We start from the raw sequence: 57671 nt of genomic DNA on the forward strand, positions 1-57671 counted from the left end.
TAGGGATGCTTCAGCCGAAGTGATAACAATACCAAATGCCATCAAAAGCGACAAAAAAGGGGAAGAAAAGCGACGGTAAAAGTGAAATTTAGAAAAAATATTTGACATAAATTAAAACCAATTTATATTTTGTTTATTGATTTTTTTGGTTCGTGACCACTATATTAGATTGAGTTGCTGCTGCAACATTCTTCACTGCATATTGTGTAATCTTGTTAGCATCAACGTAAGTATTGGTAACAATGAATGATGCTGGACGGTTGAGATTTGCTGCTTGATTATCTGTTATTTATACAGTGTGTTGATAGCAGTCATAAATTATAACCTAATACTGGGTAAAATTAATCAAGCTTTACAAGAGCAATTTGCATCAATTTCTATTGAATATTAAATTTCCTTTCGTTTTAGATGGCTCTTTGATTAATTCACTTTTATTTTGAAGTATTATTTTCTAGTTATCTTCACGCTATTCTTCCGTTAAACGATAGAAATATATTCTCATCCCAAGTTTAAAAAATTAGAAACCTGCAAGTTACCATTTCTTTAATTTAATAATCAAATAGTGGAAAACTCGTGGAGAATTGATATAGTTATTCAGAGTTTCCAGATCTTTTGACATACCCGTCAGTGCAACAGCCGGAATATGTCCACCTAGATGCGCTTGAATCCTGCACGACTTTTCCACTATTAAAGCTTATCTTTTGTAAATAGTTCCTCATTAATCTTATTCAGTTGAGCGGCTCAACTTTTTCCTAAACTTCGGCGTGGTCACAGGTGGTGCGACAGGAGGTTTAGTAGGTTTATTTGAAGAGCTTGTCAGTGTTTTGAATTGAAAATCGTGACTTGATGTTTTATTATTTACTACTTTTAAAGAAAAATGCGTAATCAACAATCTAGTTCAACTGCTCAATCCGTAGCTATTAACGCAGTGCTTTTATTGTACGAGTCAGCTTTCGGCAAGCTCGTGCCTTCAGATACCGTTCCTCCCACAAGGTGGTTTCTTCAAGGTGTTCCAGGATTAACCGCCAACTCAAGCACTCTCTCAAACTGTGCTTCTATGTGCCCATGTATGCAGCGCATTGAGCAATGGAAGTTACCAGGTATAACGATTCACAATCTCTTGCGGAAACTTTGGTTTGAAGATAAAGTCCGTGATGCGTTGGATTCTGGCTGTTCACAAATAGTGGTCATTGGTCCGGGGTTTGATACCTTAGCATATCGTCTTCATCAAGAATTTCCCGCAGTCCGTTGGTGGGAGATAGACCACCCTGCTACGCAGCAAATCAAACGCATAGTTTTGGAACGACATGGAGGTATAAAAGCTAACTTAAAATTGTTGCCTGTGGATTTTACGCAGCAGACACTAGCTGATGTACTTACATCCACCGCGCATTACAATCGCCATGCAGTTTCTCTGTTTGTAGTGGAAGGTCTTTTCATGTACTTAACTGAAGCTAAGGTACGCGAGTTCTTGCAGACCATTCACAAGTATAGTGGTTCGGGCAGTGGTTTAATTGGGACTGTACTTGCTGAGCAAAAAGATGGGCAAAAAGATAGTCAACTCGCGATTCCAGAAGCCAAAAGGACTAGTAAATTGGCTTGTCAACATGGAACTCTGGCTTATAGGCGAGCCTTTTCAATGGCAAGTATTTTCCGATGAGCTTCCTACCTTTTTAGAAATGAATTCTTTTAGGACGGTTGAGGTAGCCTGCGTCAAAAATTTAATCCCACAAGATATCCCTACCGAACAGGCGCAAGTATTGCTACCTGAATCTGGAGAATATTTGTTCTGTGCGGAGCGAATCAATTAGGTAACTCGAAATGAGTAGTAGAAAGTACTTTGCTGGTTGTGATCAAATTGGGTGCGACGATCAATCTTCAAGCAGACCATGCTTGGCGAAAGTCTGCAAACAGTGTCAGTCCCCCATCTATAAACAGTGTTTGTCCGGTGATGTATGCTGCTTCATCTAAAGTTAATGGCGATATTGCAGCCTTCTTGAGCGAGGCGGATAGCAATTGCCTGCCCAATACCACAACTTGCACCCGTAACCAGGGCATTCTTGCCTTTTAATCCTTTCATTAAATTTTTCCTCTCCTCTCAAATAACTTCTACTAATAAAGGCATGGAGGTAATTTTACAAACATCTTTGGCTCAAAAGTAGCAAGCCATATATCATAGTACATGTAGTAAATCAGTTTTGAGAATTAGTGATTTTTTCAGCTGAATTTGCCAATCGATCCAGTGCTTTTGTTTGTTGTTCAATTTGTTCGGTTTGCTTCTGAAGTTCTTTCAATTGCTTTGTTTGAGAAAGTGCATCACTAGTATGAGGGATAAAGTACTCACAACCTGACAATAAGATGCAGATTAACATAGTGAAAATTAGGACATATCGCATTTGATCTTTCCTCGTGAAGTATTCGCAATCGTGTAGTTCTTATCAAACTTAAACTCAACTAGTGGAAAACTGGTGGAGTTCTCCTCTGCTTTCTTAAAATTTTACTAAAGAAATAGTGCCATCTGTTCAACGGCAGGTTGGTTGGTATCACTACATTCAACTTAGTATAATACTGAAGAATTAAGGAACTGCGCTCATCGAAGTTCACCTTTAGCGCAGAGCGCGATCGCCAGAATCTTTTTCGCTGTATTTGCGATTATTTATTTCTACCAGTTACTTTTTATTCAAAAGAAGTTGAAAAAGCAGGGAGAAATTGGGGAAAAATCGGGTAGAATCAAAGCTGCTTGAGACGATAACCCAGTCCGTGAACCGTCTCAATGAAGGCATCGGGCGCACCAACTTCCCTAAGTTTTTGTCGCAAACTTTTGATGTGGGACTTGACAGTATCCTCACTAGGTGGATCTTCTAGTGACCAGATCCGTTCAATAATTCCCGGTCTACTCAACACTCGACGACCGCTAGAAACCAGTAGCTCTAGAATTGCATACTCCTTCGGGGTCAGATTCACAAACTGGTCTTCATAGGTCACTTCATAGGTACTGGGATTGATGCACAAATTTCCCCAAAAAAGTTTTGCTCCTGCTACAGAACTCCCCCGGCGCAATAATGCTCGCACGCGAGCCATCAGTTCTCCTAAGTCAAAAGGCTTGACCATATAGTCATCCGCCCCGGCATCCAGCCCGACAATTTTATCAGCGATGGTATCGCGGGCAGTCAGCATTAGGATGGGGATGGAGACGTTGTAAGCACGCAGTTGTTGACACAACCCAATCCCATCTAGTTTGGGTAAAGTAATATCTAGCAGAATTAAATCATAATCTAGCGTTTGAACATAATTCAATGCCGCTTCGCCATCTTGCACCACGTCCACTACATACTGCCGATTGGTCAGCGCCTCCGCTAGCATATCCGCAATTTGGACATCATCTTCAACGACCAAGATACGCATTAGAATTTTGGATTTTAAACTTTAGATTTTAGATTACCAGGCACAAAACATGATGAAATGGTCTTTTGAGAAAAAGTGGATTGCCGGTGGGTTTGGTCTTGCAGTGGCGGTTATGGCTATTATTAGTGGCATTTCTTACCAAAATGCAACCAGTTTAAAGAAAAGTACACAAAAAGTAAAACAAAGCCATGAAGTCCTTGAAACACTCATCGGTGTTACTGCTACCTTGAACGATGCTGACTCTGGGCGACGCGGTTACATCCTTTTAGGAGATAAGTCAGAGTTAAAGCGTTATAATCAGGCAATTCAAGCGATCGCTCCACAACTTAACAAATTACGGAGATTGTTAGATAAAAACTCAAAGGAGCATCATCAACACTTGGCAAAGCTAGAATCCCTTCTTGCTCAAAGGCTTGTTTTATCTCAGCAGTCCATTAACTTGTATCAAAAAGGCACGTATTCTCCATCGAATCAAACAACTCTCGCAGTTGAGAGCAAGCGTAACTGGGCTGAACTTCAACAAATTATTGACCAAATGCGACTTGAAGAAGAACAGGCACTATTCGTCTGGGTTAAACAATCCCAGTCTAGCATTCAATCTAGAATGCTTATAGAAATATTAGGAACTTTTTTTACTTTTGCTATCCTCTTTGAGGTATACGCTCAACTCTATCGCCAAATGATTAAGCGCCAGCAAGCAGAAACTCTTCAAAGCAAGCTTGCTCAAGAAAAAGAACTAGGCGAACTCAAGCTTCAGTTTTTCTCAATGGTTTCTCATGAATTTCGTACTCCTTTGAGCGTTATTTTAGGATCGGCTCAACTCTTAGAAGAAAGTCTTCAATCTCTCGTTGAAAAACAAAAACTCAAAAATCTATACCGCATCCAGTCTTCGGCTCGGTTAATGACTCAACTGCTTTCAGATATCCTAACATTAGCAAGAGCAGAAGCGGGGAAGCTGGAATATAAACCCGAATTCGTTGAAATGCAAACTTTTTGTCTTAATTTAATTGAAGATATCCAAACTATGAGCAACTCTCAGCATTTCATTAGCTTTGACAAACAAGGTAGTTGCACTCATGCTTGGGTAGATGAGAAGTTGCTGTACTCTATTCTTAGTAACTTACTTTCCAATGCAATCAAGTATTCGCCCCAAAGCAAAGATATTTGTTTCACTTTCAAATGTGAACCTGAAGCTATTACATTTCAAGTCAAGGACTTTGGCATTGGCATTCCAAAAGAAATTCAACAGGAATTGTATGAGCCTTTTAAGCGAGGCAACAATGTGAAGGGAATTCTTGGCACAGGATTGGGATTAGCTGTGGTGAAAAAGTGTCTGGATTTGCATCGGGGAGAAATTTCTGTAGAAAGTGATGTGGGAGTTGGAACTCATTTTACTGTCAAAATTCCACAAAATCAAATAAAAGTTTAAGGTCTAGCAATAGCCAAAATTTAACGCGCTCATCATCCCTCCCCGATTTCTACCCGATTTCTACCCAATTTTTCGACTTCTTTTAGGTAAATTGAGAGCATTGGTGATTTTGACCGCATATTAAAAGAAGAGCCGTACCAACACATTTAGGCGATTTAAAAGCACAAAGCATCAATACTAAGTACAAATGCAAAGACGAGGATAAATGTTCAAATGGTAAAAAACACTCAGAATAACTACAATTCTCTTCCAAGGTTTCGGGGAAATGCCCCTTGGTTATGGCGTTCAAATTTTCGGGATGTAGCTTCAGCGCTTTCAGCTTTATTTTTACTAGAAGATGAAATGAATTATCGCTACACAATGCTTGAACGTGCAAAGGTTTTAAATCTCGACAACTACAACAAAGTAGCTGGTGAGCCTTTACGTCGCATTGCTGTAGTCTTTAATAACAGCGCTAATTTGATGGAATCCAAAGAGCTTAAATCCATATTTGAATCTACCTGTGAGCGGATAGGAGAAATGGGTAAGGCTGTCGGAATTCATTTAATTTTAGGGCGTTTGTAAAGTTTCATTAAGTTAAAAGTTTTTAGTTAGGAGAGTTTATGAATCAACTCAATCACCTAAGCCAAAAAAGTATTGAGCTAGTGGAAACAATTTGGGCAAAAGTTTGGGCGAGGCTACTTATTGTTCTTTTAGCTACTCTTTTATCTGCATTTACAGGTCCTGGTTCTACGCTCAATCCCTGTATCTATCCTAGCATTTTGTATAGAGAGCCTTACAACCATAGGGTCTTGGTTCCTCAGCTATGGCTACCTAATGCCATAATCCAACGACAATTTGCGCAAGCACAATCTCCTAATCAGTTCGAGGAATGTAAATACACTAAGGGCTTATCCTATTCAATCGCTTCTGTTGGACAAGCGACAAATGACAAATGACAGCCACGAGCGGAAAATTTCCCGAATCATTTAGGATTACTATATGGTTTGAAGATAACTCTAAATAGTGGAAAAGTGGTGGATAAGCAGTTGATTTTTCTAATAAAATTATAAGAATGAAAATTTGGCTTTTTTAGTTTTTTATCATCAATATCTCCCCTTCGATAGAAAAATGTTTAGGAAAATTTTGTTAAAACAAAAATAATTATGGACATGATTATTTCGAGATTCATAAAAATATTTCTAATAATTTGTCTTGAATAATCATGTTTACTATCAAGTCGTCAAGTAAGGAGGTTTTAACTCTGATGAGACCTCAATTTTTAACCAAAGTAATGGTTGCTAGCTGTGTGTTAGCTTCTTCTTTCGTCACTCCTGTTGTTGCTCAAGCTGAGACTGTCCAGCTAGCACAACAGCCTTCAATTTATCCCCGAAGCCTGGACAATGATTTACCTAGACCGATCGCTATCGCTGTGATCAAAGATGCATCTCAACGTACAAAACAGCCAGTGAGAGCTTTCCGTATTGTTCAAGCAGAATCGCACATTTGGTCTGATAGTTGTCTTGGTTTGGCTGAACCTGGCACTTACTGTACCCAAAGTACAGTACCTGGTTGGCAGGTGCTGGTTACTAATGGTTCGCAAAACTGGATCTATCGCACAAATGCTTCCGGTAATCTGATCAGACTCGCTAGCGTACCCAGTTTACCAAGTCAAGTAGGTTCAAATATAGACTTTTCTCCAGAGGACAGACAACGTCAACAGGGTTGGGATACCGTATTAAAACTGGGGCGAATCGAGAAAGCTGACACAGACAACTCTGCTCTAGTCACACAGCTTGCTATTCTTGACAAGCCAGTCACGACTTATGCAAATGCTGTCTATCAAGTACAAGCACGTCGAAACGGTCGTTGGATTCCAGTTTATACCAACACAGGAGCGCGACTTATTCCCAACAGTGCTGGCAGGGTCATACTACCACCGGAAGTCATACCTGTCAAGCAGTTAAACTTGAGGCGCTTGAATTCTAACGTGAATCTGGAGGATTTAGACCTAAGAACCATTGTACGTGTACGCTACGACCTCCCAAGTGGTGCACGGGATCTTAGACTGCAATTGGAAAAAACTCAAGAGTATGATGACATCGTCCAAACATCAACTCCACAGCTAATTAGCACTAATGGTATATACGTTCAATAGAAAAACCGCGACGTGTTGATTTTCTACTAGCTAGCTGCACTTGAAAACTTATCTTATCGCTCTTGTCACCACTTCTAACTTCCAACGTCCACTTACCAGGGTGCAGAGTCCAAAATAAAGAATTAGACGATTCTGTAGCTAGCTTTTTACCATTCAGCCACCACTCAACAGGTGCTGTACTGATTCCTGCTACCTTAAACTCCAGTTTTTGTTGCTCTTGTTGTGGATATAGCAAGAATGTATCACCATTTTGAGGAGATAAAATCTTCAACTTGCTAGAAGCAACACTAGATTGATACTCTTGAGGCACTCTTGATTTGTCTTCTGCGTAAAAATATTCCTGTACTACTGAAGAACAATCAGGTGTAGGTTGTAACCCAGAAGTTGCACAGATAGGTAGTTGTACCATATCTACTGGAGGTGGAAAACTAGCAGGTTCTTCTAAGGAGTGCAGGTGTAACATAATCCGATTCCACAAGGGTGCTGCTCCCGTAACTCCTGATACCTGTCGCATCGGCTCACCATCGAAATTACCTACCCAGGTAGCGACAGTGTAATCGGTGGTAAACCCAACTGTCCAAGTATCGCGAAAATTAGAAGAAGTGCCAGTTTTAACAGCAGCAGGAAATGGTAAACTTAGTACAGAGTCTACACCAAATGCTGCTGCACGCGCATGGCGATCGCTCAACATATCGGTAATCAATTGCCACGTTGTCGGATTTTGGCTCCTTCCCTGGCTCCTGCCTGGGAATGCAGATTCGTTCCCTGGCTCCTGCCTGGGAATGCGGATTTTGGATTGGGAAGTAGTTATCAACGGCGTAGGTTGTCCTTGTCGTGCCATAGTGACATAAGCTCTAGCTAGTTCCCATAAACTGACTTCGCCACTACCGAGAGTCAAACCTAGCCCATAGTATTCTACGCTTTGATTTAGGTGTTCAAACCCTAAATCGTGGAGATGATTCAGAAAAGACTGCACACCCACCTTGGACAAAACTCGCACAGCCGGAGTATTAAGAGAATTTGCCAAAGCCACACGTACCCGTACTGGACCGAGAAAACTTTGGCTATAATCTGTAGGACTATAGAGTTTTCCCCCTGGAATCGCATAGTGTGCAGGCTCATCAGCTAAAATTGTATTCGGACGAATCACACCTTTTGCCAAAGCCAACTCATACAAAAACGGCTTGAGGGTAGAGCCAGGTTGACGCAACGCCTGTACACCATCATTTCGCCCCAATTCTTCATCAAAGTAGTCAGGTGAACCTACATAAGCCAAAACTTCCCCTGTATGGTTATCAATTACCAAAGCAGCTGCGTCATGGACATTATTTGCAGCGAGAGAATAAATTACCTGCCGCACCTGCGCTTCGACAAATTGCTGTAACGAAAGATCTATAGTAGTACCGATGGGGTTCGATAAAACTTGATCCCCCCTTGCCCCCCTTAAAAAGGGGGGAACTTTGCCCACCCCCCCTTGCCCCCCCTTCATAAGGGGGGGTTGGGGGGGTGGGTTATAACTAGCTAGCCAAAACAAAAAGTGTGGTGCAGCAATAATACCTTCCTTGCGAGACTGGAACAAAACTTCTTCAGCAAATGCTCGTTCCGCCAAAGAGCCAGTGATATACCCGTCTTGTACCATACGATTGAGGACATATTTCTGCCGCTGCTTCAAACGTTGATAATGCTCATAGGGATTAAAGTAAGTAGGATTATTAGGAATAGCCGCCAAAAGACTAGCTTGAGCAAGATTCACATCGCTAGCTGGTATGGAAAAATAAGTACGAGCAGCAGCTTCCACACCGTAAATATTCCCCCCCATTGGTAAACGATTAATATACGCCGAGAGAATTTCCTGTTTACTCATCCCAGCAGTTAAGCGCCAAGATAACCAAACTTCCTGAACTTTACCTAACACATTGCGGGGAACAGGATCTAACATCCGCGCCAACTGCATTGTAATCGTAGAAGCACCAGAAACAATCCTTTTGAAATGAATTGTATCTTTGATTGCGCGAGCAGCTGCTTTCATATCCAACGCACCATGCTCGTAAAAGCCCCCATCTTCAGCAGCCAAAATAGCCTGAACAAACTGAGGAGAAACCTGCTCCAATGGTACTACTGCTGTATGCTCTTGGTCGCGAGTCAGCAATGTTCCCAATCGTAGCCCATTGCGGTCTACAAATTCAAGTGCCAACTGCTCCTGTACAATATCTAAAGCATGAATAGGTGCTAAGTAGGGAAGTAAGCGCACTGTCACGCATATCAAAAGCAAAACGAGGATAACTTTGCTGGTTTTGCGATTTAGCTGATGCTTAAGTTTTTGCTTGATGAGGATTAGCAACGGTGAAGCTCGTCTCATAGCGCGAATCCTGTTTTTATTTGAACCACAGAGACGCAGAGTACACAGAGGAAGAGAAATAATTTCTGCGCTCTCTGTGCCTCTGCGGTTCGTTAATAATTCCACACATCAAATTTCCGGAACAATCCATCTAAATTGGGTATCAATATAATACATATTATATATAGTAAAGGTCATGCTTGGCATGGTCATAAGAATTTTGCTGCGCTCCCTGCTTGTTCTTACACTTATGTTAGGAATAGCAGGGTGTAATTGGGTTGGTTTAGTGAATATTGAGCCAGGTAAAGAAAAACTTCCTGCGGTTTCACCTTTAAGTGCACCACCGTTACCAGATTGGATTGAACAAATTAGTCCGGTTGGTGATGCTACACCTCTGAATCAAATTCGCATCCGGTTTAAGGAGGCTTTAATTCCTGTTGAAAGTCTGGATAGTTTAGAACAGCAGAGTTTGTTACAAAAGTTTGAACTTGTGCCATTAATACCTGGTAGATTTCGATTTTTGACGCCGCGTATGGTGGGATTTCAAGCTGATAAAGCATTACCAAAAGCAACGCGATTTCAAGTTACTCTCAAAGCTGGTTTGGCAGATTTGCAAAATCACCGTCTTGCTCAAGATTTGGCTTGGACTTTTGAAACTGAGCCAATCAAGTTGACTAATTTACCAGGTAAGAATTCTCTTGAGGATTCTCAAGGTGAACCAATTGATTTAAAGCAAAGGTTAAAAGTTACCTCGAATGTGGAACTTGATTTAGCTTCTGTGCAAGAGCATTTACAATTGATTCCAGAGGGGAAAAATAAGGGTGTACATTTTAAGGTAGAATTGGCTAAGGAAGAACAGTCTCAAAAAAGTGATGACCCTTTGGAGAAGTTTGACCCTTCTGCACGCAATTGGATTTATAATCTGATTCCTCAGGAAATTAAAAAGGCTACAAATTATCGCTTGGAGTTTTCTCCCGGTATACTTCCTGCTTATGGTAATCTTAAGAGTGCGCAAGCTTTTGTCAGTAAGGTAAATACTTATTTTCCTTTGGCGTTTAAGGAAATTAAATTTTACGGACAGCCAGATGCTGGGGGAAGCTATGGGCGATTTGTTAAAGGTAGTCCTCAATTAGAGTTTAATAATGGCTTAGTCGCAAGTTCAGTTATTGAAAATGTTAAAATTAATCCTGCACCAAAATCTATTCCGCGCATTTTCCAAGTAAGCGATCGCGATAAATTTATCAGTATCAATCCTTATGCTCTAGAACCTAACACTAATTATACAATTACTCTTGGTGCAAATCTCAAAGACCAGTTTGGACAAACTTTAGGTAAACCTGTTACAGTCAAGTATGAAACTGGTGATTTGGCTGGGAATATTTGGGTTCCTGAAGGATTGAATATTTTCCCTGCTGGTAACAATTTACAACTAAATATCAATACAGTAAATTTACCTGAATCAAATTATAAAGCAGCTTACCAAGTAATTAAACCAACAGATTTAGTTTATAGCAATTCTGCTTACGATTTATTGCCTAAACCAACTGAGTGGCAAAGTTTTAAATTAGCTGTTAAGAAAAATAAGTCAGTTGACGTTACTGTACCTGTACGGGAAAAACTTGGTGCTGCTACTGGTATGTTGGCTTATGGAGTGCAAGCACGCACTAATACTTATCAAGAGAATGGTAAGGAACTATGGCGGGAACCTACTAGTTATGGTTTGGTTCAACTAACAAATTTGGGCTTATTTACTCAATGGTTTCCCGAATCGGGGTTAATACGAGTACATCATCTTAATAATGGTTCACCAGTAAAAGCAGCGGTGGAAATTTATGCCTCAAAGTTAGATGTGAAAACTCGTACTCAACCTGTACCTTGTGCATCGGGTAAAACTGATGAAAATGGTGTTTTCCAAGTTAGTCGTGAGAATTTACAACAATGTTTTGGCGGTAATCAAAGGTTTGTCAAAGAACCAAAATTGTTAGTAATTGCTCGTGAAAATCAAGATTGGGCGTTTGCACGTACAGAGGAATATAGTGGTGCTTATGGTTATGGAATTGATGCTGGTTGGGAAGATGGTAAGCCAGTATCACGCGGGGTAATCTTCTCGGATAGGCAGTTGTATCAACCAGGAGAAAAAGCTTGGTTTACTGGTTTTGCTGACTATTTGCAAAATGGTATCCTTCAGCAGGATAAAAATTCTGTTTATCAGTTAACTCTTGTCAACCCAGATGGACAAAAGACTGATTTAGGTACGCAAACAACGAATGAGTTTGCCACGTTTTCTCTAGAATTACCAATTAAAAGTAATCAAAAATTAGGTTTTTATACAATTATAGCTAAAGGTAAGAATGGGCAAGAGCTTTCTGGGGAATTTCGGGTAGCTGACTTTAAGCCTCCTAATTTCAAAGTGGAACTTGCTTTAGATAAAGAATTTGCTCTAATTGATGGTAAAGTTGAGGCAAAAGCTACAAGTAATTATTTATTTGGTTCTCCTGTGGAAGGAGGAAATGCTAAATATTTTGTGACTCGTCAGCAAAGTAATTTTAAGCCTAAGGGTTGGGAGGAATTTACTTTTGGTAGACAATGGTTTTTCCCTGAGGAACCTCCTTCTGTACCCAATGATGTTTTACAAGCTGGTGTACAACTTGATGGAAATGGTAAAAGTAGTCAAACGGTGACAGTGGGGAAGGATTTACCTTATCCGATGACTTACCGTGTGGATGTTCAAGTCGCAGATGTTTCTAATCTATCGGTGGCAAATTCTCAGACTTTTATAGCATTACCAAGCGATCGCTTCATCGGGTTAAAGAGCAATTTTGTTGCTGCGTCTGGTAAAGCTTTTCCCATTGAAGTTATCGTTACTGATTTTACAGGAAAACCACTCTTAGGTCAACGGGTGGCTGTGGAATTGCAACAGATGAAATATAGTAGTGTGACTCAGGTGGTGGAAGGTAGTCAGACGCCAAAAAATCAAGTTGAATACAAAACAGTTGCACAAGCACAGGTAATTTCTGCAAATAGTCCTCAATCTGTGACGCTGACACCACCTGAATCTGGCTCTTACCGCATTAGAGCAAATTTTAGCGACGATGGTAGAGACGCGCCATGGCGCGTCTCTACAGCAACAGATTTACAAATTTGGGCGACAGGGGAAAATCCAGTGTTTTGGGGTTCAGGAGAACGAGAACGTCTAGAAGTTAAACTTGATAAAACAACGCTTAAACTAGGTGAAACTGCTACTGCACTGATTCAATCTCCTTTTTCCGAAGGGGAATTATACTTTGCTGTAGTTAAGGACAAACCCCTTTATCAACAGATTACCAAAGTTAAGGGAGGAGCGCCGCAAATTCAGTTCAAAGTCACACCAGAAATGTTACCCAATGCAGCGGTACAAGCTGTGTTGGTAAGACAAGGTGCGAGTCTCAATCAAGTGGAGCCTGGAAGTTTAGATAGTTTGGTGCGAATTGGTTTTGCAACCTTTAAAGTTAACTTGGATGATAAACGTCTCAAATTGCAAGTTACCCCTGTACAACCGTCCTTGGAACCTGGTGCAGAACAAACGGTACAATTGGAACTTAAAGACAGCCAGGGACACCCCAGTAAAGGACAGTTTACAGTAATGGTGGTGAATGAGGCGGTGTTACAGCTTTCTGGATATCGTCCACCGGATCTGGTAAATACTGTTTATGCTGAACAACCGATATCTACCCGCTTTAGTGATAATCGCGGGAATGTTGTGATAAAACAACAAGCTTTAGCTGAACCTAAAGGTTGGGGTTATGGTGGTGGGTTATCTGCTAGTGCAGCAAGTACCCGCATCCGTAAAGATTTTCAAGCACTAGCTTACTATAATGGTTCTGTTCTTACTGATGCTAGTGGTAAGGCACAAGTTAAGTTTAAATTACCACATGATTTGACTACATGGCGGGTGATGGCGATCGCCAGTAATGAAAATTTACGTTTTGGTAATGGCGAAGCAACGTTTATCACGACAAAGCCGTTGATCACCAATGCCATATTACCACAGTTTGCTCGGAGTGGCGATCGATTTCAAGCTGGTTTGTCTGTGACTAATAACACTGGTAAAACTGGTAATTTAGCAGTTAATGGTGAAGTTGGCGGCGCTGTTAAATTTGAAGGCAATAAATCTCAAACTGCTTTGCAAACGGAATTGTGTAAAGACGGTACATGTAACGTCTCTACAGCTTATCGTTTTGGGATGGTAGCAAGTAGTGTTGGGGTGGGTAAGGTTCGCTTTACTACTCAACTAAATCGTACAGCAACTGACGCTTTTGAAGTGCCTTTGGAAATTAAGCCACTAGAAATTACAGAACAAGTAGTGGATACAGGTGCGATCCCCCACCCCCCTCAATCCCCCCTTTTTAAGGGGGGATTGAGGGGGGTTCAAGTCAAGATTCCTCTCAATATAGATCAAAATGTTGTCCCTGATGGGGGAGGTTTAGATATTCAACTAGCGAGTACCTTGATACCAGAAATTAAAGCACCAGCACAGCAGGTTTGGGAAGATGATTTACCTTTTACAGAACCTGTGGCGAGTCAGTTAATCATCGCTGCTCATCTACAAACTCTGTCGGAATTGGGAATAGCGAGTGATTCTTCCACGCGCCAAGCCTTGATGAAACGATTGCAAAAGCTTCAACTAGCCGACGGTGGCTTTGCGGCTTTTGGGGGACAACAAAAATCTGATCCTTGGGTTTCTGCTTATACAGCGGAGTCTCTGGCTAAAGCAAGTCAGGTGTTTCCTGGGTTAGTAGATTCTGGGATGGTGTCTCGCCTTAAGGTATATTTGCAGAAAGTTCTGGCGAATCCGGGACAATACGAGTTTTGCAAACAGCAGTTGTGTAAAAATCAACTGCAACTAAATGCTTTGGTAAGTTTAGCAGAATTGGGAGACAAGCGCAATAGTTTTCTTGCAGATATATATCGTCAGCGCAAAGCTTTTGATTTAGTTACTCAAATTAAACTAGCGCGATACTTATCCCAGTTTTCCGAATGGCAAGATGAGTCTAAACAAATGTTGAATCAGTTACAACAGAGTATATATGAAACTGGTCGCACAGCAGTTGTGAGTATACCCCGTAGCTGGGGATGGATGAGTTCACCTACCACAGCGCAAGCCCAAGCTTTGCGATTGTTTATGGCTTCGTCTGCAAAACCAGAAGTTGTGGATAAATTATTGCAAAGTTTGCTGGCACTGCGCCGAGATGGTACATGGCAGACTAGCTATGATAATGCCCAAGCGTTGACAGCTTTGGTGGAGTATGCTAAAATGCAGCCCAAACCAGAAAATATTGTGGCGAAAGTGCAATTAGCTGGTAAAAAGTTGGGAGAAAAGCGTTTTGAAGGTTTGCGCAATCCTAGCTTTGAGGTGAAAGTACCAATGGCGGAATTACCGCGTGGGCGTCATGATTTGCTGTTGCAAAAATCAGGTAAAGGTAGGTTGCATTATCTAGTCGCGTACCGCTACCGTTTACAAGGAAATCAACCAGGAAGGTTTAACGGTTTACGGGTAACAAGGGAAATCCGTAGAGTAGGGCAGGAGAAAGTATTGCAAAAATTGGGACTTTATGCTAGTGATAAGCCATTAACTTTAGAAAGCGGGCAAGTATTTGATATTGGTTTGGAAGTTATTGCCGATCGCCCTGTGGAGCATGTGGTAATTAAAGATCCGCTACCTGCTGGATTTGAGGCAGTGGATGCTAGTTTTCAAACCTCCACTGCTGCTAACATAGCTTCATCAGATAGTTGGGAAATTGGGTTCAAGACTATTTATCGCGATCGCATCGTCGCTTACGCCAATCATCTCGAACCAGGAGTTTATAGTTTCCACTACTTAGTTCGTTCTGTTACTCCTGGTACATTTCTCTATCCTGGTACTGAAGTACACCTGCAATACGCGCCTGAAGAATTTGGGCGTACCGCTGATTCTACACTGGTGCTTGAGGAGCATTAGTTACAAATTATGCCATTTTTACTGACAACAGCAGGTTATCTGAGACTGTTGAGGCAAGAATCCATAATTGTGGAAGTTCAGCTTCTTTGATGCGTTCCGAATCTTGTCTAGCTTGACGTTGAAAGTCGGCTTGTACCAACAATAGAACGAACACACTACTGTTGCCTATGCGATCGCTCACTTAATCAATAACTTCCAGTTTGAAGAAATTGTTACTTTAACTGAGCCAGAAAAAAACCGACATTAAATTGGTTTCTCAATAATCGGGCAAATTGTTTGCTCTGAAGTTTGAGGTACAGTTTCCCAACCCGAAAGTAGTCCCTCCAACTCTAACTTAAAGACAAGTAGTTGCTGAATTTGTTCATCAATAGCTATTAACTTATCTTGCAACTTAGCTTTAATCTGCTCGCAAGGCAAATTCCCCTGATCGTGAACACTCAAAAATTCCTTAATCTCAGAAAGGCTCATTCCCAAACTTTGGGCGCGTTTAATAAAGTTTAGGCGAACCAAAACATCAGAATTAAACAATCTAAAACCACCCTCAGTTCGACCTGATGCCTTGAGTAGCCCTAACTCCTCATAATAGCGAATGGTTTTAATAGGCACACCAGTTTCTTTTGCAACTGAACCAATTAGCTTTGCTTCTTCTTGCATTAACATATAAAACTTATTGCCTTAACTGAACTTCCGGTAAATTTAGCTGATTGAAAAGGAACCACCATAATTCATTCTAATCCAATTAAAGCCAACCCACCAACTTGTATCGCATGAGGCATCCGATGCGATTGTGGAGAGCGCAGTGGTTTAAAGCCCAATCGCCTTAGGTTTAAAATTACGCAAACGCAGAGCATTACTGACAACAGAAACCGAGCTAAAAGCCATTGCCGCACCTGCAATCATCGGATTAAGCAACCAACCAAAGATGGGAAAAAGAATCCCTGCTGCTATCGGTATTCCCGCCACATTGTAAACAAAGGCAAAAAAGAGATTTTGACGAATATTACCAATGGTAGCACGAGAGAGTTGAATAGCAGTGACAATAAACCGCAAATCCCCAGAGATTAGAGTAATATCACTAGCGGCGATCGCCACATCTGTTCCTGTACCAATCGCAATCCCCACATCTGCAACCGCCAGTGCAGGCGCATCATTAATCCCATCTCCAACCATTGCCACAATTCTAGACTTTGAATTGCGGTTTCTCCCCTGCTCCCCTACTCCCCTGCTCTTCTGCTCTTCTTTCTGGAGAGACTTGACAACTGCGGCTTTTTGATCAGGTCTGACTTCGGCAAATACTTGCTTGATACCGACTTCACGGGCGATCGCTTCAGCTGTAGGGCGATTATCCCCTGTTAACATGACAACCTCTAAACCCAGTCTCTCCAGAGCTCGGATAGCCTGAACAGAAGAAGGTTTCAAGGCATCAGAAATCCCCATAATTCCCTGAACTTGCCCATCTACCGCGATCAAAATTGTAGTTTTGCTTAAATATTCTAATCGCTCTCGACACGATTGCAAAACTTGAGTATCAATCCCCAATTCGCTCATCCAGCGTTGCGTGCCGATTTGTACTAGATTATCATCGACAATTCCTTGCACACCGCTACCTGCGATTGCCTCAAAATTCTTGGCATCAACTAACTCAACTTGTTGAGAGGAAGCATAGCGAACCACTGCCTCTGCCAGAGGATGTTCAGAGTTGCGTTCCACAGAAGCAGCTAACTTGAGCAGCTTGAGTTCATTACCATTTTCTGTACCATTAACTGTGACAAAATCTGTAACAGTTGGTTTGCCTTGCGTAATCGTCCCCGTTTTATCTAACACAATCGTTTGTATTTTGTGTGCCAGTTCCAAACTCTGGGCGTCTTTAATTAGAATACCGTTTTCTGCACCCTTCCCAGTACCCACCATTACAGATGTAGGAGTTGCCAAACCTAACGCACAGGGACAAGCAATAATTAACACTCCAACAGTCGCGTTAAGAGCGAGAGTGAGGTTGCTCGTAATGGTGAACCAGATGATGAAAGTGAGGAAGGCGATCGCAATTACCGCAGGCACAAACCATCCAGTTACTTTGTCAGCTAATCGCTGAATCGGTGCTTTGCTTCCTTGAGCCTGCTGCACGAGTTGGACAATTTGCGCCAATACTGTATCTTTTCCTACCCGTGTTGCTCGAAACTTAAAACTTCCTGTTTTGTTAATGGTAGCTCCAATCACTTCATCACCTGGGTGCTTTTTCACTGACACACTTTCTCCAGTCACCATTGCCTCGTCGATTGTCGATGTTCCTTCTATCACTTCCCCATCTACGGGAATACTCTCACCCGGACGCACCAACACCACATCCTCAATCTGGACTTCTTCAATCGGGACATCGACTTCTCGCCCACCCCGAACCAGACGAGCCGTCTTAGCTTGTAAAGCAATCAGCTTGCGAATCGCTTCTGAAGTCTGTCTCCTAGCACGATTTTCGAGAACCCTACCCAGCAAAATCAGGGTAATGATTATTGCTGCTGCCTCATAATACACATCAGGTTTCAAACCTTGAGCGATGAAGTAGTCTGGAAAGAAAGTAGGGAAAAGGGAATATAGATAGGCTGTACTAGTACCTAAAACAACTAGTGTATCCATAGTTGCAGTATGACGCTTGAGAGCTTTCCAAGCATTTACGTAGAAAGATGCTCCACACCAGAACTGTACCGGAGCAGTTAATACCAGCTGCACCCAAGGATTATGCAGCCACATGGGAATCAAGGGCAGGTGTAACCCAGTCATAGCAGGAAGTGAGCCTATCACCAGTACAGCGCTCAAAATTCCACCAGCCACCAACTTGCGCAGCAAATTTCGGGTTTCTTTCAACCGGACCTGTTTTTCCGCATCATCTTCTCCAGTCATTATGTCCCGTTCTTGGAGGGGATAGGCAGAGTAACCTGCTGCATCTACAGCATCTTGAATGGCTTTTAAATCAGTTTCTTTAGGATCGTACTTTACTGTTGCTTGCTCTGCACCAAAATTAACCTGACATTCATTCACACCAGGTACAGAACGAATCGCCTTTTCAACACTGTTAGCACAAGAGGCGCAACTCATACCGTGTAACTTGAGTGTGGTTTTTTCCATTGGACGACAAAAAGTTGAATTAAACCTATGTTAAAACCTCTAGTAGAGTGGAGAGTCAAGTCTTGAGCAAACCAGATCCCCTACTTCTCAAAGAAGTCGGGGATCTGAAAAAATTTCATCTTAATTTCATTTTGCTTTGAAACAATAAACGTTTAGTAGGGGCGAACGACTACGCTCCTGCTAACAAAAAATGGAAGTTGACACTACAGCTAACTGGAGATTTTATAATAACAGCAGCTATGTAATTTGTAGTGAAAGCTATAGAGGAATAACAAATTTATGCAAAATATTTCTTGGAAAACTGGGTTTTTTGCGTTCAGCTTTTTCGCAATCGCTTCTCTAACAGGTGGAGTGCTTACAGCTTGTTCGACAAATGCTTCTCAAAACCAAACCGAGGCCACAAATACCACAGCAACCGAAGCTAGCAATAAGCAACACATGAATCATGGAGGGATGAATCATGGTGGTATGAACCATAGCATGGATTTAGGTCGGAGTAATGCTAACTATGATTTGCGGTTCATTGATGCCATGACAATTCACCATCAAGGGGCAACAGAAATGGCGCAAGAAGCACAGCAAAAGTCAAAACGTCCCCAAATCAAACAGCTAGCAGCCGATATTATTAAAGCGCAAAACTTAGAAATCCGCCAGATGAAGCAGTGGCGACAATCTTGGTATGCCAATGCAGGAAATCAACCAATGGCTTACGATTCGGCATCGGGAAAGTTAAAACAGATGTCATCTGAGCAAATGCAAGCGATGAAAATGAGTATGAATTTGGGTGCAGCCGATGCAGAGTTTGACTTGCGCTTCCTCAATGGGATGATTCCTCACCATGAAGGTGCTGTAGTGATGGCTCAAGATGCCTTGAAAAAGTCTAAACGTCCTGAAGTGAAAAAATTAGCTCAAGAGATTATTACTTCACAACAGAAAGAAATTGACCAAATGAAGCAGTGGCGAAAAGCTTGGTACAACAAGTGAGCTTGGTGTATGCATTTTCAATACTCTTGAAGCTTGCGATCAATGCTTCAATTTTCACCAAGTAACAAGACGTAGGACTCATCGCGGCTTGGTTGCTATCCCTTTATAGAGGTAATCGGTAATCTTTGGTAATTTGGGTGCGTAAAACTCTTCTAATGAAACTGTGTCAAATTGATTCTCAACTATTTGTTTAATATTACGGTTCAAGTGGCAACCATCCGCAATTACTTTTTGTAATGGTGTCAATCGGTTTTGCCAAACTTGAACTTTAGGTTCGTAGGAAAGTCCATGTTCGACAAAAAAGAAACGTCCTCCTGGCTTTAGGACTCGGTAAATTTCCTTGAGCGCCTGTTCAACGTTCTTCATGCTACATAAAGTCCAAGTGCTTACCACGCTGTCAAATGTATTGTCTGCCATTGGCAAGTTTTCACCATTTAACACTTGGTAATTGACAATAATGGATGATGTCTGAATGCGTTTTTGCGCTAATTTGCGAGTACCACTGTTGGCATCGATCGCCACAATCTTATGGACATGTTCAGGATAGTAGGGGAGATTCAAGCCTGTGCCAAAACCTATTTCCAAAATTTCTCCTTTCACTCCTGCTAAAATCTCTTGACGGTAGTTAGCAAGAATTGGATCGGATAGTGACAAATCAAAAAGATAGGGAAGGATTTTCTGTGAGTAAAAACCCATTTGTTCCTCCTGCTGAATTAACTCATCTTAAGTTTAGCAATACTTTAGTGGCGACGTTACCTACGATAAACGAATAAAAATATACACTCTCTAATTTCATCTAGTTCTGTCAATCTAAGTCTAGAAGTGAACCTGAAACATAGTTAGGTGTGAAGTAACACTATATGAGAGTGCTGCTAGTTGAAGATGAACCAGATTTGGGCGCGGCGATTAAGCGCACTCTTACCCAGCAGAAGTATTTGGTAGACTGGGTAATAGACATAGCAGTGAAAAACAATGTAGAGACTTTGTCCCATCGCGTCTATACAAGGGTTGTAGACAACGCATAATTAATTTTTGGAGATGTCTAATGGAGACTACGCTACCATAAAAGCGGATTTTTGATCGCTTCTATCGGGTGAATAGCGATCGCTCTCGTAGGACTGGCGGTTCTGGTTTAGGATTGGCAATTGCGATGGCGTAGACGCGGAGCGGCTTGTCGTCAGACATCGTTCTTGCACATCACGGCAGTTTAAATGTACAAAGTGAATTAGGTAAAGGCAGTACATTTACGATTCTATTACCCAAAAAAAGCCCCAGCACAAAGCTGGGCTGAAAATCGTCAAATTATAGTTGTATTGAACACGATAGTCTTGCCTAATTCAAGTTGTTGCCAAATTGGCAAGTAAAAAGCTTCTTGTTATTGAGTAGTGACATTTGCCTAATTTTATAGTACAATTGTACCAAATAAAGCAGACATCAGAGCATCAGGGATTGCATCTATCTCACAAATCCTCATGCGTAGGTAGGGTTGAAGAGGAATTAAATTTCCTCTTTAACCTTTTTCGCGTTTTGAAATACCAAGATCCCCGACAACTTTTACGAAGTCGGGGATCTTCGGAGATATTTCAGTCCGTTTTAACTGAATGCACGCTATTAGCCATGAACTTCAGTTCATGGCGTACCATGCACATTTGCTAGCAATTAACCAGCAGCTTGCTCCAAGTTGACTTTGACAACTTTGTTCTTTTCAGGTTCAGTCTTTGGTAGTGTCAAATTCAAAATACCGTCTTTGTATTCTGCAGTAACATTGCTATTCTGAACTTGCGCAGGTAGAGGAATCACGCGCTGGAATTTACCGTAGTGGAATTCGCTACGGGTTACACCGTTTTCTTCAGTCTTGTTTTCAGACTTGCGCTCACCACTAATGGAAACAGCACGAGAAGTGACTTGCACATCCAAGTCTTTAGCTTCTATTCCTGGAAGTTCTAGCTTCAAATGAATTACATCTTCAGTCTCTTGCAATTCAGCAGCCGGAACGCTGACAAAGCCTTTTTCAAATACTTCTGGTGATACTCTAGTATCTTCAAACAAACGGTTGATTTGACGTTGCAAAGAGTTGAATTCTTGCCAGCGGTTGTAACGAACTAACATCTTGGTTATGCCTCTTCTCAATCTGATTTACAACTTAATTTTTAGCTTTGATTATCATGTTATTCATAAATAATTAAGTTATAAATTCGGTTTTTATCACTAAATAAATGATGATTGCCGAACCATAAAATAGCTGTATTTAAAGGTAGAGAAAATTGTAATATACTGGTACGGTAAACCAAACAAATTCTCATGATTTTAACTAGCGGGATAAAAGTAGAATGTTAAACCCAACACAGTATAAGTCGCTAAGAGCAAGATCCCTTCTAGCCAGTTAGACTAGGGTTAACACCAGATCGCCGCTTCGGCTAAGAACCAGTGCAAAGAGCGGGTTTCTGCCAAGGACTATGAGGCGTAGTGGGTGTATTAGCTGTAAGAACCACTTCTCCTTTTTCATTAATCACCCACCCAGTAGCTTCTACGATGCGTTCTGGTGTAGTGCTAGTTGGTTTGGCGCTGACAAACGATGGGGAGCGGTTGTCACTGTTAGGGTTGAGAGTAATTAAATCCACTAGCACTGCATCAGGTGTCAATATATTATCGGGACTGGGAGCTAATCCACCGCGTCCGGTGATAGTAAATGAAGTGCCTCTTTGCTTACTACCAACAGCGCAGCTTGTGTCAATTTGATTTGAAGCATCAGCTAGATTCGTGGGCAGTTCTACTAAGCCAAAGTTAGCATCAATATATGGTATGTTGAGTTCTATAATACCGCTAAAATTTGGGCTCGTTTGCGAAATGGCGGTGATGTCATTTGTTAATAACTGACTTGGTTCTAAATCTTTAGGGCGTAACCGCTCTAGCTCCTTTTGACTCAGTGGCGTAATTCCAAATATATCAGCAGCCCTAATGGTGATTCTCCCTCCCTTACCACTGAATGCATTGGCTGTAATGTCACTGTTTTCATCTGGTACTGCGACGATAAAGCCATTGCGAGCATTGATGGCAATGTTGCCACCATCACCACCTGTCTGGTCATTACCCGCACTAGTAGAGATGGAACTCTCACGACGCAATAAAAGTAAGTTTCCGATGTGAGCTTCAATATCTCCACCCCTACCCGATGTGGAGGTCGCATTAATCAGACTTTTATTGTCAAGTGTAATGGTATCTGCCACAATGCTAATTTTTCCAGCATCGCCCGTGCCCTCAGAGTTGGTACTTACATTTGCCTTGTTCGGTAAGTTGATGCGGTCTGCCACTGTAATGTTGATGCCTCCTGCGTTACCTGTGCTACTTTTACCCGTAATGCTATTGACTGATGAATTTTCAATCCGCAAAGAATTTGCACTGATATTGATTTTTCCAGCGTCACCCGTGTCATATGTGCTACTGTTTATATCTGTGTACCGTAGTATCTCCAACGAGCCTGCAACATTAAAGTTGATTTCTCCGGCGTTACCTTTGTTGAACGCACGGTTCTTGATCCCCGAATTTTCAATTTGCAAAGAATTTGCACTCAGGTTGATATTTCCAGCGTTAACCTTCCTAAAGGAATCGGTAATTATACCAACTCCGTTTAGCACTAATGAACCTGCGACATTAATGTTGATTTCTCCGGCGTTACCTATGTCGCTGTACGTCTGACTACCTATGCCTACATTATTTTCGCTCAGCAAAGAATTTGCAGTAATGTTGATTTTTCCAGCGTCACCATTGCCATAAATGTTAGTATTTATACCAATTATGTCCTGAAATTTGATTGGACCTGCGATATTAATGTTGATTTCTCCGGCGTTACCTGTGCTATTTCCCGCCGCATCGCTTCTGAGCTGCACCGAATTTTTGAGCGCAAGAGAATTCGCATTAATGCTGATTGTTCCCGCGTTACCTGTGCCTAATCTCTGAGTACTCACGCCACTGTTATTCTCAAAGGTGATGTTGTTGGCAATCAGCTTAATTTGTCCGCCATTCCCCGAACTGTAGGCGATAGAGCTGATGATGGACTCATTGACATTTACCTGTTTGCCCACAATGCTGATTTCTCCCCCGTGAAGATCGCCTTGGGTATCAGTGACTATAATTGACTGTCCACCCAGACGAATGAAATCACCAGCAAGAGCAATTCCCCCACCACCAACTCCTGTTGTACTCACGAACGATTTACCAGAAAACTGAACGTCGCCAAAACTGGGAGCGCCAGAATAAGAAAGCTTCCACCCCTCTAGTACCGGGACGAGATTCACAGTCCCATTGTTCACACTGCCGATTTCAATACGTCCTGCTGGTGCCTTGAGAATACCACCCTCAACCGACACATTCTCTGACACTAATGCTAAGGTTTGCCCAAATTTGACTTGCAATTGAGTAACGCTAGTGTCAAACTGGGGAAACAGTCTTGTGCTAGTAATATTCTCAGGATAGACGATTGAGTGCCCTGGTCCTGTTACCTTAATTGTTCCTGGATTTGAACCGAATTGCAACCCCAAAGGAACGCTAACCGTTAATAGAGGGGGGGTGTTTGAAGCAGTGGCACTAAAGAAGGTGTCATCGGCAAAATTTATACGAATAGCAGTACTACCAATAAATGAACCGCCAATATTCAAACTGGCTTTTGGCCCAAATATAATCCCATTGGGATTGATCAGAAATAGGTTAGCATTGCCTGACGCTTTAATTAACCCATCAATATTAGAAACTGACCCACCCGTTACTCTACTAATAATGTTCTCAATGTCAACAGCATTGTTAAATATTGCTTCGCTATCAGTGAGAACAGAAAACTCAGAGAAACTGTGGAACAGATTACCGCCTGCTTGCGTTCCGCCTGTGATATTGAGGGTGCTGCCATCTGGCGTGACGATGGAATTATTTGGAAGAGTACCATCCGGGGTAATTTGGGCGATCGCACAATTTGCAGCCAAGACAAATGTACTACTTAGAATTCCCCCGAAAACTTGTTCCAAGTTCAAACGCATAGATACCCCCGGTCGTAAACCCGAACCCACCCCCATACATACCACTCTTAGTTGGTTGTAGCTACTGTATGATACTAGTTTTTATTTAACAAAAGCCGTTCGGTACTGTTTGTCGAGAGAGAATTTTGATGTAAGCTAAAGCTCACTTGAAATATATTTCAGTCCGTTAAAACGGACGAGGGCTATGAAGCCTTGAACTTGAGTTCTGGGCTTCATAGCCATGTACTAATAAATCATTCTTTACTACCAATTAACCAGCAGCTTAAGCTAAGTTCACTTTGACAACTTTGTTCTTTTCTTGTTCAGTCTTTGGTAGTGTCAAATTCAAAATACCATTTTTGTATTCTGCTGCAACGTTGGTGTTTTGAATGCGAGTAGGTAGAGGAATCACGCGCTGGAATTTGCCGTAGTGGAATTCGCTCTTAAACACACCGTTTTCTTCAGTCTTGTTTTCAGACTTGCGCTCGCCACTAATAGCAACAGCATTCTCTGTTACTTGAATATCTAAGTCTTTGGCTTCCATTCCTGGAAGTTCTATTTTCAGGTGAATTGCATTTTCTGTTTCTTTGATTTCCGCTGCTGGAACTCGTGCAACAGAGCTTTCAATTGATGTTGGTGATATGTTATCTTCAAACAAGCGGTTAATTTGACGTTGGAGAGTGTTGAATTCTTGCCAAGGGTTGTGACGAGATAGCATATCGATTTATCCTCCTTTCAGTTTGTTTTGCAACTTAATTGCTTGCTTTGATTCTTATGTTATGGCTTAAAAAATAAGTTGTAAATTCGGTTGTTATCACTTGGGGATGATGATTACCGAACAAGAAGATGAGGTATTTTGAGGTGTGGAAAATTGCCAGATATTGGTACGGTAAACCCAACCAAGTATAATTATTTAAGTAGCAAGAGAAAAGTAAAATATTTAAAGTTTGTAGTCAGCACAAGAGCTTTGACTGCGGGTTGCTAACTCTAAAAAGGTGCGCCATGACTGAATACTTTCGCGCTAATGTAGAGGCAATGGCTGGCTACGTTCCTGGTGAACAGCCTAAACCTGGTATCCAAATTATCAAACTCAACAGCAACGAAAACCCCTATCCTCCAACACCTGCAGTGATGGCAGTGCTGCGCAATTTTGACGGGGAGTTGTTGCGACGATATCCCAATGCATTCGCACAAGAGTTTCAGCAAGCAGCTAGTAAAGTCTTGGGAGTTCCCAGTGACTGGATTATAGTCGGGAATGGCAGTGATGATTTGTTGAATTTGATGATTCGCGCTTGTGCAGAACCAGGGCGCAAGGTAGTATACCCTGTACCCACCTATGTGTTGTATAAAACTTTAACACAAGTTCAGGCAGCGGAGATTATGGAAATTCCTTACGGTGAGGATTACCGCTTACCTTTAGAGGAACTGATTGCTGTCAATGGTTCTGTGACATTTATTGCATCACCCAATAGTCCTTCAGGGCATGTCGTACCAACTGATGAAATGCGGGTGCTAGCAAGCAAGTTATCTGGAGTGTTGGTAATTGACGAAGCTTATGTAGATTTTGCTGAGGAGGATGCACTGGCGTTAGTTAAGGAATACGAGAATGTAATTGTGATTCGCACGCTTTCTAAAGGTTACTCGTTGGCAGGAATACGACTGGGTTTTAGCATAGGAAATCCACATCTATTAAGTGGACTTTATAAGGTGAAAGATAGCTATAATATAGATGCGATCGCCTGTAAGGTTGGAGCAGCGGCAATCACCGATCAAGCTTATAAAAATGCTTGTGTTGCCAAGGTAAAAACATCGCGGACTAAACTAGCCACAGACTTAAAAAAATTAGGTTTCCGAGTGTGGGATTCCCAAACTAACTTCTTACTAGTGCAGCCTCCCCAAGGAAATGCATCCTATCTCTATCAAAAGCTTAAGGAACAAGGTATTCTGGTGCGCTACTTCCAGCAACCAGGATTGGAAGATAAACTCCGCATCACTGTAGGTACTGATGATCAAAATCAAGCCCTAGTAGAGGCACTAATTGATTTAAAGTAACCTTTTTTCTTCTATAGCCTTCCTAGCTTCTTCTATCTGAGAAGCAAGCTTTTCTTCGTCGGGTAGTTGTAGTTGATATTCTGCGGCTAGAATATTTGGTAAATTAGTTAATGCATAGCGTGCAACAGCTTCATCTTTCTCGCTACACAGTATTAGCCCAACTGGAGGATTTTCTCCTGGGTATGTCCAATGTTCTCTGGCATAGTTAACATAAAAATTCATTTGTCCAGTATCAGCAGGTGTTAGTTTACCTAGCTTCAAATCAATTACTATAAGACATTTCAATACACGATGGAAGAATAATAAATCTACCCTATACCATTCATCGCCAATACGCAAACGTTTCTGACGAGCAACAAAAGCAAATTCACTTCCTAATTCTAGTAAAAAGTTTTCCAGATTATCAATTAATGCTTGTTCTAAATCACTTTCTGAATATTCATCCTTCAAACCTAAAAATTCTAATACAAATGAGTCTTTAATTTCCTGCTCTGGTGTTACAATATCTTCTTGTAACTGCTCTGCGCTATTTTTCAGTAATGAAGCTTTGTTTTGCGAAAGTGCTATTCTTTCGTAAAATTGACTTTCTATTTGTCTTTTGAGTTGTCTTTCGCTCCAGCCTGCCCGTAGTGCTTCACTTTCATAAAATTTTCTAGCTTCTGTGTTCTTAACTGATAGCAGGCGAACATAATGCGACCAAGGCAACGGGAATTCTTTTGCTACAGTGGATATATTAAATTCCGCAGACAGCGTCTGCGGAATTTGCCATTCTAGGTAAAAACGCCGCATCTGTTCTAAATTACGCTCAGAAAAACCTTTCCCAAATCTCGCTGTCAAATCTCCTGAAAGCCTTTTTAATACTGCCGCTCCGTACTCTGCTCTTTTCTCTCCACCCTGCTCAAGTTCTACAATCCGCCGCCCGATTTCCCAATAAGTGGCTGTCATGATTGCATTGATTGAACGAGCGGCAGCACGACGAGATGCTTCAAGAAGTTTGATTAAATCAGTTAGAGTGTTTTCGTATCCGTTAATCACAATTACGCACTTTATTGTGTATAAAAGCCTATTGTACTACTTACACCCTCGCAATTAACTGTTGAAAGCGTCGCTCGCCTGCAATTTCATCAAAATCTATGTCAGTTTCTGCTTCTTCTTTATAACTTGGATTTAGCTCGATCGCTGCTTGCAAATTCTCTACGGCTAACTCAACTTTTCTTTGCAAAGCGTAACAAGCTGCTTTGTTATAAAAAGCACTGGCATAATCTGGTTTAATTTCTAACGCTTTGTCAAAACTTTCAATCGCTTCATCATCATTTCCTAGTCTAACTAAAGCATAACCTCGGTTGTTCCAAGCTTTGAAGGAGTCTGGCTTTAATTCAATCGCTTTGTCAAAAGAAGCGATCGCTTCTTCATATTCCTCTAACTCATCAAGAACAAGACCTCTATTAAACCATGCTACCCCATCATCTGGTTTTATTTGCGTCGCTTTATTAAAAGCGGCAAAAGCATCTTTATTGCGCTGCAAAAATCCCAAAGCTACACCCAAATCACACCATGCTTGATGGTAATCTGGTTTCAATCGAATTGCCTTATTGTAGCAGGCGATCGCTTCTTTATACCGTTTCAACCTTGCCAAAGCGATCCCTTGATTTAACCAAGCAACATAGTTTTCTGGCTGAATTTCTAATGTTTTTGTGTAAGTTGCGATCGCCTCTTCATAACGCTTTTGAGATAACAAATCATCTCCCTGTTGTAGATAATTCTCTGTTGGTACAGGTATTACCTCCTCTACTTCTGTTACTTCTTGGGGTTCTTCTTGTTTTATTTCTACAACTTCCGGAGCCGCATTGAGCATAGGTGGAGATGCAACTGACGAAAATTGCTTAATAATTAAGTCTTTTCTATTTTGTGCATCTCTCTGCAATTTAGATAATTGAGATGTAAACTCCGACTCTAATTTTATTAATCTTTGCTTGATAATTTCTTTTTGTTGTTGTGCGTTTAATCGTAATTCGGAAAACTGCTGGGTAACCTCCTCTCTAGATTTTTCTAATTCCTCGATAATTAACTCTTTTTCTTCTTGAGCGTCTTCTTGCAAATCTGCTATTTTCTCTATAAATTCTGATTGTAATTTCTCTAATTTGAGAATAACTTTGTCCCTTTGTATTTGCGCATCTGCTTGTAATTCTGATAATTGACTTGCAACTTCAGCCCTAGATTGTTCTAAATCCTCTATGAGTAACTCCTTTCGTCTTTGAGCATCCTCCTGCAATTCAGATATTTTCGATGTAAATTCTGGCTGCCATTGCTCTAAATTATCAATTAATTTATTCTTCTTTTGCTGTGCGTCTAACTGGATTTCCGATAATTGAGATGTAAATTGAGATTCTAATTTGCCTAAATTATCAACAGTTACATCTTTCTTTTGTTGAGCATCTTCCTGAAATTCTGTTATCTGTGATACAAATTCTGATTGTAATTGTTGTAAATTGTTCAGGATTTGATTTTTTTGTTGCTCAGTCTCCAACGTATATTGTTGTAAACTTTCCAGAACTTTACTCTTTTGTCTCTCAGTTTCTAATGATAATTCTTTAATTATATTCTCCAAAACTTTACTTTTTTCTTGCTCAGTTTCCGACTGTAATTGCTGTAACTTATTGAATATTTTACTCTTTTCTTGCTCAGTTTCCGACTGCAATTGTTGTAAATTATTTATAACTTTACTCTTTTCTTGCTCAGTTTCCAACTGTAATTCTCGTAAATTGTTGAGAGTTGTATTCTTTTGTTGCTCAGTTTCTGACTGCAATTCTAATATTTGAGAACCGAACTCAGACTTTGATTTATCTATAGTCTCTATAGCTTCATCTTTATGGTGTTGAATACCTTGCTGTAATTCCGACACTTGGTCTGAAAACTCAGATTGGAGCTTTTGTAAACTTTCAATAGTTTTGTGTCTTTGTTGTTGAGTAGCCAACTGTAAATCAGACACTTGAGAAGCAAATTCTGACTCTAGAGTTTCAACCTCTTGCTTAGAGTTCTTGATTAATTGCTCTAATTGTGCTATTGCTTGTTCCTGTGATTGAGATATAACAGAGGGAAGTCGAGATAAACTTTCTTTTTCGAGATTTATCTTTTGTTGAAGAGCTTCTGCTTCTTTTTCTAATTGATTTGTGATACTTTTAGCTTGCTGTATAGTTTTTTCCGCTTCCAGTTTAACACTTCTTAACTGATTTTGTAACTCTCCGAGTCCATTTAGCTGTTCCATCGCTTGTTTAGCCAAATCACGAGCGATCGCCTTACGCAAAAACCACAACGCAACAATCACCGCAACCGGGAGTAGAGTAAGTATAACAAGCCAGATATTAAGCGAGTTACTTCGACGCTGCAAAGCGTTATCTACTTCAGACTCTACTTGTTCGCGAAGGCGATTTGCGGGAACTTGTGCTAATTGGTGGTATTGGGATGCGGGGGTTAGCCCAACAGAGGCAGATGGGATAGATTGAGAACGGGCAAAACCAACAGACAGCAGGAATGGTGAAAAGACAATAGCGCTTCTCAAAAAGGAGTAGACTACTTGATTCTTTTTCTTCATATCAAACACACAATCCGTTGGTAAGTTTTACTAGCTACGGGCATAACTCCAATCTAGCAGTCCAGCAGAAAATTTTCGCTTTTTCACCCAGCCTCGCTTGCTCAACCCAATTGTTAAACTCTCACACCCTCAATCTCCTCATCTGTTAACTCATACAAATCGCGTAACTTGTGTAACTTCTGCTCACCAGGTTGCCAAAAACCGCGTCCGTGAGCTTCTAGCATTCTTCCCACAATATTCCTAAAAGCTTCAGGATTTGCCTGACGCAACTTTTCTGCCATTTCGGAATCAAAAGCATAAGTATCCGCCGCTTGATCGTATACCCAATCATCAGTAAAATCTGCAGTACCGCCCCAACCAATCAAAGCAGTCATCCGTTGAGAAATTTCAAAAGCACCACCCGAACCTTGATTTACCATCGCCTCCGCCCACTTAGGATTGAGCAACTTAGTGCGATACTCCATCCGCAGCAAATCATCCAAATTACGTAGAGTCGTATCCTGAGAAAAACTCTCCACAAAACTAGTGGTAACTTTCTCACCACGTTGTTTTTCTGCAGCCTTCTTCAAACCACCCGTATTAGCGTAATACTCTTGAATATCAGTCAAACCGTACTCAACCGAATCAATTTCCTGAACAATTCGACTAGTACTTTGCAATAACTGAGTCAGCACCTCAGGTCTAGCTTCACCCTTATCCTTTCTACCATAACTAAAAACATTACGACCTTGCCAAGTATCACCCAACTCATCTCCAGACTCCCAACCACCATCAACCACACGCTCATTCACCAAAGAGCCAAAATCACCCGCCGGATTAGAAAACAACCGCGCAGAAACATTCTCCACACCTTGCGCCCGCAACGCCAAACCATGTTTCCGAATAAAATTCTCCTCCTCCGGCTCATCCACATCCGCCGCCCGCGCAAACAAATCATCCAACAACTCAATCACATTCACAAAACTATCACGAAAAATCCCCGACAAATTCGCCAAAACATCAACACGAGGATGCCCCACCTCAGCCAAAGGCAAAAGCTCATAACGAACAATCCGCCCAGTACCCTCATTTACAGGGAAAGCACCCACCAACTCCAAAACAATACCCAAAGACTCACCCTTAGTCTTAATCGCATCCAAACCCCATAACATCACCGCCACAGTCTCCGGATAACACCCAAACTCCTGCAAATGCCCAGCAATAATCTTTTTACCAACCTCCCTTCCTCTCGCATAAGCACCAGCCGAAGGCATCCGATAAGGATCCAAAGCATGAATATTCCTTCCCGTAGGCAAAACCCCCGCACCATCCCGCAACAAATCACCCCCAGGAGCAGGCAAAATATACTCCCCACTCAACCCCCGCAACAAACTCCGCAACTCATCACCACCCTGCCCCAACAACTCCCTCACTTCTCTTTCTTCCTCTTCGCGCCCTTCGCGCCTTTGCGGTTCATTTCCTCCAAAATACCCATCCAAATACCCCGCCATCTCCTCCTCCCCCGGCACATCCCCTAGCGTATGCAACCCAGAAGAAAACAACCTACCCTCCAAAACCTGCAAATACTCGTACAACCGCACCAAATACTCATCAAAAACGCGATCGCTAAACAACCGCACATTCTCCACACTAAACCCAATCCCCAACCTTTTCCCATCCGCAAAAGCACAATCAGCATCCAAACCAGAATCCAAAATCTTCTGACAAATTGGCTCCTTAAGCGCATAATTCTTCACAGGATCTTCACGATACTCCGAAATCAAATCCCGCAAAACCACCAACTCCTTATACAAACCAGCCCTACCATAAGGAGGAACATTATGAGAAATCAAAACCCCATAACCGCGACGCTTTGCCAAAATCGACTCCGAAGGATTATTCGCCGCATATATATATAGATTAGGCAAATCTCCCAACAAAATATCAGACCAAGAATAACCAGTATTACCCAAAGGAGATCCCGGCAACCATTCCACAGTACCATGCATTCCAAAATGAACCACAGCATCAGCAGCAAATCCTAACTGCAACCACTTATAAAAAGCAGCATACTGAGGATGAGGAGTTAAATCACGCTCAAACATCAACCGCATCGGATCACCTTGTATACCCAAAGGAGGTTGTACACCGATCCAAATGTTACCTAACTGAATACCACCAATATGGAATTCATCGCCATAGGTTTTAATTCCTGTACCAGTAAGCGACTTCCATTGCTTTTCAATGCGGGATGTACGGAGATAGCCCAACCATTTTTCTAGAGTTCTCACATTAACAGTAGAACCCCCCCTAACCCCCCCGTAAACGGGGGGGAATTGAACTCCCTCCCCATTGACGCGGGGGAAATTAACTCCCTCCCCGTAGACGGGGAGGGTTGGGGAGGGGTTTTCATCCGCTTCCTTCACCCTACGAATCAACTCCTCCCCATCCGCAGGTAAATCCCCCACAGTATAACCTTGCTCTTTAAGAGCCTGAAGAAATTTGAGTAAACTGCGGGGTACATTCAACAAAGCTGCAGTTCCCACAGCACCGTAACCAGGTGGAAAACCATACAAAATAATTGCAATCTTCTTTTCGGATACAGGTTTTTGTCTGAGAGATATCCAGTTTTTTACTCTACCTATTAATCTTTGTACTCGTTCGGGAATCAAATAAATATTTTCTCCAACCAAACCACCAAGAGGAATGGTGTCTATTGCTCCATCTAATTCTGGTAATGCATATAAAACAACACTTTGCAAGCCGCCGATACCTTGGCGTGTCCAAGAATGAATGTCTTGTATTAGTAGTGGTGCAGCTACGATATATGGTACATTCTTAGCGGAGAGAATTTTTACAGCAACTTGCGTTTGTCGCCCTGCTTCCATTGAACCTGCTGGTCCTCCTACTAAGGGAAAGCCAATCGTAGAGACGATCGCATCAACTTTGACTGCAACAGGAGAAAGAGAGGGAGTTTCTACTTTACCAAGTTGTCTTTGCTGTTGTTCGTAGTCAGTTGTCATCCAATCGCGCACTGCTACATGCCCTTCCACACCGTTGATGAAGATGGGTAAGGGAATTAAACCAGCTTCTTCAAAACGACGAATTAGTTGGGGAATGTATGGTTGTTTGGTAACTACGTGTTTGCGGTAGAGGAGAATACCGACTACTGGGCATTGGGCATTGCTTATTTTCCCCATTACCCTGTTTTGATACCATTCTAGGTATGCTTGTGGTGATTCAAAATAACCTTGGAAATCTGGATGTAATAGCCCTATGTTGGGGGTTTCGATGGGGGAGGGGATGTCACCTACCTTTACACCCAAGTATTTCTCTGCTATTGTCCAGAATAATGCGGCAACGTTTTCTGGTCCGCCTGCATTCCAGTAACCATATATAATTAGCCAGTTGCGTAAGTCTTGTACTTTTTGCACTGGCACGTATTTCAACAGTTTTGGTCCTACTTTTAAAAAGCTAATATAACCTGCAAGTTTATCTTCTTCTCGTCCATTGCTAAATTTGTCGAGGATGAATTTAACTGGTTTGGGCATTCCTTTGGGTTTGTCGCCAATGGCAAATGCACCTAGTTTGGTAACAGCCATCAATTCTAAGGCTGACTCAAATACGAGGCGGATGGGGATATGAGAAATGCGATCGCGTAACCACAATACCTGATCATAGTCAAATAGCAAGCTACCAAAAAACACATCGGCGTTTTGGAGTGCTGCTTCCACCTCTGGGCGCTTGGTGGTAATATCGCGATCGCTAAATACCCGAATGTCTAACTCCTGACAACGAGAGTTAGCCAAAAAAGCTGCCTTCCGGTACAAGTCAGCATTGAAAGATTCAAACCCGGCAATTAAGACGATGCGTTTCATGCCACTCATCGACAAAATGTGTATTTTAGATCAATTTTAGAGGCGATCGCTCTAAATTGCCCTACCGCATCAACCTCAGTTCTTGCCGACAGGACGAGTGACGTTCAGAGGACACAACTATAGCAAGTGGTGCGTAGTGATACTCAATCCCGTGAGGTGATAAAGCTGCTGGTTCGCCGTGTAAATTTTGTTTCCACAGTATATCTCCTGTAGCAGTACGTGCTGGAATTAACCAGTAATCACCAGTACGGTAAGTAGCCCCTGGTTGAAACTGGATTTGTATGCCATTTTCTAGGGTTAACCAACGCTGGTCACCTTCGCCCTCAACAATACTAAGCGCGTTGTCATCACTTAGAGGTAATAATTCTGCTGTTTTTTGAGTAGTATCTTTTTTACCTTGATAATCCCAACGACGTACTTTGGGATTACGCGGGAAATCGCTCAGATTAATGGAACTGTCGATAGTCAAGACGTTACCTTCAACTTTGACGACTTTGACGAGCGTTCCTGGTTTTCCTAAAAGTTCATGAGTGTCGTCGGTTAACTCAATCCATTGTCCACAGCTAATCCCCGTGATGGAATCTCGTCCTGTGCTACTCAAGGTGAGGTTGTTACCATTTTGCTTCAACAAGCGAAAAGCAATGGAACTGTTTTCCCGTGACCATTTGAAGGTAGCTTCCCCATCAGCCTTTCCACCTTTATGAATTTCTACTCGATATAGTTGGTTTTCTACACCATGGTAGCGGGCATCAGGATGAATCATACAATTGTTAGTGTTAGTGTCTACTTTTTTATGAACTCTAGCTTTTAACATACCCCGGTTCTTGGGTTGCCATTTTTCTACTAACTCTCCCCAAGCTGGTTTGATCTCATCACAACTAGTAGCACTTTCTAACTTCTCTGTTTTAACTTGCCAAACAATTTTGGCGCGTGTTGCAGTATCAACACCATTTAGAGCAATTTCACGGATAGTATTATCTTCAATGTAGCTAATGTGACGCTCCCAAACATTGAGGTAAACAAGAATTGGAAATTCAAGTTTGTGAGTATCTTTCTTGATTGGATAGTCTTCCTGATTGTAGTAGGAAAGCTCGTTTTCATTTTCGCATAAGATACCATCTACGTAGTAGTGTCCCACGCCAATGGTAAAGCCCGTGTCATTCTCAGCTACTGGTGTGATGACAAACCCTTGTCCTGCATGAGGACCAATTAAGTCGGCGGCGAGAGTTCGCAAGTAGTGCATTATAATTGCAGCTTGTTCATTCCAGTCTGCATCCAGTTGTACTCGACCCTGTTGCATCAGCACGCGACTAAAGTGCTTATGGGGGTCAAAACTATTGCGGCTAAAATCTCCTCTAAATTCACCTTGCATATTTGTTCTCCTCAAAAATCTTGAATTGCTTAAATCTTCATCACTAGGACAGATCGTGTCTCTAAAACTGTGTGAGATAATTTTGAATACTGTCTAATTTAACTAGCATAAATAATGCTAACCTCCATACCTGCTGGTGTATATTCATTGAGACGCGCTTGCAGATTTGCAGCCCGTTGGGGTTGATATAAATCATGAAAAACACCCATTTCTGACTGATCGTCTGCACCGTGCTTAATTTCTTCCGCACAGGTTGCCGCTAACTGACAGTAAGTTGGCGTACCGTAGCGTGTACTGTTGTATTGGGGGCGAACACGATCGCGTTCCTGTTCTTGAACTGTTTGTAAATCTTCTTTAACAAATTCTCCTTGGTTGACTTTCTCTACCACTGCAGCTTCTACCAAGTCTGGTTGGCAGTTATACCGTCTGGGCGTGCGAGAATATGGAGGTACGTAGCAAAAGCGTATGCAACCTTGTTGGCGACGGGCGACTTTAACCAAACCATTAAAGAGGCTGTTTTCTGCCAAAGCGATCGCATGGGTATAAATTTTTCCAAATACGGTACTCCGCCGGACAGTCAAGACACTGTGGGCAATTACACAGCCAGGTCCGCTGAGCGCTTCTCGTTCATTGCTGGTAGCATCTAGAATGCTATCACTAATGGTAATAGGTAACGGGTCTAAATTAACCTGATCGTGGTTAACTTCAATTGAACCAATAATGCTGTGTTCAATCAAGAGGCGAGCTTGGGTGTTGAACAGTTCAAGACTTGGTTCCGCAGGACGGTGCGGTTCGCAGTCGCAAGCCAAACCCCATCCCGGTACAAGGGTAGAATGACGAATGGTAATGCTCAACAAATTGCCTTCTATCTGCACACCTCGACCGACAATTGTTAATCCGTCCAAGGTCAAGCGGCTACCTTGACAACCATTTATATTTAACCCATCTGGCATGTCAGTATGCCAGTTTAACAAGCGAATTACCGGGCGTTTACGGTTGGCAGCACGTAATTGCAAACTTTGGTTTTCGCTGAGGGTGATATCGATTGGCTCTACATATACACCACTATCAGTAATTTCAATGATAGCATGGAGTGGACGATCTCGTTCCCATTGCTCTAGGGCAGAGTTGATGGATTTGTGTGCTTGTAACTCTCCTACCTGATATAGTTTGTATTCTCTGGGTTGGTAAAGAGGGCGATCATATTCACCGCCGCCAATATCAGCGCTAAAGCCGTAGTGATAAGATACCCACACGCCTTTTTTAGGCAGATGACCAGGAGGAAAGACGATGCGACCAAGTTCAGGGTCAACCGCAACTTTATCTGGAAGTGGTCGGTAGTACCAGTTTGTTAAATTTGCTACTACAATTTTATCTGGGGGTATTGGTTCTCGGGAGTTCCCAACCAAAATTTGCAGACTTTTCCCTTCACCGTAAAAGTCAGTTATGAGTGATTTAAAAGAGCGGCGCTGGATGGGTACAGGCAGATTTAATTCCTCAGCAATATGGGTTGGCTCTAATTCCGGTTGGGGGTGGTTGTACAAGGGTGTATCGTTCCCTAAAACACTGAATGTGTAGCAATTAGAACCAATTTCTTCTACGCAGTAAGCAGGGGTTAGGGTTACAGAATAAGCTTGCAGCCGCCAGATAAAAAGACCTATATTAAGAATATTGTATTTCCGTACACTTCGTTGTGAAGTAAGACGGCGTAACTCTATACTATGACCAAATTCATTGAATGCGGTGTCTAAATAGTCTAATGCTTGGCGTAAGTTCACAGTTTGACCGCGAGATAGACGCTGATGCTTCAGATGTTGCGTCCAGCTAAGCAGGGTATAAAACTCTACTGCTCGTCCATGCCAATTAGTCACGTCATGAGCTAAGAGTTCTAATAATGCTAGAGTACCCTTACGACGACGGTAACGGATAGTATTGGCAACATCTCGGCGCGGAACCAAGATTTTGTTACGTTGTTGTGCTTGTAAAGTATTGACATCTCCTGGTTCGCCAGTCTCACGTACCGGAGTATAACCAATCAAGTCAGCGATGTAAGGAACTACCCAATCTTCACAAGTTTCAATAAACCAGTTGTCGTAAAGCTGGGTGATGTTTTCTTCAACAACATCTACCTGTTCGGCAATAACTTGTAATAATGACTGGAGTGGGAAACCTTGCTCGGCGTCCCGTTGGTGATAAAAGGCTGGGAGTAATTGGTAAAGGCGGTCTGAGGAATCGCTCATGATAATATTTGGTTGAGAAATAGAGTATCTGGTACTAAAGGAGTGAGGTAAGCAAGTTGAGCTGGTTGGGTAACACCTTTGTCAGAAGTTGCCAAGCTGACTTCTACCGTTCGGGAAGGGTTCTTTTGTTTGATAAGTTTTTGAATTTCTTCTTTAATTTCAGTGGGTGTCAAAACTCGACGCTTACCAGCTTCTAAATCTGTGGTTTTCTCTGGAATAGCGCCAAAGGTATCCACGTCCACATAAGCAATCCCAGGAGTATTTGCGATCGCCGAAATCACTTCACTCAGAAAGACGTTTTGTCCCAGTTCACGCTTTTGGAAGCTGAAAGTCTCTAGCAAGGCGGTACGTACTTTGGTGGCGACGCTTTCCCATTGATAATCGGGTAGAATTTGCAAATTGGCATTGATGATCAATAACAGGAGTTCGCGTTTTTCTACCAATAGGGGTTGGTTGGGAGCGCCGGACTGGCGCAATGCTTGTACAAAGTTACGGTATAGGTCAGAGTTCTCGTCTATGGGAATATCGTCAGCACCAGCAATTGTCAAATGTACGATTTGCTGCTGTCCATCCCAAAGGCGAGTCGCGCTAGCTTTACCAATTCCAGCAAAGGTGCGAGCAAAGTCAATATAATCTTGTACTGATACTAGTCGGTCTAACGCCATCACCGCAAGGGGAGCATTACGACGGGCTTGGTCGCGGCTTTCTGGGTCTGCACCGCCAGTGGCTGGTAGCGGATTTATCACACTTCTAACGCCTAAAGGTCGAGTTGCCAATAGACTAACTTGCTCAGCTTTGACGTTCCCTCGTTTACCAATACCAGTGCGGTAAACCGCCTTGATATTTTCTATACCGCTAGGCGGTCGCGCTCCCTGCTCGCCGTTCCCAAAAATAACTGTGGTTTTGCCTTCGTCATCAGTTAAAGTAATGAAGTTGCGGTCTTGCGGTTTGAGTTCGGCAAGGCTTTCGGTTTCATGCCAGCGAATATCATTAACGCGGATTTCTAGAGTACTTGCAGCCCCAGCAGCAGTAGGAACACTTAAATAGGTAAGCGGTAGGGATTGGAGTGTAAAAGACTGCAATGATTGACTACCATCTCCGCTGCCCAGAACTTCCGTGCGGGTTTCCCCGTGGGTAGCTTTAACAACATTACCATAGATGGTAACTGTATCGCGGTTGTAGGAGTATGCCAAGGAATTAGCCAGTTGCAGAATAGTATGTGTCTTATCTCCAGGTAAATCGGGGTCGTAACTTTGTTCGACTCCAGCTAACATCACTAATTCACTGGCTTTGACACCACCTATATTACCAGGTAAATCTGCGCGATCGCCAGAAACCACTATCCAGCGTCCAGCTTCCAACCCATCGTATAAATCGCCTAGCTCAATCTCCGCCCCATTCTTAGTCTGAGAGCCAATGGGTTCGAGAATTGGTTCTTCAACTAGTTCCAGTTCTTCATTTTGAGCAAATACCGCTGTTTCCCGAATGACAGTAAAGTTATCTTCAGCAGGATTAATCCAAGGTTCGCTCAGTTCCAAGCGCGTACTCTTGAAGGAAACACCGTATTCATAGCGGGAGCGGTTACTAACATCTGTAACTTGGGCAATTATTCTTTTGTCTGGTCGTTCGACCACCACCCAACTACCTGGTAGTATTTGTTCATAAGGTGCATCCAACCAAACAACTTTTTCTTCTTCAGTTGCAACAGAATGGCTCTTAACTCTGCCACTGGCTGTGAGATTGAAGCGGGTCTGTACTTGACCTAGTGTAGGATTTATGACTGGAGGCGGTTCAGCGCTAGTCTTAGTAATGGTCACAGCGCTAGGGTCACTACCAGCACTCGATACGCTGTAATGATTCTCACCGTCAATACCCATTTTTACCACCAAGGGGCGCTGGCTAAACTGAAATTCCAGGTTAAAAGGTGTTAGCCGATTATTCGCAGCAATCGAGTAAGTGACTGTGATGGTTTCACGAACTGCGGGATGGTCTATTGTGAAAGTAGTATCCTGTGTGAGCTGGCGTGGGTTTTCGCTGGGAGGGTCATTTATTTGTTGACCTGCAATTGTAATCTTTGTTCGCATAAACCAGCCTGTAAGAGCAAGGGAACCCATAGCTCTAGGAGGAGTGGGCATACTCACAATAGGTGAAAGTTCAACTTCAATCTCAAAGTTCTCTGGTACTGCGGTTGTGGAGATTTTTTCTAAAGTCCATTCTTCATCTGTTGGTGGTTCGCCTCTGTTTTGGGAAGAGATGCGTCTAGGGGGTGCATTATGACCAAATACGGAAGCACGAGTGCGTAAGGCGTAAACTTTTACTTCCGATGGTTCGGTAACGGGGAGATTTCTCCATGCTGCATACAGCGTTGAACTTAATTGCGGTTGGAAGGTCGTTAAAATCTGGAAATTATTGTCTGATTTATTACTAAATGCTTTAGTGATATTACGCTGTAAACGCAACTCATTTGCGGGTTGTCGTGAGGGAGGTTTGGTCAGAGGTGCAGTTAAATCGTCTAGTTGCGGTAACTTCTTGTGTGAAGGAACGGAGATGGATGTTGATGCTACCGCCTGAGTGGATGTATCTTGTGAGATAATGCGCGTGCGGTTCTCAGCAGATTGAACTTCTACGTTGCGAACCCGCCGCAAAACTTGCTCGTTGCTTGAAACAAAAAGCAATGGATCATTAGGTTTGAGGTTTGTCGCTACTCCCTGCAAGTAAAGTTTATCGGTGGCTAGACTCAGCTTTTGTGGGCGAGTCAAACGAGGTTTGAGATTGTTCCACGCGCTTTTTGCTATTAATTTTTGTGAGGTTTCAAAAGACTGGGGGAGTTCACCTGGTTCTGGTAAACTCTGAGCGCGGTTTCCGGCAACAATTTCTACATTTTGGTTATTTTCTAAGGTATAGGCAAGGTAGACACTAGCAGCCACGCCAGGACGTAGTTCATAACCGACAAGTCTTGCCAGTTCTAGGATAGAACGGCGTTCGGTAGCGGTGCGAAGATAGCCTTCGTTGGCAATGCGCTCTTGATAAAACGTCAGCACATCCGCTACTATTGCCCAAGCATCCAAAAAAGCAATTGCTGGATCAGATGAAAGCCGTGTTTTTAACCCTAGTAAAGGGTAAAGTTTTTGGGTTTTACTGCTATCATTTGGCGATGGAACCTCTAAATAGAAGTTAGACAGCCTAGCTTGCATAGTTTCCAAGAAACTACCATGAGTTCCCACTCGATAGGCGATCGCACTCAAGCCTGGTCGATTTATTGTTGGTGTGGGGGTCAATTGTTCTATCCCCTCACAGCAGCCACAAGTATTGTTCATCTTCCACCTCTTAAATTTAAAGTGAATTTGCCATGTTCAGGGAAACTGGAGTCATTATCTACCTGGGCGATTTCCTCCACTCCTAAAGGGATAATGCCGTTTTCCAGTTCGTGATTTGGCTCTTCGTTCAAACGTTGTAGTTTGGTAACAGTAACGCTTTCCACACCCGGAACTGCTAAAGCGATCGCTACCAACTTACTCATGGTGATACTGTCACCAAAACTGAGATTATCTGGGTGGAAAAAGCCCAAGCTACCATCTGGTAACTTGCGGTTGCTAAAGCGCTCAAGTAATTGAGCTTTAACATAACCACGCAGGGAATGGGGTAACACGCATACAGTCATCTCAATATCCAGAGGTACATAGCGTGCCGCCACAACTTTCAAATCATGTCCAATCCGGCGATAGCGGTATAAATAAGCAGTTATAGCTTGTAAAAAATCTTCATCCGCCGTTTTCTTACCCAGAGGGTCAACAGCCACAAGTACTGCATACCAACTACCCATCCAGTGCAAGCTTGCCGCAGCCCTTTGTACTCGCCGCCCTTGCTCATCAGTATAATTTTGTGCAAGTCTTGCATAGTCATCTGCGGTAATTGCTCGTTGCAAAGATTTGCGAAATGACTGAGGAGCAAAAAGTTTTACCTCAGATATGGATTCTGGATCTTTACCACCCCTTGCTGGTAGAGGGTTACGCACATTACGAATAGCACCACTGAGTTTTGTTTTACGGTAGACTACGTGAGTAATGGCTTCTGCGCCAATGTTGCCAGAGGTACTTTTACCGACTCGATATGTTGCCCAAAATTCTGTTTCAGCCGCAGGTAACCTTCCCAACTCACCATTCCCAAAACGTAAGTACGCCCGTCGATCATTGTCCATTTCCACAACAAAGTGAAGGTTTTGGCTGTTGCTAGCGAGTAAATCAAATTGGGGTGTCCATACCTGACCTTGTGAATCTCTAAGTATAATTTGTGGCAATGCTTGATGTGGTTCTTGCACAAGTAAACGTGAAACCGAAACCTGAGCAGGTAGTGGCTGACGGAAAGTTAGGGGTATTTTCTGTAACTTCGGTGAGAACCGACCAGATAAAATTGCACCATCTGAGGGTTGGTTTTCTGCTTCACAGTAAATAGGCGCAGGTTTTTGGGGTACTTTTCCCAAAACTTCATCACGGATGGTTTGACCGTGATCTACTAAAATAACATTAGCTCTAACAACACTGATATTTTCCAATAACTTACATTCAGGTGGCTGACCAATAGCAGAAATACATAAAGAAAATGGTAGCGCTTCCTCCTCTGCCCAAGCGATTTCTACAATTGGTTGGTTGTAGAGGGCGTCAGTACCACGTTCTACCTTAGTTAACCGCACAGCATGGCGATGAGTGGGATCTGCATCAGCAGAATTTCCAGTTTTTGCACCCAGCACTTCTTCAAAAATCACAATGTCGTCCACTTTCAGATTCAAGCGACGTTCTGGGGATGACGGTTCCGGTTGCGGTTTTGGTAAGCAAATACTTTGTTCGTTGCGTTCACCTGTTTTAGAAATCCATTCATCTTTAAGTGTTGCGGTTGTAGCACCTTTTAACAGACAGCATTCTGTATCACCCCAAGTATAAAAGTAAATCTTATTATGTGCGGTGTAAAGTTGGATTATCCCCGTTGCCATCGGTTCAAAGACCTCATAGGTATGAGTGAGGATGTTATTTAAATCAGAAGACGGAAGGACTCTCTCATTTTCATTTAGGATATTATTGCTACCTGTAACAAAGTAAATATCCTGAGAATCAAGGGGAAGATTGCTATCAGTTTCCACACATACCAAAGTACGAGCGTTGCAACCCTCGTGCATCTGGTAATCAATTAAGCGAGCGTGACGCCGCACTGAAATACGCTGACGAGCAGTTTCTAGATAAGCTTCTGTAGCAACCGCATCTTGATAGTAACTGAGATGGTCACCTACATAAGCCAGCAGTTCTACCAAAGTCATGCCCAAATCAGGGACATGGCGTTCTTTCCACTCAGGTAGAGTTAATGCCAAGCGATCTAGAATTAATTTTTGAAAACTAGCATAATCCTTTGCCAGGTAGTTAATTTCTGGGGCGGGATGTTTTTCCTGTGGACAAATATTGCTCTGCTGGCAGTCTAATTCGTTTGGACAGTTGACTTTAAAATTGAATTGAAGTTGGGCATATCTAGGGTCAAAGCCACGCATGGGATCGTTTGTTGGACGACCGTAGTTATCCAATTCTACAACACGCAGCAGGTAAGGAGAAAAATCCCCTGGTTTGTCTACGATGACTTGTATATAATCATCTAATTCTGGGTCTTCTTCACGGCAGATCTCTAGGTCAATAACGTGAATATCTGTGATGCGTCTACCACCTTCAATGCGAATATTTTCTTTAGCAATTTCTGTAGGTGCTTTGCCTAAGAAATAAACTGTCAGCATTTGTTGGTTGTCGCTCACTTCGAGATAATCCAAGCCATTTAGGTTTGGGGTAGCGCGTACTTTTCGGCGGCGTCGTTCGTTTTTACAAGTGAGTGTGGGGTTGTTCATATAAGAAGAATGTGTAGGATTTTGATTTATGTTGGATGAAGGTGTTTTTTTGGAATGAACCGCAGAGGCGCAGAGAACACAGAGGAGGAAAAAGAAGAGGAGGAAGAAGAGAAGATAGTTAATGAATAATGTTAGATTGTCGGACATTTGATTTGCATAAAGCTTTTTAGCAAAATGCTTTTTATTATTGAACCGCCAAGACGCCAAGAGCGCCAAGGTAAAGAGGAGTTTGAATCACTTATGGTAGGGTTTTACGTTCTATGGTTTCTGTACGTTGTTCACCTGTACGTCTGATTGCATACTGGATATTGATACGTAGTGTGGAGTCTTCTAGAGTTACTGAAAGAGCACGGACTTCGATTAAGTCACCAAGCCAGCGTTGCAAAGCAGCTTGGAGGCTAAATTCTAAGGCTGTGGCTATTTCAGGGCTACTAGCAGCAAATACCATAGAAAGTAAGCCACTGCCAAAGTCAGGTCGGTTAACGCGATCGCCTGGATTAGTGAATAGTAGTTGCTCAATCAAGTCGCGGATGTGGTTGTTATCATCGGTGGTGGCGGTACTACCCCTGCTATTAAAGTGAAAAGGAAAATCTATGTTCATAAGTTTGTTTAAATTCCTTTGACTCGAATTTGTGTAGCAACTACGTTTAAAGGTGTACTAGTGGGAGCGCAAATTGACCGACTGTCCTGTAACAATACGGGCATTCCTCCTGCTTTTACTCTTACTGCTGCGGACACCCACTGAGCAGTCGCACATGGCGGTGCACCAGCAGTGAGGCTGGGTAAGGTACAACCAGTAATGGTATAATTATTAACTTGTGTTACAATTGACTGACCGCTGACTTTCACACGGGGATTTGATGCAATTGGTTGTCCTTGTCCTGCGTGGGCGCAGAGGACACTTGCTCCAAAATGAAGTACATAACCGGGCATTAAGTTACCTCCAAAGCACCGTTGTTAATACTTACTTTGCTACCAGAAATCTCAATAGTTCCTAAACCACCGCTAATTTCAATACCTGTGGTCTTATAAACTATCTTCATGCCTGTCTTCGTTTCAATAGTGATACCACCTACGGGTCCTGGTAAGTCACTCAATTTGATGGTGGCAGTATCAGTTTTCAGTACTTTTATCTCAGGGAATGGGGGAGTAGCAGGTACTTCTAAGGGTGTACCCCAAAAACAGCCTGTCCAAATTGGATAATCTGGGTTTCCATGTTCAAACTCAATCCAAACCCAAGCATCTTTTGGTGGGACAAGAAATAAACCAACCCCGTTTCCAGCATAAGGTACACTTGGCATTGCCCAACCGCTGTCTTCGGTTCCCAGTACATCCTGCACCTTCGCCCGCACTCTACCCAAACCTTTTGGGTCGCGGTTGTCAGTGACGACGCCTCGGTATTTACCGTAAAAAGGAGATCCTTGTCCATTCATAGTTGTTTTGCTCCAAATGCTGGTTTTGAGTCTTCAGTTAGTTGGTTCTTCACTTCCCCACTCCCCATCACGGCACGACTGCTGGAGTTAAAGCTCCGCGTCCTTCACGAGTTAGGGTAAAGCTTTGTTTGTATTTACCGCGTTCAATCCGGTGGGTTACTTGTTTAACGTAGTAGATGCCGTCATAATTGAAGCCTACACCCCGCACCCCTACCAGACGACGCGATCGCAATGCCCGACCATAACGTACTGTATCTACTTCCCCAGTCGCAGTCAAAGCATCCGATGATTGACTTGCGCTGGACACCGCCCGTAAAGCCGCTTGGGTAGGATTGAGGTTAGCAGTATTCCGGGGTAAGGTTTTGCGTAATGGCATAGCAGGTTTGCTAGCTAGGGGGGGACGCAAGCCACTAGGCACGGGAATGGGAATTGCCAGCTTGGTGAAGGGTTCAACAATCGTTACCTGTGGTTGTGCTGGTCCCAAGGCATTGAAGTTGAACGTAATTGGCGTGTCTACGTTGGTATTTGCTCCCATGTTCATTGTCAGTGCAGGTTGGGGTAAACCTAAGCGGTTATCTATTCCCCAATAAGCGGTATTAACACCAGGAGCAATTGGTTCAATGTAAAAAACAAAACTATTGTGCCTCGCTAATTGCTGAATATAATTTAAATCCGTGCCTTGCTGAGTTGGAATCCGGTCTATCTGAATAGGAATATCGGTAGTAGGCGTTACCTTAGGTATTAAACCTAAAGTAGCATAACTAGCAACTAATCTAGTTATAATCACTGAATCTGGTTGATTGGGATAAGTAGCGTTTTTCTCCTCCAAATCTAGCTTGAGGCTGATATCTTCTCCTGTGACAATCAACCGTGATTCCCCTGGTTGATTGCTGGGTAGAAACTGATGGTTGGTAATAATACCATCAATTAACACTTGGGGTAAAACACCAATAATCACCGTGATAATAACGCGGTTAGGTGGGTCAAGAATGCCACTAAATAGCAATCCATAATCCAGAAGTGAATCTTTGCCCAAACTGAAAGTCATCTGAAACCCATCCCGCTCCTCATCCCGATTGGTAACTTCAATGCTTACCAACGCATCTACAACCGCATACGGAGCAGGTAAAGGTATAGTAGCACCAATCATTAACTGGAGGCGAACGCTATTTACAACCATACCTCAACCTCCTTGAATCAAAGGAATTACCAACCGCCGACCAACTTCTGTGGTAAGTTCATCAGGGTGCATAGCATTGTTGGCATCGCACACACGCCAAAACTGCTCAGGATCACCCAAGTAACGAGCGGTGATATTATCCAAGCGATCGCCCTCAGTGACAGCGTGTTCAGCCAGTACAGCAGTAGTGGCATTAGGTAAAAAACGACGGCGCAAATACGCAATTTCCCGTCCATCTGGACTTACCCATTTTGCAGTTTCAATACTGAAATAACGACTTGTGACAGAAAACATAACAATTTTGGATTTTAGATTTTGGATTTTGGATTACTAGAGTCAAGCAATGACAACCTGTTTCTTCTCTTGGCGCTCTTGGCGTCTTGGCGGTTCATTAAAAATCACAGCTTCAAAGAAAAACCAATATTAAAAGCACTATTAACCACATTAGTTGTAGCCGTGATTTCCTTAGCAATTTGATGCGCCAAAAACAGGTGATAACCTGGATTAGTCAACTTCAAATCTACATAGCTCAAAACCTGTAAAGTCAAATCAGCCTTAGCGCGAATAGGATTAAGCAAAGTATCATAAGACTCTTCAGTAATACTAAAGCTAGTCAGCCGCACGGGAAGCACTCGTTGGGGACCCCAAACAAACAAAGTCAGCGGTGCTTCTGGAGGAATCACTTCCAAAATGCCCACTTGGGCTAAGGCTGTATTCGCAATCACCGTTGCACTCTTGGGATAAAGCAGCATTTCCATTGCCGCCAAGGCTGGATAGACTCCCGCCACTACCGCTATAGGATTCGTGGTTTCTAGCTGGTCAGTTGCGTCTACTTCCACACTCAAGGTGATAGTTTCTTTGGGCGGTCCTGTTAAGCGAAATGCTTCTGAGCGATCGCTGTTCTCACCACCTCCTGTAGAACGTGCTTCCAATCGGCGCGTCATTGTATCCGGGTTGTATTGGAAGATGATAACGCTGGAAATTGGATTGACTGGGTCAAGTCCGATAATTGCCCCTTTAAGCAGGCGGGGTGAGCCGGGGAAGGTAGTCATGGGTGTGAAGAATAGTGATGGTGGCTGATAGCAGTCAAGGAAAGATTTGGCTATTTTCCAATGTCTTTAAGAGTGAATGCAGCTTACTTTGGTCCAAAGCAACAAGGACATCCTTTTTTGTGATTGAACAGAATTGATGCTAGTGCTCCGCTAAATTGGGTTGGTCCCGGATCGGTGTAATAGTTACCCATAATGTCATTCTCGAATCCTGGCAATGTGTATTTGCCAAAATACAGGTCGTATAACCCCATCAGATGCCCAGTTTCGTGGACGACTGTCAGTTCATCCGCATCCTCTGCCCAGTGAACGTAGAGGGGAGCAGAAATATCGCGATATCCCGGTGCTTCCACATATACGGCGTTGCTCTCAGGCACTTGCCACCGCCAGTTTTTAGAGGGATAGGCATTGACCTTCGATTTCATTGTCACAGGGCATCGCTTGCTATTGCTGGCGCAGACGATATCGGTACTCCAGCGACTGTTAATTCGACTTTGCCAGGTTGTCGCAAGAGTGGAATTAGCGCGAGGTCCATAGATGCCGATGCCGATTTCAAACGTGAAGTTGCAACCCGATTGGGTAATTTTATCCAGTTTACGCTGGAGAACTGGGTGAACAACGCTTTGCTGTTGGACAACATGAGTTAACTCATGGGCTAAAAGCGTTTTTCCCACTGCACTTTGAGGCGCATATTGCCCTGACGCAAAAACAATGTGATTCCCCATCGTATACGCCAATGCATTCAATGCCAGTGCCGATTTCGCAGCTTTCGCATCAGTATGAATTCGGACACCGCTAAAATCCTTCCGAGATTGCGTTTGCGGTTCAGACTGCTGAACAATTTTATCTGCTGTTCTATCTGCTTCCTGCTCAAATTGCTCTCCCACTGCACCAATAGTTAACCGAGGCTGAATTTGAGGCAACATTTGACTCACTCGCACTTGGCTTAAGTCCTGGGCAAAGCGCGATTCCATAAAAGTCCGAGTTTCTGCATCCAAAGGTTGACCGGGCGATCGCAGCACTTCATGTACAATTGGTGGTACTTCCGACACTTCAGCTTGGTTGCTAGCACGCCGTTGTAGAAGGGATTTGTTTTTTTGACACTCAGTACACTCACCACCTGCTAAAGTGTGTTGATTGCAGGATGTGCATTTGCGTTGCAATAAACCAGTCCTCAAAGGCGTAAAGGATGATTTGGCTTTGGTTTGGTTGGGCGATCGCATGTTCATTATCTCGATCCCTCAAAACTTGATTGGTGGAAGCGGAAGCAAGAATTCGCGTGGTGCTCTTGGGGGCTGTGGTATGTTAGACGGGGGCTGTTCTCTGGATGGCGGTATGGGCACTTGGAACTTCTCACCCTTTAAAGTACGCAGTAGGGCTTTTGCCGCAGCTTTGAGGGCTTTTTTCGTTTCCCCATCTACAGGCAAAAAGTCTAAAGCTTTATCCACTGCTATTTCATCTACCCGCATGGCACCATCAACTACCGCATCGAAAGCAGGTTTCGATAGTCCGCGTAACTGACGCAGAATTGGGTCTCCTTCCAAAAGCTGCTCAATTTCATGTCGGTAGGTTGGTGGTTTATATGGTGGGATTGATGGCAGTTTTGGTGCCCCGAAGGGTCCAGGAGGTATTGGAGATGGAATCTCGATTTTAGGACCTGTTCCAATAGGTGGTTGCGAGGGTGAGAGGGTGGGTAAATCGCGGTAGCTGTAGCGGCGTGCTGTAAACGAGACTTCAACCCGGCGATTGCGCGATTCGCGGTTTTTGGTCTGCACTTTCAGTGATGTTTTGCCCAAGCTGTAAGCACGCATAATGGACTGAGGGATAGCAAGGTCGCCCTCACCTAGTGCTTTCATGACGGTCTCAGCGCGTTGCTGACCCAACATTTGATTGTGCTGTTCGGTATCTGTGGCGTCAGTGTGACCGACGATGGTGATGTAAGAGTCGGGATACAATTTCATTAGTTGGGCAACCCGCTTTTTGTAAGCGGCAATTTTGCTGCTGTGTGCTTCTGTAAGTTCTGCACTGTCAGAGGTAAAAGCATCTAGCGTCAGTAAGGCGAATATCGAGTCGATGTAGGGCAAACCCGTCGGTTTTCGCTCATCGGTAGCAAGGTTAGTTTGACGTTGAATCTGCGGACTATCGACTACAGCAACATTCTTGCTTATGGAGGTCACTTGACTTTGTTGCATTACTCTATCTGCACTGGCACTAGCTTCTTGCTCTGATATGCTCGTTGGGTGATCGAACTGCAATGATGCACTAGTATTGAACGAGCGATCGCCTTGCTGGATGACATGGGTTAATTCATGTGCCAGCAACTGCTTACCTTCATTTATTGTCGGTGAATACTGTCCCGCCCCAAACACTATATTCTGTCCTACTGTATAAGCTAAGGCATTTACCACCTGCGCCGACTCCGCAGCTTTAGCATCTACGTGTACCCTGACGCTGCTAAAGTCATGTCCAAAGCGTGACTCCATAAAAGTACGGGTGTTAGCATCTAGGGGTTGACCAGGCGAATTCAATACTTCATATACAATTGGTGGCGGCACTTCTAACGTTTCTGCTTGACCTGTGGCACGCCGTTGCAGGAGCGATTTGTTTTTCTGACACTCAGTACGCTCACTACCTCCTAAGGTGTGTTGGTTGTAAGAAGTGCATTTGCGTTGTAAAAGACCACCGCTAAAAGGCGTAAAGGATTGTTTAGCTTTAGTTTGAGTGGGTGCGCGGGTATTCATAGATTTAGTCCTCTGTATACTGCGGTTGCATTCGTACACTACAAACAGTAATCATTTTGCTGTTCATTCCAAACTGCATCCAGATTTTGGAATGTATTAATGCATTGCTGCCAAATTTCAGGAACTTTCAAATAACAGAAAAAGCCAGGTTCATTTATTCCAGGCAATGTGTAAACTGTTTGTACTAGACGCAATAACTGAGCTTGCAATACTGCAATTTCAGTTTCACTTTCCCATCGCTGTAATAACTCATAAAGCAACAATGGATTGTCAGGAGGATGCAGAGGAGTTGTTCGTAGCTGGCAATAATGCTCGCAGAAATCAATCTGTGCTAGGGGGTTTTCTGGCAAACCTCCTAAGATAAATTCTCCAACAATAAGTAAAGGTACATCCTCTAATAAAACCAAAGGATAAATAGGAAAATCATGATTTGTCAACATTTGACTGCTGGCAGATATCCCCAGTTTTATCCTGGGAAAATAGATGTTATGTTCTTTAGGAACAAAAAGTATTCTTAGCAAAAAAAATACTTTTGTAGCTTCGATAATCCAATCTCCATTGTCAATCAGTAAATGGCAATAATCACGCAAGGCGGAAATCACCCAAGACTTACCTTCTGGATAAATTGTATTGACAGCAAGAATATAGCTTCTTGGGTCAAAAGTGTACCCATTCCAACCCGAACAGCTATGCACTATAGCAAAAAGTTCTTCTCTATTCATAACTTCACCCATTATGCTGGTGTATGTGCGTTCTTGCCGTTACAACAATCCCATGTACCTCCGGCTTTGCGAGTTAATAAAGATGAAGCCAGATTGGTGGGGCGAGTTGTAGTTGATAGTAAAATACCAGCATCTGCCACATTGCCACCACTAAAGTGGGCTGCCGGATCTAAACTGTTAGCCCAATACACGTTAGCTGTCATTGACCAATTACCTCTAGTGTTGGGACGGTTGGGACGCCTCCATATATCATTAGTCGATCCCACATTGGGTGTTACTGTCCCAGAGCCATCTACCAGCCATGCTTCCCAATAACGAGGAGTTGCACGCACAGTATTGTTGGGCGTGCCATTGCAATTTTGCGTATTGTAAACGTTGTTAATTTCTTGAACTATGAAGCCATTCCGACCAGTTGTATTCCAGCCAACGTCCCAAGTAAATTGACCACAAGGGTTAAAGGTTGGACTTGTGATGCCGTTTTCTAATATGACAATAGCCGACCGCGTTAATGTATTCGGTGGCAATTGGGATACTGCATCACGACAGAAAGCCGCATTGTCTGCGCCCATAATCCGAATGCATTCTAGTAATTCATTCGCTTCTTGGTACGGCAAGGTTGTGCCATTTCCTTCTTGGCTTCCCCCTAGGAGGTCTGTTTCTGTTAGGCTCAAACCAGCAATTGTTTTAAAGGCAGCCTTAACTTGCATCGGCGCTGCTCTTGACACTTCCGAATGCACCCGCACACTACTAAAGTCATGCCCAAACCGTGGCTCCATGATAGTGCGCGTTCCTACATCCAGAGATTGTCCGGAAGATCGCAATACTTCATGCACCATTGGCGGCACTTCCGACACTTCAGATTGACTACTAGCACGTCGTTGCAAAAGCGATTTCTTTTTCTGGCACTGAGCACACTCACCACCTGCAACCGTCTTCTGTCCGCAGGCAGTACATTTGCGTTGCAATATACCGCTACTTAGTACTGATGCAGTTGGGCTTTGTTGTTTTGTTTGCGTTGCACTTTGACGAGTCATTGCCCTAAACCTCCGTAAACTGCTTGGGCTATCTGTTGTCCCAATAAGGTCGAATTGCTGTCTTGAGTGAGTTGGATGTTGCTAGCTAATATTTTGGGTACTGCACCGCCTGCTAACAAACTGGTTGCTAGTCCATCATTTGTAACTAGGCGTGCAAGTTCTGCTTCTACGGCTGCCTGTAGAAGTGGGCGTTGACTGTGGGGAATGGGTAAGTCGTGGAGAATTAATTTTTCGATGTGTATGTTGATGTTCATATAGTTATTTTTTTATTGAACCGCCAAGACGCCAAGGACGCTAAGAGAAGAAATACAAGATTGTTAATTAGTGAGTGGTGAGTATCGAAAATCTGCTTCGTTGATGGGTTTTTCTAACTTGCGTAACTCGGTACGGGCAGCATTTAGTATCAGTGGCATGGTGACGGGAGTTCCTTCTCTGGCTGCTAGAAAGGCGGCGTTCAGGGCTATATTGTGAATGCTACCTCCTGTTAAATTGAGACGTGCTAGGCGATCGCAATCTAAGTCTGTTGTGGGTGTTTCTGGGGGAAACACGCGCTGCCATATGCCCTTGCGTTCGGCAATACTGGGGAAGGGGAAGTCAATAATGAACCGCAGCCGTCGCATGAAGGCTGTATCAAGGGCGCTTTTCATATTAGTAGCCAGTATAGCAAGACCGCGATAGGCTTCCATACGTTGTAATAAATAGTTAATTTCTATATTGGCGTAGCGATCGTGACTATCTTTAACTTCGCTGCGTTTGCCAAATAAGGCGTCAGCTTCATCAAAAAATAGGATGGCTCCTCCATCTTCTGCAGCATCAAATAAACGCCGCAAGTTTTTCTCGGTTTCACCAATATATTTGCTAACTACCGCTGACAGGTCGATCCGGTAAAGGTTAAGCTGTAAGTCATTGGCAATCACTTCCGCAGCCATTGTTTTACCAGTGCCGCTTTCGCCTGCAAACAGGGCACTGATACCCAAACCCCGGTTCATCTGGCGGTGGAATCCCCAGTTTTCATAGACGATACTGCGTTGCTGTACTTGGTTGGCAGTTTGCCGCAGTAAGTCCATTGCTTCTTGTGGTAGCACTATATCATCCCAAGTGGCTTTAGATTCGACTCGGCGTGCGAGTGCATCTAACTGGGGACGGGTGTAAACCAAACAAGCTTCCCAAACTCGCTTGTGCAGGCTACCTGAATCATTGGATGTTTTTTGTAGTTCGTTGAGAGCGATTTGCTCAATGGCTGTCAAACTCAGGTTAAATTGTCCTGCTAAAAGTGCTGAACTTTTGGAAGATGCTGTACCTAAAAATTGTAACCAAGCAGCTTGCTGTTCTGTTGGTTTGGGTTTGGCAATGTCAACAGGTAGGGTAGGACGATTTAGTTCTAATTGTATATCACGGGTGTCAAGGAAAATTACTCCTTGACTACGGAGAATAAAGCGGTATAAAGTCGATGTTTGTCCTCCTTCAAGTTCGCGAGCATCTATATAGAGAGCAATGGGTAACAGCAAACTTTCTCTTTGCCACAAGCGGACAAATGTTTCTAAGTCGGCTGTTTGAGCAGGTAGCAACTGTACGGGAATGCGGTATAGGTATAAGCCGAGTGCCTGGGCGCAGTGGCTTGCTACCAATTGCTTGCTGGCTACGTCTGAACCCAATAACTGAATTACGGGGGGATTGTGTCTTGCTGCTGGTTTTTGTAAGTTATTAATTATACTATTTACTAGTGACTGTTGGGAGGGTGGTAATTGCTCTTGACTTGAGGCAGCTTCTAACGGTATGAGTAAAGGTGCTAACCTGTCATCTAAGTAATTCAACCCTTTGAGGAAATTGACAATCCGTTCGTCAGCCCGCAAAGCACTGGTAGTTAGGGGTTGAGCAGCAGGTTGGTTAATTTCAATTAGCCGCCAATAGCGCAGAGGTCGTTCTGGAGAAAGTACGTCCCAACTAGCTTCTTCAAATAGTGTCAAAGCCAAGGCAAAGGTAGGATAAGGACGATGGAGGTCTTCCTGGACACGGGCGCAAAGACTGGCAATACGTATATCTAATTCTATTGCAGTACATAGTAATAATACTTGCTGCTCAAAGTGAGAAAGCCCCAATCGCTGACCTAAAATTACCATAGCCGGAGGTGGATTAGTTGCTTCTGCTACAGCCATTGTTGCCGCAGCTTTTTTCAAATCTTCCTCTGCTGAGGGTGAGACATTCTCAGGTTCCGCGAACTGCAATAAAGATAGCCGCAACCAAGTTAAGGCTGCTTTCAGGTATTGTTCGTTGCTTTTGTGCCAGTGTTCCAGGTCGTTCATTGGATAGTCACCTTTTGAGTGGGATCAAAAATGGGCGGTGTCACCTCACGATTGATTAACAAACTGTCAACTCCATCTACCCGCAAGCGTAAAAAGTATTCACCAGCAGTAATATTGTTGACTTCAAATGCCAGTGGATCTGACTGGTTCGTTCGTGGTAAGGGAAGAATTTCGCGATCGCCTATCAACAAAGCTGCTCTTTGGTCAAGTCTGACTTCCGGACTACTATTCACTGTTAATGTCACCTCACTGCTAGCATTACGAGTTGCTGGGTTCGGGTTAACATTGAGAATGCGGGGTGCGAGGGAAAAAGAAATTTCGTTTGTTGTTCTATCGGGTTGATTAGTTTGCTTAATAAAAGCTACTAAGTTATAGAAACCCGCAGGTAATTGGGCGGGATTGTTGGGTAGTTGCACCTTGATTTCACTTGCAGTTCTTCCTGGTGGTATCAGTTCAACTGCTGTAGCTAAACGGGGATTGGTTAATTTAATCACCACATTTTCCCCATTTAAATGGTGTCCCTTGATAGTCAACTCTTCGCCCAAGCGAACACTGAGTTGCTTGTTGGGAGGAATAACAGTTTCCAAGGTTGGAAATGGTGGAATCAAGTTTGCTTGGGAGTTAATCCCACTATCGTCAGCACCGCGTGTGAGTACAGGTAAAGGAGTCTTTACTGGCAACTGACTTTCAATCAGTACAACCGCAACTTGGTAAGCAGCAGAAATTCGGTACTGAGTTTGAAACATCGTCCACAGTTTGGACATATCCTCTATCGACATGGGCTGGGGAGTGATGCGTACTCGTTCTACCTGCTGATGTAAATCGTTATTAGGCAAGGCATCCCTAATCTCAGTAGCATCAAGTACGGGAAAGTCATGTAAAATACTCATTGCTCTACCTAAAAGGCGATGGCTTTTGATATCATCTTCATCCTCCCCATAAGCAGTAATCAGGTAATATAGGTTTAACGCCAAAGGTGGTTGACCTGTCTCTCCAGGCTTTACCTGAGAAGCCATATCCATATTGCGCCATGCCGCATTGGGCATAGTTTGGTATAAAAACAGATTTAACTGGTTGTTTCTGCCATTGCGTGCTTTTTCTGGCGGTTTTGCGGTCACGATTGCACCCGGTAGATCAAGAATGATACCATCATGCAGTAGGTGAGTGAGGGTGGCAGTAACGGCGGCAATTGCCAAGGAGTTGCTCATCGATAATCTCCTTTAGCACGTTGGTGCAGGTATTGTTCTAAACCCATTACGGGTGTTGCAGGTTGCTGCTTAGTTGGTGGTGACACTGTTGGGGGAGTGGCGCGAACTTCGATCCGCCCAATACTGATATTAATGGTTGGTGTTGGTGGTGATACTTCAGTGGTAACACTTTTAGTGCTAGTAGATGGCTGCACTTGCGGTTGCAAAATGTTTGCTGGTTTTGTTGGTTGCTCTCTTGAAATAGGGTTTCTTACTAAAGGTTTTAGGGGTAATATATCACTAGATACTTTCTTTTGCTGAAGCTGATCTTTTGCCTCAACAGATCGTTCCTCTTTTAGTTGAAAGGTGTTTGCATTTGCTTGGTATGTGGCGGCTAATTTATTAATAGATATCTGCTCTGGTTTAAGCGAAGTTAAATCTTGTTGGCTACCAAAAACTGGTTGATGCTGAGAAAAATTCTGGTCAAATTCCTCACTCTTAAATTGCGCTGCTTCTATTTCTACAGTATGGTGTTGTTCAGATTTAGGATTGGGAATTGGGTTAAGTACAGTATTACGAGAAATTTTTGATTCGTCTTGCGGTGAATCAATTGCAAATGACTCTGTTTGTTCAACCAGCGTCAAATCATCTTCTGTATTTGTTTGTTGAAGTAACTGGTTACGGTGTGTATTGGGTGCTGGTATTTTTGCCGGAGACACAGATGCACTTTTGTTAATAATGGGTAGTTCTATTTCTGTCTGTGAAACCTCTGGAGATTTTAAGGCTTGAAATCCTTGTTTCTCCACATCTATTAGTGTCTCCCAGTCAAACATCATAGCCGATTCATCACTATCATCAATGGAAATATTTCTTTTTACTTGACTTAGTTCCCGTTTCCCCCTATCTCTATTCATATTGGGTTGCTCCCAACTTATATCGGGTGTTGCATCCAATCCAGCATGACTCGATAACGGTTCAAACAGTGATGCGAGTCGCGGTTGAATAACTTCTACCTGGTTAAAACTTCTGGCTATTAAATTGTTGAGATAGTCGCTCATAGGTAGCAGGTGGGAAAAACAACTAACGTACAGATGCGCCATAATGCTTTTGGGCAACTAATTGCAGATAAAACTGACGACGATGGGGACTCAGAGCCAAAATCTCTGCTTCGCCCCAACCATAGATACAAGCCAGTGTATGCACTTCCCGCAAAATGCGATATGCCCAAGCATCAATTTCTTTCCAGAAAAAGGAGAGGATGTCAAAAACAACTTGCCACTGATGTTTACAGACAGGGCATACCAATTTAAACTGTACGTCTGCTTGCGGATCTACTTCAGCCATTCGCTGTACAACCGCATCCCAAAGATTAGGTGGCAATTGATCGTTTGTTTGTTGTTCGCTGTGACAATGAACTGCTAAAACACAGCGGTTAAGCAGGTATTGCTGGCTGTCAGCAATATGATCTTGGCTGGCAAGAGCGGCAATATCTAGGCTGTTAGGTAAGCGAAACTGCACTTGGCAATCAGCAATATCTACAGTGAACGTCTCCTGGGGTTTTGTTTCTGGAAGCGAAAGCTCTGCCCCTACCTTAATATCTGCACTATTCAAAGTCAGTTCCAAACACTCACTACAGTGGGGACAAGTTGCCAGACTGATCAATTGAGAACCAAACACCAACTCCCGTAGTGTCAACAGGTAGGCATCCCGCTGTCCAATACTAAGTTGTGCCAAGGTTTTGAGAGGAGTTTGGGGAAAAGCTACAGCCAACAGCTTTAAAGCTCGCTGTATGGGATGCTGTGAAAGTCCCCACTCCCACGCATTTAAAAGTTCTAAGGCAGAGGGAGATCGCATAGAGAAATACAAAAATGAAGAATTCTTTAAGTTGCAGGTCTGGTAAAGCTTTCTTCTGTGGGTTCGATCACAGATTCATCCCGCTCCCAACCCTCATTTTCTAGCTTGATGTGCTGGATAGCAACAGCATTGGCGTTGGCATCAAGGTCGGGTAGAGCTTGGTATTCCGATACCCAACAACGGTAGACTCTGTATGCGATCGCAGGCTGACCAGCTTCGTTATAGACTTCGATGATGATCTCTTTGCGAAAATCTTTGAGCGAAACTTCTGAACCCAAACCCGCACCAAAGTTCCAAACTTTGTTTGCCCACTTTTCAAATTCCGTGTCGTGGGTGACGCCCCGTTCTAGCGTGATCGCTTCATACTCTGTCCTACCTGGAGACTTGCGACTGCTGCTAGGATCTCCTCCCTCTCTGTGTTTGACTACCTCAGTTGTCCGTTTGAACATACTGACCTTACTAACCCCAGCGACATACTTACCATCCCACTTGACGCGGAACTTAAAATTTTTGTAGGGGTCGAAACGTTGTGGATTGACACTAAACTGAGCCATAATTTACTCCTTATACTACGATTTGACCTGCCATCTGCTGTAGCTTGATAAATACAAACTCAGCTGGTTTGAGTGGAGCAAAGCCAACAACAATATTGACAATGCCAAGGTTAATGTCGTTCTGAGTCGTTGTTTCTTTATCACACTTCACAAAATAGGCTTCCTGCGGTGTTTTGCCTTGAAAAGCTCCTTGGCGAAACAGGTTTTGCATGAATGCCCCAAGATTC

General features: G+C 43.0%; 42 protein-coding genes and 3 pseudogenes (1 of these 45 running past the window's edge). 10 read left to right on the forward strand and 35 right to left on the reverse strand.

Annotated features, from left to right (window positions below):
- Window positions 1-877: 877 nt before the first annotated feature.
- The gene (locus tag ICL16_RS14995) at window positions 878-1660 is read left to right on the forward strand and encodes a class I SAM-dependent methyltransferase (RefSeq protein WP_190829061.1); all 783 of its coding nucleotides are present in this window, start codon (window positions 878-880) and stop codon (window positions 1658-1660) included.
- A gap of 306 nt (window positions 1661-1966) precedes the next feature.
- On the opposite strand, the pseudogene ICL16_RS15000 reads toward ICL16_RS14995, so the two are convergent.
- The 3 genes and pseudogenes from ICL16_RS15000 to ICL16_RS15010 all read right to left on the reverse strand — a co-directional run.
- A pseudogene (locus ICL16_RS15000) lies at window positions 1967-2080 on the reverse strand (SDR family NAD(P)-dependent oxidoreductase); the annotation flags it as partial.
- A gap of 112 nt (window positions 2081-2192) precedes the next feature.
- On the reverse strand, window positions 2193-2396 hold the full coding sequence (locus ICL16_RS15005; protein WP_190829063.1) for a hypothetical protein: 204 nt from the start codon (window positions 2394-2396) through the stop codon (window positions 2193-2195).
- A 334-nt stretch (window positions 2397-2730) separates the two neighbouring features.
- On the reverse strand, window positions 2731-3405 hold the full coding sequence (locus tag ICL16_RS15010) for a response regulator transcription factor (RefSeq protein WP_190829065.1): 675 nt from the start codon (window positions 3403-3405) through the stop codon (window positions 2731-2733).
- A gap of 49 nt (window positions 3406-3454) precedes the next feature.
- Between ICL16_RS15010 and ICL16_RS15015 the strand changes: the two genes are divergently transcribed.
- The 4 genes from ICL16_RS15015 to ICL16_RS15030 all read left to right on the forward strand — a co-directional run bounded on the left by ICL16_RS15015 (window position 3455) and on the right by ICL16_RS15030 (window position 6971).
- Window positions 3455-4834: a sensor histidine kinase gene (locus tag ICL16_RS15015; protein WP_337907013.1), complete on the forward strand. Its 1380-nt coding sequence runs from the start codon at window positions 3455-3457 to the stop codon at window positions 4832-4834.
- 213 nt (window positions 4835-5047) lie between these two features.
- Entirely contained in the window at window positions 5048-5398 is a 351-nt protein-coding gene (locus tag ICL16_RS15020) for a hypothetical protein (protein WP_190829067.1), read from the forward strand.
- A 38-nt stretch (window positions 5399-5436) separates the two neighbouring features.
- Entirely contained in the window at window positions 5437-5772 is a 336-nt protein-coding gene (locus ICL16_RS15025) for a hypothetical protein (protein WP_190829070.1), read from the forward strand.
- 308 nt (window positions 5773-6080) lie between these two features.
- On the forward strand, window positions 6081-6971 hold the full coding sequence (locus ICL16_RS15030) for a hypothetical protein (RefSeq protein ID WP_190829072.1): 891 nt from the start codon (window positions 6081-6083) through the stop codon (window positions 6969-6971).
- On the opposite strand, the gene ICL16_RS15035 is transcribed toward ICL16_RS15030, so the two are convergent.
- Entirely contained in the window at window positions 6949-9330 is a 2382-nt protein-coding gene (locus ICL16_RS15035) for a penicillin-binding protein 1C (protein ID WP_190829079.1), read from the reverse strand. The genes ICL16_RS15030 and ICL16_RS15035 overlap by 23 nt on opposite strands.
- A 184-nt stretch (window positions 9331-9514) precedes the next feature.
- On the opposite strand from ICL16_RS15035, the gene ICL16_RS15040 reads away from it, so the two are divergent.
- Window positions 9515-15286 (forward strand): alpha-2-macroglobulin family protein, encoded by a 5772-nt coding sequence (locus ICL16_RS15040; protein WP_190829081.1) that lies wholly within the window; start codon window positions 9515-9517, stop codon window positions 15284-15286.
- A 7-nt stretch (window positions 15287-15293) separates the two neighbouring features.
- On the opposite strand, the gene ICL16_RS15045 is transcribed toward ICL16_RS15040, so the two are convergent.
- The 3 genes from ICL16_RS15045 to ICL16_RS15055 form a co-directional block, all read right to left on the reverse strand.
- Window positions 15294-15467 (reverse strand): hypothetical protein, encoded by a 174-nt coding sequence (locus ICL16_RS15045; RefSeq protein ID WP_190829083.1) that lies wholly within the window; start codon window positions 15465-15467, stop codon window positions 15294-15296.
- Between the two features lie 62 nt (window positions 15468-15529).
- Window positions 15530-15946, reverse strand: a complete 417-nt coding sequence (locus ICL16_RS15050) for a heavy metal-responsive transcriptional regulator (protein ID WP_190829085.1) — start codon at window positions 15944-15946, stop codon at window positions 15530-15532.
- 144 nt (window positions 15947-16090) lie between these two features.
- The gene (locus ICL16_RS15055) at window positions 16091-18406 is read right to left on the reverse strand and encodes a heavy metal translocating P-type ATPase (protein ID WP_190829087.1); all 2316 of its coding nucleotides are present in this window, start codon (window positions 18404-18406) and stop codon (window positions 16091-16093) included.
- A gap of 279 nt (window positions 18407-18685) precedes the next feature.
- Here ICL16_RS15055 and ICL16_RS15060 point away from each other — a divergent pair, with 279 nt between their 5' ends.
- Window positions 18686-19390, forward strand: a complete 705-nt coding sequence (locus ICL16_RS15060; RefSeq protein ID WP_190829089.1) for a DUF305 domain-containing protein — start codon at window positions 18686-18688, stop codon at window positions 19388-19390.
- Between the two features lie 78 nt (window positions 19391-19468).
- On the opposite strand, the gene ICL16_RS15065 is transcribed toward ICL16_RS15060, so the two are convergent.
- Window positions 19469-20086, reverse strand: a complete 618-nt coding sequence (locus tag ICL16_RS15065; RefSeq protein WP_190829091.1) for a class I SAM-dependent methyltransferase — start codon at window positions 20084-20086, stop codon at window positions 19469-19471.
- Window positions 20087-20250: 164 nt separating this feature from the next.
- Here ICL16_RS15065 and ICL16_RS15070 point away from each other — a divergent pair.
- Window positions 20251-20346: pseudogene (locus ICL16_RS15070) on the forward strand (DNA-binding response regulator); the annotation flags it as partial.
- Window positions 20347-20459: 113 nt separating this feature from the next.
- Window positions 20460-20681 (forward strand): annotated as a pseudogene (locus ICL16_RS45665) (ATP-binding protein); the annotation flags it as partial.
- Window positions 20682-21049: 368 nt separating this feature from the next.
- On the opposite strand, the gene ICL16_RS15075 reads toward ICL16_RS45665, so the two are convergent.
- The 3 genes from ICL16_RS15075 to ICL16_RS15085 all read right to left on the reverse strand — a co-directional run bounded on the left by ICL16_RS15075 (window position 21050) and on the right by ICL16_RS15085 (window position 25114).
- Window positions 21050-21499, reverse strand: a complete 450-nt coding sequence (locus ICL16_RS15075; RefSeq protein WP_190829093.1) for an Hsp20/alpha crystallin family protein — start codon at window positions 21497-21499, stop codon at window positions 21050-21052.
- Window positions 21500-21807: 308 nt separating this feature from the next.
- Complete coding sequence (locus tag ICL16_RS15080; RefSeq protein WP_190829095.1) at window positions 21808-24417, reverse strand: two-partner secretion domain-containing protein; 2610 nt, start codon at window positions 24415-24417, stop codon at window positions 21808-21810.
- 262 nt (window positions 24418-24679) lie between these two features.
- The gene (locus ICL16_RS15085; protein WP_190829097.1) at window positions 24680-25114 is read right to left on the reverse strand and encodes an Hsp20/alpha crystallin family protein; all 435 of its coding nucleotides are present in this window, start codon (window positions 25112-25114) and stop codon (window positions 24680-24682) included.
- 284 nt (window positions 25115-25398) lie between these two features.
- Here ICL16_RS15085 and hisC point away from each other — a divergent pair, with 284 nt between their 5' ends.
- A complete protein-coding gene (hisC, locus tag ICL16_RS15090; protein WP_190829099.1) occupies window positions 25399-26448 on the forward strand; it encodes a histidinol-phosphate transaminase in 1050 nt (349 codons plus the stop codon).
- Here hisC and ICL16_RS47245 read toward each other — a convergent pair.
- From ICL16_RS47245 to ICL16_RS15210, 24 genes are all read right to left on the reverse strand, one after another.
- Window positions 26440-27483, reverse strand: coding sequence for a PDDEXK nuclease domain-containing protein (locus tag ICL16_RS47245; RefSeq protein WP_190829101.1), 1044 nt, complete (start codon window positions 27481-27483; stop codon window positions 26440-26442). The genes hisC and ICL16_RS47245 overlap by 9 nt on opposite strands.
- Before the next feature lie 40 nt (window positions 27484-27523).
- A complete protein-coding gene (locus ICL16_RS15100; protein WP_190829103.1) occupies window positions 27524-30040 on the reverse strand; it encodes a tetratricopeptide repeat protein in 2517 nt (838 codons plus the stop codon).
- 113 nt (window positions 30041-30153) lie between these two features.
- Window positions 30154-33897, reverse strand: coding sequence for a magnesium chelatase subunit H (bchH, locus tag ICL16_RS15105; protein ID WP_190829105.1), 3744 nt, complete (start codon window positions 33895-33897; stop codon window positions 30154-30156).
- Window positions 33898-33958: 61 nt separating this feature from the next.
- Entirely contained in the window at window positions 33959-35269 is a 1311-nt protein-coding gene (locus ICL16_RS15110; RefSeq protein ID WP_190829107.1) for a DUF6519 domain-containing protein, read from the reverse strand.
- Between the two features lie 98 nt (window positions 35270-35367).
- Window positions 35368-37509, reverse strand: a complete 2142-nt coding sequence (locus ICL16_RS15115) for a hypothetical protein (RefSeq protein ID WP_190829109.1) — start codon at window positions 37507-37509, stop codon at window positions 35368-35370.
- Window positions 37506-40826 carry a putative baseplate assembly protein gene (locus tag ICL16_RS15120; RefSeq protein ID WP_190829111.1) on the reverse strand — a complete coding sequence of 1107 codons (3321 nt, stop codon included), beginning with the start codon at window positions 40824-40826 and terminating at the stop codon, window positions 37506-37508. Before ICL16_RS15120 ends, ICL16_RS15115 begins: the two co-directional genes overlap by 4 nt.
- Window positions 40823-43387 carry a putative baseplate assembly protein gene (locus ICL16_RS15125; RefSeq protein ID WP_190829112.1) on the reverse strand — a complete coding sequence of 855 codons (2565 nt, stop codon included), beginning with the start codon at window positions 43385-43387 and terminating at the stop codon, window positions 40823-40825. Before ICL16_RS15125 ends, ICL16_RS15120 begins: the two co-directional genes overlap by 4 nt.
- 238 nt (window positions 43388-43625) lie before the next feature.
- Window positions 43626-43988, reverse strand: coding sequence for a GPW/gp25 family protein (locus tag ICL16_RS15130; protein ID WP_190829114.1), 363 nt, complete (start codon window positions 43986-43988; stop codon window positions 43626-43628).
- A gap of 8 nt (window positions 43989-43996) precedes the next feature.
- Window positions 43997-44320 carry a hypothetical protein gene (locus tag ICL16_RS15135; protein WP_190829117.1) on the reverse strand — a complete coding sequence of 108 codons (324 nt, stop codon included), beginning with the start codon at window positions 44318-44320 and terminating at the stop codon, window positions 43997-43999.
- Window positions 44320-44820 carry a phage baseplate assembly protein V gene (locus ICL16_RS15140; protein ID WP_190829119.1) on the reverse strand — a complete coding sequence of 167 codons (501 nt, stop codon included), beginning with the start codon at window positions 44818-44820 and terminating at the stop codon, window positions 44320-44322. The genes ICL16_RS15135 and ICL16_RS15140 overlap by 1 nt, the downstream gene beginning before the upstream one ends.
- 67 nt (window positions 44821-44887) lie before the next feature.
- Complete coding sequence (locus ICL16_RS15145) at window positions 44888-46000, reverse strand: phage late control D family protein (RefSeq protein WP_190829121.1); 1113 nt, start codon at window positions 45998-46000, stop codon at window positions 44888-44890.
- A 3-nt stretch (window positions 46001-46003) separates the two neighbouring features.
- Window positions 46004-46294 (reverse strand): LysM peptidoglycan-binding domain-containing protein, encoded by a 291-nt coding sequence (locus ICL16_RS15150; protein WP_190829123.1) that lies wholly within the window; start codon window positions 46292-46294, stop codon window positions 46004-46006.
- A 104-nt stretch (window positions 46295-46398) separates the two neighbouring features.
- Window positions 46399-47052 carry a hypothetical protein gene (locus ICL16_RS15155; protein ID WP_190829125.1) on the reverse strand — a complete coding sequence of 218 codons (654 nt, stop codon included), beginning with the start codon at window positions 47050-47052 and terminating at the stop codon, window positions 46399-46401.
- A gap of 83 nt (window positions 47053-47135) precedes the next feature.
- Window positions 47136-48278 carry an eCIS core domain-containing protein gene (locus tag ICL16_RS15160; protein WP_202895565.1) on the reverse strand — a complete coding sequence of 381 codons (1143 nt, stop codon included), beginning with the start codon at window positions 48276-48278 and terminating at the stop codon, window positions 47136-47138.
- A gap of 12 nt (window positions 48279-48290) precedes the next feature.
- A complete protein-coding gene (locus ICL16_RS15165) occupies window positions 48291-49790 on the reverse strand; it encodes an eCIS core domain-containing protein (RefSeq protein WP_190829127.1) in 1500 nt (499 codons plus the stop codon).
- Between the two features lie 38 nt (window positions 49791-49828).
- The gene (locus tag ICL16_RS15170; protein ID WP_190829129.1) at window positions 49829-50512 is read right to left on the reverse strand and encodes a hypothetical protein; all 684 of its coding nucleotides are present in this window, start codon (window positions 50510-50512) and stop codon (window positions 49829-49831) included.
- Between the two features lie 11 nt (window positions 50513-50523).
- Complete coding sequence (locus ICL16_RS15175) at window positions 50524-51546, reverse strand: eCIS core domain-containing protein (protein WP_190829131.1); 1023 nt, start codon at window positions 51544-51546, stop codon at window positions 50524-50526.
- Window positions 51543-51800, reverse strand: coding sequence for a hypothetical protein (locus tag ICL16_RS15180; RefSeq protein ID WP_190829133.1), 258 nt, complete (start codon window positions 51798-51800; stop codon window positions 51543-51545). Before ICL16_RS15180 ends, ICL16_RS15175 begins: the two co-directional genes overlap by 4 nt.
- 63 nt (window positions 51801-51863) lie before the next feature.
- Window positions 51864-53849, reverse strand: a complete 1986-nt coding sequence (locus ICL16_RS15185; protein WP_190829135.1) for an ATP-binding protein — start codon at window positions 53847-53849, stop codon at window positions 51864-51866.
- Window positions 53846-55057: a Pvc16 family protein gene (locus tag ICL16_RS15190; protein ID WP_190829137.1), complete on the reverse strand. Its 1212-nt coding sequence runs from the start codon at window positions 55055-55057 to the stop codon at window positions 53846-53848. Before ICL16_RS15190 ends, ICL16_RS15185 begins: the two co-directional genes overlap by 4 nt.
- Window positions 55054-56136 (reverse strand): hypothetical protein, encoded by a 1083-nt coding sequence (locus tag ICL16_RS15195; RefSeq protein ID WP_190829139.1) that lies wholly within the window; start codon window positions 56134-56136, stop codon window positions 55054-55056. The genes ICL16_RS15190 and ICL16_RS15195 overlap by 4 nt, the downstream gene beginning before the upstream one ends.
- On the reverse strand, window positions 56117-56890 hold the full coding sequence (locus ICL16_RS15200; RefSeq protein WP_190829141.1) for a T4 family baseplate hub assembly chaperone: 774 nt from the start codon (window positions 56888-56890) through the stop codon (window positions 56117-56119). The genes ICL16_RS15195 and ICL16_RS15200 overlap by 20 nt, the downstream gene beginning before the upstream one ends.
- A gap of 26 nt (window positions 56891-56916) precedes the next feature.
- Complete coding sequence (locus ICL16_RS15205) at window positions 56917-57444, reverse strand: phage tail protein (RefSeq protein WP_190829144.1); 528 nt, start codon at window positions 57442-57444, stop codon at window positions 56917-56919.
- A gap of 10 nt (window positions 57445-57454) precedes the next feature.
- Window positions 57455-57671 carry the end of a phage tail sheath subtilisin-like domain-containing protein gene (locus tag ICL16_RS15210; protein WP_190829146.1) on the reverse strand. 1598 nt of this gene lie beyond the right edge of the window, so 217 of the gene's 1815 nt are visible here — the last part of the coding sequence; its start codon lies off the right edge, out of view; it ends in the stop codon at window positions 57455-57457.

The sequence above is a fragment of the Iningainema tapete BLCC-T55 genome, from assembly GCF_014698965.1.
In the GTDB taxonomy this organism is placed as follows: Bacteria; Cyanobacteriota; Cyanobacteriia; order Cyanobacteriales; family Nostocaceae; genus Iningainema; species Iningainema tapete.

Bases quoted from the DNA above. Each gene is read 5' to 3' on its own strand.
- ICL16_RS15025 (WP_190829070.1), top strand. From the start codon at position 5,437: ATGAATCAACTCAATCACCTAAGCCAAAAAAGTATTGAGCTAGTGGAA.
- ICL16_RS15055 (WP_190829087.1), bottom strand. From the start codon at position 18,406: ATGGAAAAAACCACACTCAAGTTACACGGTATGAGTTGCGCCTCTTGT.
- ICL16_RS15110 (WP_190829107.1), bottom strand. From the start codon at position 35,269: ATGCAAGGTGAATTTAGAGGAGATTTTAGCCGCAATAGTTTTGACCCC.
- ICL16_RS15015 (WP_337907013.1), top strand. From the start codon at position 3,455: ATGATGAAATGGTCTTTTGAGAAAAAGTGGATTGCCGGTGGGTTTGGT.
- ICL16_RS15180 (WP_190829133.1), bottom strand. From the start codon at position 51,800: ATGAACATCAACATACACATCGAAAAATTAATTCTCCACGACTTACCC.
- ICL16_RS15065 (WP_190829091.1), bottom strand. From the start codon at position 20,086: ATGGGTTTTTACTCACAGAAAATCCTTCCCTATCTTTTTGATTTGTCA.
- ICL16_RS15060 (WP_190829089.1), top strand. From the start codon at position 18,686: ATGCAAAATATTTCTTGGAAAACTGGGTTTTTTGCGTTCAGCTTTTTC.
- ICL16_RS15130 (WP_190829114.1), bottom strand. From the start codon at position 43,988: ATGAACATAGATTTTCCTTTTCACTTTAATAGCAGGGGTAGTACCGCC.
- ICL16_RS15125 (WP_190829112.1), bottom strand. From the start codon at position 43,387: ATGAACAACCCCACACTCACTTGTAAAAACGAACGACGCCGCCGAAAA.
- ICL16_RS15190 (WP_190829137.1), bottom strand. From the start codon at position 55,057: ATGAGCAACTCCTTGGCAATTGCCGCCGTTACTGCCACCCTCACTCAC.
- ICL16_RS15010 (WP_190829065.1), bottom strand. From the start codon at position 3,405: ATGCGTATCTTGGTCGTTGAAGATGATGTCCAAATTGCGGATATGCTA.
- ICL16_RS15185 (WP_190829135.1), bottom strand. From the start codon at position 53,849: ATGAACGACCTGGAACACTGGCACAAAAGCAACGAACAATACCTGAAA.
- ICL16_RS15100 (WP_190829103.1), bottom strand. From the start codon at position 30,040: ATGAAGAAAAAGAATCAAGTAGTCTACTCCTTTTTGAGAAGCGCTATT.
- ICL16_RS15005 (WP_190829063.1), bottom strand. From the start codon at position 2,396: ATGCGATATGTCCTAATTTTCACTATGTTAATCTGCATCTTATTGTCA.
- ICL16_RS15030 (WP_190829072.1), top strand. From the start codon at position 6,081: ATGAGACCTCAATTTTTAACCAAAGTAATGGTTGCTAGCTGTGTGTTA.
- ICL16_RS15170 (WP_190829129.1), bottom strand. From the start codon at position 50,512: ATGAATAGAGAAGAACTTTTTGCTATAGTGCATAGCTGTTCGGGTTGG.
- ICL16_RS15200 (WP_190829141.1), bottom strand. From the start codon at position 56,890: ATGCGATCTCCCTCTGCCTTAGAACTTTTAAATGCGTGGGAGTGGGGA.
- ICL16_RS15135 (WP_190829117.1), bottom strand. From the start codon at position 44,320: ATGCCCGGTTATGTACTTCATTTTGGAGCAAGTGTCCTCTGCGCCCAC.
- ICL16_RS15050 (WP_190829085.1), bottom strand. From the start codon at position 15,946: ATGTTAATGCAAGAAGAAGCAAAGCTAATTGGTTCAGTTGCAAAAGAA.
- ICL16_RS15165 (WP_190829127.1), bottom strand. From the start codon at position 49,790: ATGAATACCCGCGCACCCACTCAAACTAAAGCTAAACAATCCTTTACG.
- ICL16_RS15075 (WP_190829093.1), bottom strand. From the start codon at position 21,499: ATGTTAGTTCGTTACAACCGCTGGCAAGAATTCAACTCTTTGCAACGT.
- hisC (WP_190829099.1), top strand. From the start codon at position 25,399: ATGACTGAATACTTTCGCGCTAATGTAGAGGCAATGGCTGGCTACGTT.
- ICL16_RS15155 (WP_190829125.1), bottom strand. From the start codon at position 47,052: ATGACTACCTTCCCCGGCTCACCCCGCCTGCTTAAAGGGGCAATTATC.
- ICL16_RS15020 (WP_190829067.1), top strand. From the start codon at position 5,048: ATGGTAAAAAACACTCAGAATAACTACAATTCTCTTCCAAGGTTTCGG.
- ICL16_RS15080 (WP_190829095.1), bottom strand. From the start codon at position 24,417: ATGCGTTTGAACTTGGAACAAGTTTTCGGGGGAATTCTAAGTAGTACA.
- ICL16_RS15160 (WP_202895565.1), bottom strand. From the start codon at position 48,278: ATGAACATGCGATCGCCCAACCAAACCAAAGCCAAATCATCCTTTACG.
- ICL16_RS15145 (WP_190829121.1), bottom strand. From the start codon at position 46,000: ATGGTTGTAAATAGCGTTCGCCTCCAGTTAATGATTGGTGCTACTATA.
- ICL16_RS15140 (WP_190829119.1), bottom strand. From the start codon at position 44,820: ATGAATGGACAAGGATCTCCTTTTTACGGTAAATACCGAGGCGTCGTC.
- ICL16_RS15115 (WP_190829109.1), bottom strand. From the start codon at position 37,509: ATGAGCGATTCCTCAGACCGCCTTTACCAATTACTCCCAGCCTTTTAT.
- bchH (WP_190829105.1), bottom strand. From the start codon at position 33,897: ATGAAACGCATCGTCTTAATTGCCGGGTTTGAATCTTTCAATGCTGAC.
- ICL16_RS15150 (WP_190829123.1), bottom strand. From the start codon at position 46,294: ATGTTTTCTGTCACAAGTCGTTATTTCAGTATTGAAACTGCAAAATGG.
- ICL16_RS14995 (WP_190829061.1), top strand. From the start codon at position 878: ATGCGTAATCAACAATCTAGTTCAACTGCTCAATCCGTAGCTATTAAC.
- ICL16_RS15085 (WP_190829097.1), bottom strand. From the start codon at position 25,114: ATGCTATCTCGTCACAACCCTTGGCAAGAATTCAACACTCTCCAACGT.
- ICL16_RS15195 (WP_190829139.1), bottom strand. From the start codon at position 56,136: ATGGCGCATCTGTACGTTAGTTGTTTTTCCCACCTGCTACCTATGAGC.
- ICL16_RS15120 (WP_190829111.1), bottom strand. From the start codon at position 40,826: ATGAACAATACTTGTGGCTGCTGTGAGGGGATAGAACAATTGACCCCC.
- ICL16_RS15175 (WP_190829131.1), bottom strand. From the start codon at position 51,546: ATGACTCGTCAAAGTGCAACGCAAACAAAACAACAAAGCCCAACTGCA.
- ICL16_RS15040 (WP_190829081.1), top strand. From the start codon at position 9,515: ATGGTCATAAGAATTTTGCTGCGCTCCCTGCTTGTTCTTACACTTATG.
- ICL16_RS15035 (WP_190829079.1), bottom strand. From the start codon at position 9,330: ATGAGACGAGCTTCACCGTTGCTAATCCTCATCAAGCAAAAACTTAAG.
- ICL16_RS15205 (WP_190829144.1), bottom strand. From the start codon at position 57,444: ATGGCTCAGTTTAGTGTCAATCCACAACGTTTCGACCCCTACAAAAAT.